Source organism: Paraburkholderia sp. UCT70 (genome assembly GCF_050434085.1).
GTDB classification, from domain to species: Bacteria; Pseudomonadota; Gammaproteobacteria; order Burkholderiales; family Burkholderiaceae; genus Paraburkholderia; species Paraburkholderia tuberum.
Genome location: NZ_JBNPVZ010000004.1, coordinates 632,905 through 690,575, shown reverse-complemented (window position 1 = coordinate 690,575; position 57,671 = coordinate 632,905). Strand labels below are relative to the sequence as shown.

Here is a 57,671-nt window from a genome sequence, read left to right as displayed (position 1 = left end):
GATGTAATGTTCGGGAAAGATCCGGGCAAGATTGAGCGACCACTATAGGCTCTGTGGGGCAGGCATGCCGATGTCCGTTCGCGGTCGCAGCGCTGACACGGACATCGGCATCGAGTCGGCCTTGCAACGCAAACGGTTCGCTCAGGGAGTATGGACAATGAACGGGAAGCAACGGCTAGGTATGGTGCTGGGCGCGCTTACCGTGGGCTTCGGACTGCCTGGCGGCGCATCCGCGGCCGGCGACGGCCATACCCAGGCCCCGGCCTATCAGTCCAGCATCAAGGTGCCGGACCAGCAGAAAGGGGAACGGGGTGAAGCGGCCCGGCTTGCCGCGCTGGCAAGGATCGACGCGACCCGGGCGACCTCAGCCGCTTTGGCCCAAGTACCCGGAACCGTGCTCAAGGTCGCCCTCGACAACGAAAACGGCAACCTGGTGTACAGCGTGGAGATCAAGACCGCCAGCAACGACATCAAGGACGTGAAGATCGATGCGGGCAACGGGGCGGTTGTGCACGTGGGGACTGCCAGCGACGAAGAGAAAACCGAGAAATAGCCGGCCACGGACATATCAATATTTAGCAATGCAGAGCGGTCGACGTGAAGCCGCCAGGAGAGCGGCGACACGAATCTCAACTGATCTGGCTTCGTGAAAGGAATCGAAATGAGCAGACTACTGTTAATCATCGTTGCCGCGGCATTGTCCACGGTGACTTTCACTGCGGCGGCCGCTGACACGACTGCTTCGGGCGTCGGGGCGACCGCTTCCCAGCCGCAAGCCACACCTGCCAGCAAATATCAACGCGAGAGTAGCAAACGGGAAATGAAAGAAGAAAAACGTGAGAACAGGAAGCAGGAGATGAATGACGCGAAAGAGACCAGGCAGCAGGAAATAAAAGAACAATGAGAAAGTCGCTGGCACGAAGGACGTGTGAGAAGTAACAGGCGCAGCGCGGTTACAGGACAGGAGGCACTATGCAAGGCAGAACTCGGATCAAGGGATACTTCCGGTCACTGCACATGGCCATCTTTGCCGTCGCTGCCCTGATCGGCAGCGCGACGCAAATCGCGGGCACGCCAGCGATGGCAACAGAACGGCCGGTCACGCCGGAAAAGAATCCACCCGGCGACATTCCAGACACCCAGGTCTTCATTACCTATGCCTCGCCACTGGGTTTTTCGCTCAAGGTACCTGAAGGCTGGGCGCGAACGGATCATCCCGATGGGGCAGGCTTCTCGGACAAATACAACGCCATCGACGTCACCGTCACATCCGCTGCCCGTGCTCCCACCGCTACCTCCATCGGCAGTCATGAGGCGGTGGATCTCATAAAAGGCGGTCGTGCAGTCAGGATAGCGGCGATCAGGCAGGTCATGCTGCGATCCGGCCCGGCGCTTCTGATCGTCTACACATCGAATTCCGGACCCAACCCGGTCACCAACAGACAGTTGCGCCTGGAGAGACATCGCTATCTGATCTACCGGGGCGGCAAGCTCGCTACCCTTGATCTCTCTGCCCCGCTTGGAGCCGACAATGCCGACCAATGGAAACTCATCTCAGATTCGTTCCAATGGCGTTGAAGCGCAGCCGCTGGAAGCATTTGAACTCTACCGTTTCTTCCATAGCGGCGATGGCGAGACGGCCGCGTTGCGCGGTGTGTCACTGCGACTCCGGGCGGGAGAATTCGTCGCGCTGATGGGGCCTTCCGGAAGCGGCAAGTCCACGCTTCTGGCTTGCCTGGCCGGGCTGGATGAACCGGATGGGGGACATGTCGAGGTGATGGGGCTGCGCCTGTCGCGACGCCCCGAAGCGGTTCGTGCCGCGTTGCGCGCGCGGCACATCGGTATCCTGATGCAATCGGGCAACCTGTTCGAGCACCTCACGGTGGAAGCCCATATGCGGTTTCAGATGTCACTGTCCAGGCAGTCCAGCCAACGGACGATCGATCATCTGCTCGAGGTGATGGGACTGGGCGGGCAACGCCGCGCACGCCCCTCGCAACTGTCGGGCGGCGAAGCGGCGCGCGCCGGGCTGGCGGTTGCCCTGTCGTCGAATCCTCGCGTGCTGCTGGCAGACGAACCTACAGCGGAGGTGGACGCGGCCACCGAAACGGACATCCTGAACCATTTGGTGGAACGATGCCGCGCCGGGGTCGCAGTCCTGATCGCGACGCACAGCATGGCACTGGCGTCATATGCCGACCGTCTGCTCGGCATTCAGGATGGGCGCCTAACCCATGTCTGACACCCTGATCGAGGCCAAGTCAGTGGGCCGGCGCTATCAGCAAGGCAGGGTGTCTGTCGCCGCACTCGCGTCTGCGACATTCCGCCTGCATGCGGGCGATCGTGTCGCCCTTGTCGGGAGATCCGGGAGCGGCAAGTCCACGTTGTTGCACCTCATGGCAGGACTCGACGCGCCGACAAGCGGCGCGATCTGTTGGCCCGCGTTAGGCGCCGCGGACGCGCTCCTGCCCACGAGAATTTCGCTGGTGTTTCAGGTGCCGAGCCTGCTGGAGCCGTTGACGGTCAGTGAGAACGTCGCACTGCCGCTGCTGATGGCGAAAGCGACCTGCGATATCGGCAAGGCGGTGGCGGATGCGCTCGCCACCTTTGGTCTTGAGCGCCTGATGGCCAGGCTTCCCGAAGAGCTGTCGGGTGGCCAGATGCAGCGTGTCGCGATGGCACGGGCGATCGTCGGAAACCCGCGCGTGATCCTCGCCGACGAGCCGACTGGCCAACTCGATCAGCCGACCGGCCGCGCCTTGCTTGACGCACTGGTGGCCCATCTCGCCGGCACCGGGACGGCACTCGTCATCGCCACCCATGATCGGGCGGTCGCGGAACGCATGGATAACGTCTGGTATCTCGAGCGCGGCACGCTCATCGACGCTCCCAACACTGCGGGGGCCATATGACCTGGCTGTGGTTTTTGGGGCTGGTCCAGGAACGCAAGGCGCGCCTCGCAGGCGCAGCGGCGGGCATCGCGATCACCGTCGCGTTGCTGACCTCGCTCGGTGCATTTCTGGCCCAAAGCACCGCTTCCATGACGCGCCGCGCCATCGCGGGCGTACCCGTTGACTGGCAGGTGCAACTGGTCTCCGCGACCACCGCCCAGTCGGTCATGGCAGCCATAGGACGGGCCGCAACAGTTTCCCGGCTGCAGACGGTCGGCTATGCCGATGTCGCGGGTTTCGAGGCACATACCGGCGCAAGCGTGCAGACGACCGGCAAAGGCAAGGTGCTTGGCCTCGATGCTGCCTATGTGCGCGACTATCCAGCGCAGTTCCGGACCCTGCTCGGCCGCCTGGATGGCGTGCTCATCGCACAACAGACGGCGGCCAATTTGCATGTGACGGTCGGCGACGCAGTGACGATCCACCGTATCGGCCTGGCGCCCGTCGATGTCAGGGTGGCTGGCGTTGTCGATCTGCCGCATGCTGACTCGCTGTTCCAGGCGGTCGGGGTTCCGGCCGGGGCGGCACCGCAAGCGCCACCCGACAATGTGCTGTTGATGCCCATCGATGAGTGGCACCGCCTATTTGACCCGCAGGCGGCGATCAGGCCGGATTCGATTCGCGTACAGCTGCATGTCCGGTTGGCGCATGACCGGCTTCCAGCCGATCCGCAGGCAGCTTTTGCGGCGGTACGGGGCGCGGCGAGGAATCTCGAGGCGCGCATCGCGGGCGATGGCATCGTGGCGGACAATCTGGCGGCCAGGCTCGATGCGGTACGCAGTGACGCGCTGTACGCCAAGGTCGTGTTTCTCTTTCTTGGCGCACCCGGAGCCCTCCTCGCCGCCCTCCTGACGATGGCGGTGGTGGCATCCGGCGCCGGCCGGCGCCGGCGCGATCAGGCGCTGCTGCGAATTCGTGGTGCCTCGCGCGCGCAGATCATGAAACTGGCGGCGGTCGAAGCCGCGTGCGTGGGTATGGGCGGCACGATTGCCGGACTGGTCCTTGCCGTGATCGTGTCCCGCATGCTGCTCGGCGCGGGTATTTTCGTTGTTTCCGCCTTCGGCTGGATCGCCGCCACCGCCCTGGCTGGTGTTCTGCTCGCCCCTGCCACCATGCTTGCCACAGCCTGGATCGATGCCAGGCAGACCACGGTCGCGACCGCCCGGATGACGATCGGCTACGATCACGCCGCGCTCTGGCAACGCATTGGCCTCGATTTCATTTTCATTGCCCTGTCGGCTGTCATCTTCTGGAGAACATGGAGTACGGGCTATCAGGTCGTGCTGGCGCCCGAGGGAACGCCGTCATCATCGATCGATTACCCGGCCTTTCTCGCGCCGGTTCTGCTATGGCTGGGCCTTGGCCTGCTGACGATCAGGGTGTGCCTGACGGGACTCAGGCGCGGTCGGGCACGCCTGGCCAGGTGGCTGGATCCCATCGCGGGCTCCCTGGCGGGCATTGTTGCCGCGGCCCTCAGCCGACAGCGCAAACGCGTGACACAGGGTATCGCCCTGGTCGCGCTGGCCTTTGCTTTCGCAACATCGACCGCCATCTTCAATACAACCTACAACGCGCAGACGCGCGTCGACGCCGAACTCACGAACGGCGCAGACGTGACGGTCACCGGCACGTCGCAGGCACCGGCGTCAACGAAACTCAGGGAACTCGCGGCACTCCCGGGCGTGAGCGCGGCGCAGCCGATGCAGCACCGGCTCGCCTACGTCGGCACGGACCTGCAGGACCTGTATGGCATCGACGCCAGGCACATCGGGGAGGCAACGAGGATGTCGAATGCGTATTTCATGGGCGGCAATGCGAAACAGACGCTGGACCAGCTCGCGCGAACACCCGACGGCATTCTCGTTTCGGAAGAAACCGTCAGGGATTTTCAGTTGCAGGCGGGCGATGAGCTCAATCTGCGTCTGCAAAATGCACACGATCATCAGTATCATGTTGTCCGGTTCCACTTCATTGGCGTCGTCCGTGAATTCCCGACCGCGCCACGTGACTCCTTTCTGGTCGCGAATGCCCGTTACGTGGGACAGCAGACCGGTGCGGATGCAGCGGAAATCGTTCTGTTGAAGACGTCCACCTCCCCCGCGCAAATTGCTTCCGCGGCGCGGGGCATTGTCGCTCCGCTGGCAGCAGTGCAGGTCAGCGATGTGGGGCAGGCCCAGCATCTGATCGGATCCAGTCTGACCGCCGTCGACCTTGGCGGCCTGACGCGACTGGAGCTTGGCTTCGCCGTCGTTATGGTGGCTGGCGCGGCGGGGCTCGTTCTCGCGCTCGGTATTGCCGACCGGCGGCGCACCTTTGCCATTCTCTCCGCCCTCGGTGCGAAACCCCGGCAGCTCGGCGCGTTTCTGTGGAGCGAGGCCTTACTGCTCCTTGTCACCGGGACCAGCATCGGCTTACTGACCGGTTTTGCGCTCGCATGGATGCTGGTCAAGCTCCTGACGGGGGTTTTCGATCCACCGCCCGAATCTGTCAGCATGCCCTGGCTTTATTTGACTACCGTGGTCGGCGTGGCGTTGCTCTCAGTTGTCTTCGCAGTGATTGGGGCGCAGCGGGAAACGCGCATTCCGGCAGTCCAGCGCATGCGCGAGATTTGACAGGAACGCGCTTGCCACCGAAGGTCAACCGGAATCCGGTAAATTTTCGCATGGAACGGCACTTCGTTCTTGAAACCGCCCCCAGGCTTGTCATTTCAGAGTGTTCGAAATTCCGCGCTAACATATGTTCGATTGCCCAATTGGAGTGAGCACGCACTCGTCGACGCCTGAGGACGCCGCCGCGTCCGCGGGTCTAGTGGATCCTGAGTTGCCGCAACACGCAACTAATCCATGAAGGCGGACAGCTTTAGTCAAACGGTCTGCAGAATGAGAAAACGATTACCTCCGCTTAACTGGTTGCGCGCATTCGAATCCTCTGCCCGGCATCTCAGTTTCACCCATGCGGCGACAGAGTTGAACCTGACCCAGGCGGCGGTAAGCCAACAGGTGAAGGGCCTCGAGTCGCAGTTGGGGGCAGTCCTCTTTAAGCGCTTGCCAAGAGGACTCGATCTCACTGAGGCCGGGCTAGCCTATTTGCCGGTTGTCCACGAGGCTGTAGAGCGACTGGCGGCCGCAACTGAAGAGATCTTCGGGCAAGGTCACGGCAGAGTCCTTACCGTTCGGGTCAGCCTGGTGTTTTTTACCCATTGGCTGGCAATGCGCTTGCCCGACTTTCGTGAACGCCACCCCGAGGTCAATCTGCGTATCACCAGCAACATATGGGGGGGCGATTCGAGCGTGACCGACGTCGAAGCCGATATGGAAATCCGCTATGGACATGGAGAATGGACGGGACTCAAGGCCGAGCGGCTGACCTGGGATACGTTGCTGCCGGTCTGCGCCCCATTCTTGCCCTCCGAACAGGCGCCACTGGCTACTCCGAAGGATCTCCGTCACCACGAACTACTCCACGTCCTGGGCTACGAGGAGGGCTGGGGATACTGGTTGAAGAAAGCAGGCGCGGGACAGGTCGACTCTTCGAAGGGAATGCAGTTCGATACCTTGATCTCTGCTTTGAGAATGGCCGAGCTTGGTCAAGGGGTGGCCTTGGCGCGCTCGTCGCTGGTCCAGTCGATGCTGGACACCGGGCAACTGATAGCGCCTTTCAAATCCCGGCTTACGACCAGTGAAGCTTTCTACCTGGTCTATTCTCCGCACAGCATCGTCAACCCTGATGCCGCGGCGTTCGTGGCCTGGTTGAGTGCGAAGGCCCAGGAGGGGCGTGCGCGGAACTGATCAGGCAGGTTGACATCGCACGTCCATTTCGCCGGGCTGCCAGTGATCGACTGGCCATTTTCCTGCGCGTTCACTCCAGCGGCCTGAGCCATAAATAAAACAACCCCATCCTCGTTTTTTTTATTGCTTTACCGGCTCCCCGTTGTATCCGACAGTGATCCCGAGTTCGTCGCCAAGGCCTCTCGCCTCACATTCGAAATGCGGTTGATTGGTGCTGGCGGCGACCCACCACAATAATGACCTGCGTTTCGGAAGATCTGCAGGTCCTGGAGATGAGTCGGTGAGCCATGGGAAAGCATAATCAACTGCCTTTTAGCGGCGTGAAAGTCATCGACTTTGGCCAGTACATCGCCGGCCCGGCCGTGGCGATGATCCTGGCGGATCTCGGCGCCACCGTCATTCACATCGATCCCCCGGCCGGGCCGCTTTGGGACAGCCCGGCCAATGCCGTACTGAACCGCAACAAGTATTGCTTGCAGCTTGACCTGAAGTCCGCGCAGGGGCTCGAGGCGGCCATGGCATTCATCGCGCGTGCCGATATCGTGATCGAGAACTTCCGGCCGGATGTCATGACCCGGTTGGGCCTGGACTTTGCCGAGCTGCGTCGTCAAAGGCCCGAGCTCATTACGCTGTCCATCCCTGGCTTCGCCAGCAACGACCAGTTGCGTCGTCACTGGCGCGCCCTCGAGCCGATTATTGCGTCGGCCTCCGGGGTATTCACCGATATGGGTCAGAACCGCGTACTGATGGGGATAAACCCGAGCTTTTCGCCGCTGCCGCTAGCATCGTCCTACGGCACCATGCTGGCTGTCTCCGCGGTGGCACTCGCTCTGCAAGCGCGGGAGCGCACGGGAGTGGGTGATCAAATCGAGGTACCTCTGGCCGCGGCGGTGATGGAGGGGCTGTCTTACAACTCGATCAAGATCGACGGTTATCCAGAACGCTACAAGACCTTGCGCGAAAAGGAAATTGAGCGGCGGCGGTCGGAAAATATTCCGATGAACCTCAGCTACGAAGAACTGCAAGAATATCTCGACCCCTTTTACCGCACATACGAGTGCGCGGACGGTCGCAAGTTCTATGCGGTATGCCCGTCACACCGCTCGCACGCCCGGCGTTGCCTTCAGGCGATGGGGTTGTACGAGGAAACGCTATCTGCCGGGCTGCCGACAGTGAGCGACCCATACCTTCCTATCTCTCAGTGGGAGGGGGACGCCTCACTCGGTGTCTACCCGTTGCCTGACCATTGGGCCCGGCGCATTTCGGCACGCATGAAGGAGGTGTTCCTGACCAGGACAGCAGCCGAGTGGGAAAAAATCTTCGGCGAAGGCCGTTTTCCCGGGGCAACCCACCGCTCGACTCAGGAGTGGATGCACGACGAGCACGCCAACGCCGCTGGTCTGGTGGTCGATGTCGACGACCACCAGTACGGCAACATGAAACAGCCTGGCGCGATCGCCTGGCTGGAAGACAGTGCCGAACTGATGCTCTCGCCCGACGCACGCCGCACGGTGAGTCTCAAAGAAGCCCTGGCCATCCTGGATGAGTGCGCGCCCACGGCACTGCCGCCCCCATCCGAACAGCATGTTGGCGGCTGGCTTGACGGTGTGCGTGTCCTCGATTTGACCAACGTCATCGCGGGTCCGCATTCGACCTCCTACCTCGGCCGGTTCGGCGCCGATGTCATCAAGCTCGACCCCGTAACACCCAACTATGATCCCTGGAACACAGTGGTCTTTGGCATGTCTTCGGGCCGCGGCAAACAAAGCGTCCTGGTCGACCTGAACCACCCTGACGGACGCGAGGTGTTTAATCAATTGGTTCGTTCGGTTGACGTGATCGTGATGAATGCACCGGACCGTCAACTGGCACCGTTGGGTCTTGACGAAGCCAGTCTCCAGGCCGTCAACCCTGGCGTGATCTTCTGTCAACTGGATTGCTTTGGGGGACCGCGTCGCGGCCCGCGGACCGATTATCTCGGTTACGACGACTTGATCCAGGCCAGCACCGGCATCATGCTGCGCTTCGGCGGCGGCATGGCAACGCCAGAGGAACACGCTCACGTCGGAACCATTGACGTGAATTGCGGGTTCGCTGCAGCGCTCGGCATTGCCGCCGCGTTATATCGCAAAGCCAGAACCGGCCAGATCAGCCGTGCCCGGACCTCCCTGGCATCGCTCGGCAACCTGGTGCAGATTCCCTTCTGCTACGACTACCCACGGCGGGCCCCGTTCGATGAGCCTTCCGGCCGTAGCGCCCAGGGCTTTGGCAACCTGTCACGCTTCTTTCGGGCCGCGGATGACTGGTTGTATGTGGACGCCAGCGCAAAGGAACTGGACAAGCTGAACGCCGTAGAGGGGCTGACGGGCATCCGCGACGCGGCGGATTCCGCAGCGTTTCTCAGCTCCGCGCTCGCCACGGCCTCCGCCGAAACCTGGCAGACGCGGTTGCAAGCGGCCAATGTGGCGGCAGCCATTCCGGACAATATCGACAACTTGCGCCAACGCTACAGCCGCCCTGCAGACAATCGTCCGGGCATCGATAACGGCAGCTATTCATTCAGTGTGTATGCCGAGCATCCGAGTGGACGATGCGTCACCCAACTCGATCCTTTTGCGATTCGCCCTCACGTTGCTCCGATCCGCGCACTGGCGCCAGCAGAAAAGTTTGGTGCCTCGACCCGAGAGGTTCTGCGCAAGATGGGCTACAGCGATACCCAGATTACGACGTTGATTGCGCGAGGGGCGGTGGGCGAAAGCTGGTGCGAAGAGTACTTGCCCAGCTGAACACGTCACCGTTGCGGGCAAGCCGGAACAATCGCGACCGCTCCGCTGATGTGTGGACGCGGCCGATAGCAGCAAGCACCCTAGAAGAAAAAAGGCTGTAGCGAAGGGGTGTTCGAATATTTATAAGATTGGAGACGAAGATGCACGGACGACACCGCAAGTTCCCGGGTACCGAAAACACCCGGCGAGGCGCAGAAATCGTTATCGAGAACCTCAATCGAGCGACGCAGCAAATGGCGCGAAGACGCCCATGGCGAGGCACGGGGAAGGAGGTACCCTGTGCGCCTCCCTTTCGCCGCAGCCGATCTGCAGACACAGCGCTACCGCCTGCGCTGCCAGGTGCCTTCCGCACCGAAAGACATTGAGGGTAACGATCATGCAAGGCCAGGGCAACACATTTGTGAGCTTCCGCAATGTTCGGAAGACATACGACGGAGAAACACTCGTCGTCAAAGACCTGAATCTCGACATCCAGAAGGGGGAGTTTCTCACTTTGCTCGGTCCGTCCGGCTCGGGAAAGACCACCTGTCTCATGATGCTCGCCGGGTTTGAATACCCAACCGATGGAGAAATCTGGCTGGACGGTCAGTTGCTCAATCGTATTCCGCCGCATAAACGCGACATCGGAATGGTATTTCAGAACTATGCACTCTTCCCACACCTGACCGTCGGACAGAACCTCGAGTATCCCCTCAAGGTTCGCAAGATGCCGCCAGACGAGCGGGCCGCGCGCGTCAAGCGGGCGCTCGAGATGGTCCACATGGAAAAGCTGGGTAAGCGAATGCCAGGTCAGCTCTCAGGCGGTCAGCAACAGCGAGTGGCGCTTGCGCGTGCGTTGGTGTTCAACCCAAAGCTTGTGCTGATGGACGAACCGCTTGGCGCGCTGGACAAACAGCTGCGCGAGCACATGCAGATAGAACTCAAGGCATTGCACGAATCCCTTGGCCTGACCTTTGTGTACGTCACACACGATCAAGGTGAGGCGCTCACGATGTCAGATCGAGTAGCGGTCTTTGATCAGGGGGTGATTCAACAGCTCGACCAGGTCGACTCGCTCTACGAATCGCCGACGAATCTGTTTGTAGCCAACTTCATTGGTGACAGTAACCGGGTGGAAGGCACCGTCGTAAGCCGGGACGGTAACTATTGCGAATTGCGTATTGCAGACGGTACGACCGTACGTGCGCTGAATGTTGCCGGGCTCAATGTCGGTAGCCACGCCACAGGCGTGATCCGTCCCGAGCGGCTCTCGATTGGACGGCAATCCGAACAGCAGCGCAATGTCATCAACAGCGAAACGCTTGGGATGATCTACTTCGGCGATCACGTCCGGCTACGCTGCCGCTGCCCCGGAGAAACAGAGTGTTTCGTGAAGGTTCCGCTCGGGCAGGACGGGGCGGCCCATGTCCAACCGGGAAATCGAATCGCGTTGTCGTTTCATGAAGATCATCTGAGAGTTTTCAATTGACCACGCGTAGCGAAATCACCTTGTGCCAAGGAGAACGAAATGAGGCTATTTAGAAATACGGTCAGCGTGGCTGCCATGATGTGTTGTTCCGCTTTCGCTTTGGCCGACGGCCTTACGACGGTCAATTACGGTGGCGCCGTGGGGAACGCCGAGAAGGCTGCCTGGGTTGAACCGTTCTCGAAAGCGAGCGGTATTCCGACGAATGCGATTGAGTACACGGGCGAAATGGCCAAAGTCAAAGCGATGGTCGACGCCAAAGATGTCACGTGGGATGTCGTTGAAGTCGAGTCGGCAGACATCGGACGCGGCTGTCAGGACGGACTCTTCGAGAAGCTCGACTGGTCGAAGATCGCGAAAAAGGGTGATCTGGTGCCTGGATCGGTGACTCCCTGCGCTGCCGGCACATTCGTGTGGTCGACCGTGCTGGCATACAACCCGACGCTGACGAAGGGCACGCCACAGGGCTGGAAGGATTTTTGGGACGTCAAGAAATTTCCTGGCAAGCGTGGCATGAAGAAGGAGGCGCGTTATAACCTCGAATTCGCACTGATGGCAGATGGCGTTCCGGCGAAAGACGTGTACACCGTGCTGGGCACGGAGGCTGGCGTCAATCGGGCGTTCAAGAAGATGGACGAACTCAAGCCACACATTCAGTGGTGGGAGGCTGGCGCACAGCCGCCGCAGTTCCTGGTCGCCGGTGACGTTTCGATGTCCACCGCGTATAACGGCCGCATCGATGCCGCACTGCGGGCAGGGAACAAGAACCTGGGTATCTCGTGGGACCAAAGCATCTATGAGCTGGACTTTTTCGTGATTCCGAAGGGCTCGAAAAATAAGGATGCAGCCGAGAAGTACCTTGCCTACGTGCTCGAACCTCAGGCTCAAGCTGCGTTCGCGCGGCACATTCCATACGGGCCAACCAACAAGAACGCTTTAAAGTTGCTCGATGCAGCCACTCTTGAAAACCTGCCAAACTCGCCGAAGAACGGCAAAGCCGCTATCCCCAACGACGTAGAGTTCTGGACCGACCACGGCGACGGGCTGGAACAGCGTTTCACCGCGTGGGCAGCGAAATAACGCGAATCGTGTACCCATCGCTCGAACGCATGGGTACGCGAAGGAGAGAGACATGAGCGCAGTAACTACTCAGCAGCAGGATTGGCATTTGCGTGAGCTCAAGCGATCGCTTAGGAACGTGAATTTACGTAAGCAAATGGCGGCGCTGGCGCTGGTCGCTCCTCTTGCTATTTTCATTTTTCTGGTATTCGTGATGCCCGTTGCATCCATGATTTCGCGGTCGATTCAGAGTCCGGAAGTCGTTGACGCGTTGCCAGACACGACGGCGGCGCTGCGAAACTGGGATCGGAAATCGGCAGTTCCGGATGAGGCTTTTCGCGGGCTGATGCTGGATATCGAGCGCAACGGCGGGAACAACAGTTCGGGTACCGCTGCCGGTCGACTGAACGGGCAGAAGCCGGGTTTCCGTTCGTTGTTTTACAAGACTTCGAGCGCACTTCCGTTCGGCGACGATGATTCGGCGCTGCCTGCGCACGAGGTTCGACAAAAGCTGATCGAAATCGACAGGCGTTGGGAAGATCCCGGTTACTGGCAGGTAATCGCTAAAGATTCATCCCGATACACAAGCCAGTATCTCCTCGCGACGATGGACTACCGTCGCAATTCTGCCGGTGACATCGTTCCGGTTGATCCAGGCGCCTCGGCATTTCGGGAGGTATTCAAGCGAACGTTCGTGATTAGCGGCCTGGTAACGCTCGCCGCGCTGCTCCTTGGCTACCCCCTGGCATACTGGATCTCCAGTCTGCCGGCGGGTAAGGCAAATCTGCTGATGATCCTGGTGCTCCTTCCCTTCTGGACTTCGATCCTCGTGCGGATCTCCGCCTGGATTGTCATCCTTCAAGGATCGGGCCTCGTCAACAAGGCGTTGCTGTCGCTGGACCTGATATCGTCTCCATTGCCGCTGCTGTTCAACCGGACGGGGGTGCTGATCTCGATGACTCATATCCTCCTGCCATTCATGATTCTGCCGCTGTACAGCGTCATGAAGTCGGTGCCAGCCAGCTATACGAAGGCAGCGATCTCGCTGGGTAGTCACCCGTTCGGCGCGTTCTGGAAGGTCTACTTTCCGCAAACGCTGCCAGGAGTCGGCGCCGGCGGACTGCTGGTATTCATCACGGCTTTGGGCTACTACATCACTCCCGCATTGCTGGGCGGAGCCGGCGACCAGATGGTGAGCTACTACATCGCGTATTTCACGAATGTGGCCTTGAACTGGGGGATGGCGTGCGCACTGGGAGCGGTTCTGCTTCTCGTGACATTGATACTCTTCGGTGTTTATCGAAAGATCGTCGGCAACGAACTGAAGGTAGGTTAGGACCATGAAAACGACCGTATCGCGTTTTGCACCTTATACATCGGCCCCCGAGATCGCGTGGCACTACTTTTTGCGATCGACCAATGTCATGATCCTGCTTTTTCTGGTCTTGCCGATACTGGTGATCATCCCGCTTTCTTTCACGGACAATACATTCCTGGTCTATCCGATACACAAGTTCTCGTTCAAGTGGTACCACAATCTGTTTACGTCGATTGACTGGCTTCGTGCCGGAAAAAACAGCTTCATCGTAACCCCGCTTGCCACGATCCTGGCCACTGTCCTCGGGACGTTGGCCGCGTTGGGCCTCAACAAGGCGACGTTCAAAGGCAAGGGCGCGCTGATCGGCATTTTGATCTCGCCGATGATCGTGCCGGTGATCGTCACTGCCGTCGGGATGTATCTGTTCTTTGCGAAGTGGGGGTTAGCCGGGTCGTACCTTGGTCTGATTTTGGGTCATACCGCTATCGCTGCTCCATTCGTGGTGGTCACTGTCAACGCCACCCTTGCCGGGTTCAACCAGAATTACGTGCGGGCGAGCCTGAGCCTCGGTGCGTCGCCCGTCACGACGTTCTTCTCCGTCACCCTGCCCATCATTGCGCCGGGCGTTATTTCTGGAGCCCTGTTTGCATTCGCCACGTCGCTCGATGATGTCGTCATCACGATGTTCATCGCGGGTCCGACACAAGGTACATTGCCGTTGCAGATGTTCATCGGCCTCCGGGAAAACATTACGCCGACGATTGCTGCCCTTGCGACAATTCTGATCGTATTTTCCAGCCTGCTTCTGGTGACGATGGAGTGGCTGAGGTCCAGAAGCGCGGCGCGACAGATAGCGACGTGACATTGCTTGCCGCGGCACCTGTCGCATTATTCCCGCGGAAGCCGTCGGGCATGGCGTAGTGGTACATCCTTGAATGGTTTATGTTGTCTGGATGTACCATTTCGCCTTGCCTGCCCGCCTGCGTTCACCGTCAGAGAGGACAAGCATGGCTTTTTCAGCCCTTTATCTGCAGCAGAATGACAGCGGTTTTTCGGCCGGGGTTACCAGCCTCGATGACCGAACCCTCGACGAGCATCCCCTCGCAGCCGGCGAAGTGCTCATTCGTATCGCGCACTCGACGCTTAACTACAAGGACGCGCTAGCGGTCACGAACCGCGGTCCGGTCGTACGCGCCTGGCCAATGGTCGCGGGTATCGATGGCGCCGGCGAGGTGGTGACATCGACAGATTCTCGCTGGAAAGCGGGAGATATTGTCCTCGTCAACGGATGGGGCCTCGGCGAAACACACTGGGGGTGCCTCGCAGAGAAAGCCCGCCTGAAGGCCGACTGGCTGATTGCGGTACCGCAGGGACTATCAACGGCCGAAAGCATGGCAATCGGGACGGCCGGTTACACGGCGATGCTATCCTGCCTTGCGCTGGAACAGGCCGGTGTCAAGCCGGCCGACGGTGAAGTCCTCGTGACCGGCGCGAGCGGCGGTGTGGGCAGCGTGGCAATCTCGCTATTGAGCAGTTGGGGATTTACGGTCGTGGCATCGACGGGCAAGCCGGAGCAGGTGCATTTTCTGAAGCGTATCGGCGCCGCCGATGTGGTCGATCGGGACTCGCTGTCGGCAGCCGGCAAGCCGTTGCAGAAAGAGCGCTGGGCGGCGGTTGTGGATTCTGTCGGCTCGCATACGCTTGCCAACGCATGCGCACAGACGAAATATGGCGGCGCCGTAACGGCATGTGGTCTCGCGCAAGGCATGGAGTTCCCGGCGAACGTTGCGCCTTTCATTCTGCGCGGTATAAAACTGTTGGGCATCGACTCGGTTATGTGTCCGATCGCTCATCGTCAGATAGCGTGGAATCGGCTCGCTGCGAATCTGGATCGAGCAAAGCTCGCCGAACTCACGCACCGAATAGCGTTGCACGACGTGCCGGAGGCAGCCGTGCAAATGATGGATGGAAAGCTGAGCGGTCGCACGGTTGTCGACATTTGCCGCAGCGCATGATGTCGGGCGCTGCCGTTCGGATTTGAAGGCCTGCGACTTCAGGACCGGTGGTGTGCTCTCCCGTGCCGGGATGTGGCAGCACGGGAGATGTAGCGGGTTTTGCAGTGGAAAGGCTACCTCGCCGTCGGCATCGCGAATTCGGCACCTTGCTCGATACTCTCCGGCCAGCGTTGCATGATTGACTTCTGACGCGTATAGAACCGGACGCCTTCCTCGCCATACGCGTGCGTATCACCGAACAAGCTACGCTTCCAGCCGCCAAATCCGTGCCACGCCATCGGTACCGGGATCGGTACGTTGATGCCAACCATTCCAACCTCAATTCTCCGGCCAAACTCGCGCGCGATGTGTCCATCGCGAGTGTAACAGGCGACGCCATTGCCGAATTCGTGCGCGTTGACCAGGTCGACGGCCTCTGTAAAGTCCTTCGCACGGACGCAGGACAGCACCGGTCCGAAGATTTCCTCTTGATAGATTCGCATCTCGGGCGTGACGTGGTCGAACAACGTGGCACCGGTAAAAAAGCCTTCCTCGTGCCCCGGAACCTTGAGGCCACGTCCATCGACAACCAGCGACGCGCCTTCTTCGACGCCAATCGCGATGTAGTTTTCAATGCGTTCCAGCGCCTGACGTGTGACGATCGGCCCCATCTCGGCGTCGGGCTCCGTGCCGTTCTTTACTATTACGGAGCGTGCTCGATCAGCGAGCCGCGGAATCAGCTTGTCCGCAACGTCGCCTACGAGGACTGCGACCGAGATCGCCATGCAACGTTCACCCGCGGAGCCGTAGCCTGCGCCGACCAAAGCGTCGACGGCTTGATCGATGTCAGCGTCGGGCATCACAACCATGTGATTCTTCGCTCCGCCAAGCGCCTGGATCCGTTTTCCGTGCTTTGCCCCCGTCTCGTAGATGTAGTTGGCAATCGGCGTCGAACCGACGAAACTGATCGCTTTTACGTCAGGATGCTCGAGTAGCGCATCCACGACTACCTTGTCCCCCTGCACGACGTTGAACACGCCGTCAGGCAACCCGGCTTCCTGCAGCAGGCGGGCCATGAAGAGCGACGCTGAGGGATCACGCTCGCTGGGCTTCAGAATGAACGCATTGCCTGCGGCGATCGCGATCGGAAACATCCAGCAAGGAACCATGCACGGAAAGTTAAAAGGCGTAATTCCGGCGACAACGCCGAGTGGTTGCCGGGTCGTCCAGTTGTCGATGTCGGTCGACACCTGTTCCGTATGGTCGCCCTTCAGCAATTGCGGGATGCCGCAGGCAAACTCGATCACATCAATGCCCCGTGCTACTTCGCCTTGCGCATCGCTGAACACTTTTCCGTGCTCGGCGGTCATGATCGCTGCCAGTTCGTCCTTGTGCTGGTTCATCAGTTCGAGAAAGCGGCGCATGACGCGCGCGCGACGGATGGGTGGCGTATTACTCCATCCCTGGAACGCCTGTTTCCCCGACGCTACGGCGGCACTTACGTCGGACGCGTCGCCGAGGTGCAGCATGCGTGCCGGAGAACCGGTCGCGGGGTTGAATATCGGCTGCTTTCGAGTGCCTGTGCCTGGCACGCGGCGACCGTTGATGAAGTGAACCACGTCTGCGTCGTCGTTGAAGGGCTGCATTTCATACTCCTTGCTGGGATCGGAACAGGCTCTAAGGGCCACAAAAATGGGCGATGGGAATGGCGTTCTGCTTCCCGATGCCAAGAGTTGTTGCCGCATCTGAATGACCTTCACTTCGATAGATCAGATGCGGTTTTTTTGAGTGGGGAATTTGCTTACCAGAGACCGCGGTAGAGCTCGACCATTTCCTCGACCGAGGGCACGCGTGGGTTATTGCCAGGCGAGCCGGAGGCCATAGCCTGCCGTGCCATGGTCGGCATTAAGCTGAAGAAGCGCTCGCGGTCGATACCAAATTGTTCGGGCGTCGGCACCTGAAGGTCATCGTTGATCGACCGCAATTCAGCGAGCAACCTGGCGTTGGCGGCCTGCGTACTGTCCTGCCTGTCAGCCACGCCCATGGCACGAGCGCAATCAGCGTAGCGTTCTTCCGCCGCCGGGATCGAGAACGCGGTCACACTGGGCAGCAGCATGGCATTGGACAGCCCATGGGGAACGTGGAAAAAGGCGCCGATCGGTCGACTCATGCCGTGTACCAGCGCCACGGACGCAGCGGAGAACGCCACACCCGCGAGCGTCGAACCGAGCATCAGGGCTTCGCGGGCGGCTGTATCCTGGCCGGATCGATAGGCTTTACGCAGATTGGGGCCAATCAAGCGCATGGCCGCCAAGGCCTGACTGTCGCTGTACAGGTTGGCTTTCTGGCTGACGTAGGCCTCGATCGCGTGGGTCAGCGCATCAATACCCGTATCGGCGGTGACGCGCGGCGGCAGGCTGAGGGTTAGGTTATAGTCGACCAAGGCTGCCACGGGCATGAAGCCGATGCCCACACAAAGCATTTTTTCGTCGTTCTGCTGGTCAGTGATGATCGTGAAACGGGTCACTTCCGAGCCGGTTCCCGCAGTGGTGGGCACCGCGATAATGGGCAACCCAACCTCGGTAACAACGCGCGGAAACTTATAGTCGCGCATTTCTCCACCATGCTTGGCAAGAATGCCAATCGCCTTGGCGCTGTCGATCGGACTGCCGCCGCCCAGTGCGATGATACTGTCGTAGTCTCCTGCGCGAGCCTTCTCCACGCCAGCTCGAATCGAGTCAACCGTGGGCTCGGGGACCGTATCAGCGAAAATTTCGGCTGTCATGCCATTGGCGGCGAGATTTTCCTGAATGCGCCCGGCATAGCCCAGCTGCACCATCATCTTGTCGGTGATGATCAGAGGTCGACTGCAGCCGAGAGTCGCCAGAACCGTGGGAACTGTCTCGCTGGCGTTGGCGTCGACCTGAAGGATGCGCGGCAAAATCACTTGGTTAGACATATCGAATCCAGTAATTAATGTCGGTTAAATATAAAAAGCTATCCGGGATCTAATCATTAATTGATGTCTTCATCTCGATGCCTTGTATTTTTGATAATTTAGATAATCAAACATCGATATCTTTGATATTGGGAATGGTGAAACTTGCCGGAGCGGTATGGTTTTCGGTGTTCCTTAATTCCCAGTTAGGCATCACCTGTTCGAGAGGTCCCTGCAGGCGTGCATCGCGATGACGCAATAAATCCCGCGTCATTAACAGAGATAGCAGCAAGGTGATATGCCCATGGCCGGGCCGGCCGTGTGTTGGCCGAAGTGAATGGCCCCTGACTTCGTAAGCCGGTAGTTGATTAAGCTTCTGTCCATATGACTCATCGACTCGTCTCCCGGACCCGCAGATTTTCTGCAATGCAGGTCATCATTGTCGTAGGTAGCCGTCAGCACTGATCAATCGCGTTTCGGCTGCAAGCTGCCGTGGCGGCGCGCTGAGGTTACTGTCGGGTAGAACGAGGAGCGGGTAAAGCAATAAAAAAGACGATAATGGGTCCGCTTTACTTATGGCTATGGCCGTCGGGGCGAGGTGAAAGGCTATCTTTGCCCATCCCCCGAAATCTGAAAATCCTCCGAAAACCGCTGCCAGGCTTGGCTTTCAGGGGTGTACTGCAGCAAAAATAGCCGACCGGTTTATTCTCCACATCGGGAATCGAGCTCCCGCAAGGCGTATTGCAAGTCGAGGTCACGACTGCTGTTTCCTGAAATGATCGATGACGCGGCCCACGCGCAAGGCAATCGCCTCGATGCCCTTGAGCCGGTTGCGTACGCGCGTGGTCGCCTCGGCAATCTTGCCCAGTTCCTGTTCAGTGGCCTGCAAGGCCTCACGCTTGCGGGTGCGCTCGTCGGCCAGCAGCGGATTGCGGCACACCACCAGCCGCTTGCCGGGGAACGCTTCACTGGTCACCTCGAGCAGGTTGCGTTGCGCATGCGGTTACCTCCAAGGCTTCGATTGAGGAGCTGCATCCGGCATAAGCCGGCCATCAGGAGTCGCTCGACAGGCTTTCTCGAGTGACCGAAGGTCGGCGTATATTCGACGTCCAATTGATCCCTCATATACGAGAGGGGAACGCCATGCCGAACATACCCGCAATGCTTGCGGCTGTGCACGATATAAAGACGCAGCTCGACGGGCTGCTATTGCGAGGGCGCGTGCAAGATACTGGCGAACATCGTGTGCCTGACTATCGCTTATCGTATCGGGTCGGCCCCCCGATCCCGCCTTCGGTAATCCCTCGCGGGCTAATCACCGAGTGTTGTCCTCGATGGGCGCTTTCACCCGCATCATGCAAAATAGCCGCATCGAAAATGCGGAGGATGGCCCGTGGGTGTCAACTTCGACCTGAACGATTTGCAGGCGTTTCGAGCCGTCGTGGAATTGGGTAGCTTCCGCAAAGCAGCGGAGGCGGTCAATATTTCGCAGCCAGCGCTGAGCCGGCGCATCGAGAAGCTCGAAGCGGCGCTCGGTGTGCGGCTCTTCGAGCGGACCACCCGCAGCGTGACGCTCACCACAATAGGTCGCGTGTTCGCCCCAAGCGCGGAACAACTTCTCGACGATCTCGATGTCGCTTTGCTCGGCATCCGCGACGTCTCGAGCAGCCGCCTCGGTCATGTGACCATCGCATGCGTGCCGTCGGTCGCCTACTATTTCCTGCCGAGCGTCGTTGCCGCCTATCACAGCCGCTATCCTCGCATCCGGGTCAAGCTGCTGGACTCGAGCGCCAACGAAGTGCTCGGCTCGGTCATCAGTGGTGAAGCCGATTTCGGCGTCAGCTTCATGGGCAGCCAGGAAACCGAGGTTGAGTTCAAGGTCCTGCTGCAGGAACGGTTCGTCGCCGCGTGCCGTCGCGACCATCCCCTTGCCCGGAAAAAGCAGGTGACCTGGAACGAGCTTTATGAACACGAATATGTATCTGTGGACAAGACTTCCGGCAACCGCCTGCTGCTCGATCAGGCGTTGACCAACGTGGCGCCGGCAGTGCCGAGCATCTGCGAGACTCGCCATGTCACCACCATGCTCGGCCTGATCGAAGCGGGACTCGGTGTGGCAGCGGTGCCTTCAATGGCAATGCCCATGCGCGACCATCCGATTCTGACCAGCGTGCCGCTCGTCGATCCGGTCGTGACGAGGCGAGTCGGTATTGTCAGACGCCGGGGGCGTCCGCTCGCGCCGGCCGCGCAGCAGTTCTATCAGACGATTCTCGACACGAAGCCGAGCGGCAAGGCCCGTGCGGCGAAGAAAACCCCGAAATGACACCGCCAAGGCCATTCCGGCTGCTTTACGTCCAGGTCCTGCTTGGAATGGGACTCGGCATGACCGTCGGCCACTTCTGGCCACAGGTCGGTGCGTCGCTGAAACCGCTCAGCGATGCGTTCGTCGCGCTGGTTCGCATGATGATCGCGCCAATCGTCTTCTGCACGATCGTCACCGGCATCACGTCGCTTGCGAGCGGCTCGAAGATCGGCCGGACCATCCTGAAGGCGCTCGCGTTGTTCTACGTTCTCACCATCATTGCGCTCGTTCTGGGCCTCGCGACCGCGTTCTCGCTGCATCCGGGTACGGGACTGCACATCGACGCGCATCATCTGGACACGGCCATCCTGGCGCAGTATTCGACGCGCACGCAGTCGCACGGGCTCGTCGAGTTCGCACTGCATCTGATTCCGGAGACGCTCGTCGGCGCCTTCGAGAAAGGCGAGGTTCTGCCGGTCCTGCTGCTTGCCCTTCTGTTCGGCTTCGCACTGAACGCCAGCGGAAGCGCCGGACGGCGAGTGCAGGAATTCATCGATAGCGTCGCACACGTGCTGTTCCGCATCCTCGCGCTGATCATGCGGCTTGCCCCCGTCGGGGCGTTCGGCGCGATGGCGTTCACGGTGGGCCGTTTCGGCATCCGTTCGATTGGCTCGCTCGGCATGCTGATGTTGTCGTTCTATGCGGCGTGCCTGCTGTTCGTCGTCTGCGTGCTCGGTCCCCTCGCACGCCTGCATCGCTTCTCCCTCTGGCGTTTGCTGCGCTACATTCGCGAGGAACTCGTCATCGTGCTCGCGACGTCGTCGACCGAACCGGTGCTGCCGCGCCTCATCGTCAAGCTCGAAGCGCTTGGCTGCGACAAGGGCATCGTGGGTCTCGTGCTGCCCGCCGGCTATTCCTTCAATCTCGACGGCACGGCGATCTACCTGACGCTCGCCTCGATGTTCATCGCGCAAGCGTGCGATGTACACCTCTCGGGTGGCCGGATCGCGACGATGCTCGTGGTCATGCTGATCACGTCGAAGGGCGCGGCGGGCGTGTCGGGCAGCGGACTGGTTGCGCTCGTCGCGACGCTCGCCGTCATTCCCGATCTGCCGGTTGCAGGCGTCGCGTTACTGGTCGGCATCGATCGCTTTATGTCGGAGGCGCGTGCCCTGACGAGCGTGATCAGCAACGCCTGCGCGGTGATCTTCGTATCGATGTGGGAGCGCGCTTGCGACCGAACGCGTCTGAAGGATGCATTGAGCCTGGCGCATGAACCCGAAGAAGCTTTCGATCAGCCCGCCGATTTGCCGGGCTGAATCGTTGCCGTCGTCTCAATGCGTGGCGACGGAATCGAGCCCGGTCGATGTCACCTCCGGCTGCACGGCGGGCGACGCGAGATAGTCGAGCAGCGCTTTCGCCTCCTTCGGATGCTGCGCGCCGACCGGGATGCCGGCCGCAAAGCGCGTGACGGACTGCAGCGACTCCGGAATCTTGCCGACGTAAGCCGCGCCCTTCACCGGGAGCAACTCGCTCACCTGCTGAAATCCCACTTCGTAGTCGCCGGTTGCAACCACCGACGCCACCGGGATCTTCGGGATCATCTTCGCCTTGGTCTTCACCTGTTCCTCGATGCCGAGCCGCTTGAACAACTCGCGCTCGATATAGACGCCGCTCGCGCTATCCGAGTAAGCGATCGACCGGGCATGCAGCAAGGTTTCCTTGAGCGCCGCCTCAGATCCGATGTCGGGCTTCGGCGCGCCATCGCGCACGACCATCCCGATGCGCGAATCCGCGAGCTCGACGCGCGAATCGGGGATCACCTTGCCCTGCTTGATGAGGTCGTCGAGTGCATAGCCGACCATGATCACCACGTCGGCAGGCTCGCCGCGCCGAAGCCGGTTCGGAATGGCCTCCGGCGACTTGCCCATCGACGGCCCGAGCGCGGTATCGAGCGTGTTGCCCGTGGACGCCGCGAACTTCGGGCCGAGCAGCTTGTAGGCGGCGGTGAAGCCGCCAGAGCTCATCACGTGCAGTTCGGCGGCCTGTACATTCGCCGCAGCGGCGGCGCTGCCGAGGAGCGCCGCGGTGCAGAGTTTCAGAAGGATGGATTTCATGGTTGAAAGAACATCAGGCTGAAGTTCGAGGAGCCAAGCGATGCTTCAGGAAGCCGCATGCAGCGGAACGCGACGGCGCCGATACAGTGCGAGTGTGGCACCGAGCCCGCACACCGCGGCGAAGCTCATCCAGTAGCCCGGCGCGGCTTTATCGCCCGTCATGTGAATGAGCGCGGTCGAGATAACGGGTGTGAAACCGCCAAAGACCGCCGTCGCGAGGCTGTAGGCCAGCGAGAATCCAGCGACACGCACTTCGACCGGCATCACTTCGGTGAGCGCGACGATCATCGCGCCGTTGTACATCCCGTACATGAACGAGAGCCAGAGCAGCACAAGCAACATGTTGACGAAGCTCGGCGTGTGAGCCAGCAGCGATAGCGCGGGGTAGGCGGTCGCAATTGCCAGGATCGTCATTCCGAGAAGGAGCGGACGGCGTCCGATCCGGTCCGATAGGGCGCCACCGATCGGCAGCCAGATGAAGTTGGAGATCCCCACGCACAGCGTGACGAGCAGGCTATCGGCGGTGCTCAGATGCAGGACCGTCTTGCCAAACGTCGGCGCATACACCGTGATCAGATAGAAGCTCGTGGTGGTCATTGCGACCAGCAGCACGCCCGCGATCACGACATTCCAGTTCTGCACGAGCGTCGTAAAGACTTCTTTCATGCTCGGGCGATGCTGGCGCTGTTTGAATTCCTGCGTTTCCTCGAGATTGCGCCGCAAGATGAAGATGAACGGCACGATCATGCAGCCGACGAAGAACGGCACGCGCCATCCCCACGCAGCGATCGCCGCCGTGTCGAGCCACTGATTGAGCGAGAAGCCGAGCGCAGCAGCGATGACGATCGCCACTTGCTGGCTCGCCGACTGCCAGCTCGTGAAGAAACCCTTGCGGCCCGGCGTCGCCATCTCGGCGAGATAAACCGATACGCCGCCCAGTTCCGCACCCGCGGAGAAGCCCTGCAGCAGACGGCCAATGAGAACCAGGGCTGGGGCGAATAGTCCGATCGTCGCATAGCCGGGCACGAACGCGATCAGGATGGTGCCGCTCGCCATGATCGACAGCGTGACAATCAGGCCCTTGCGGCGACCGACATCGTCGATATACGCGCCGAGGATGATCGCGCCGAGCGGCCGCATCAGGAAGCCCGCGCCGAACACTGCGAACGTCATCATCAGTGAAGCGAACTCGCTCCCCGCCGGGAAAAAGACCGCGGCAATCTGCGTGGCATAGAAGCCGAACAGGAAGAAGTCGAACTGCTCCAGGAAGTTGCCTGCCGTCACGCGTAGCACGGCGAATGCCTTCGATTGCCCGGGGGCCAGCGGGGGTGAGGAGGGATGCATCGAGGTGTCTCCAGAAATTTTGAACTTGCGGTGTTCGGGCGATTTGTTGTTTGTCGAATGTTCACCCGGACCACACGAAACGATAAGTGCTATTTTCGAAACGATTGATGTCGGCTGGTTATCAGTGTCGGCGAAGCGCTCAAGCTACGAAGCGGCACTGGGACGCGGGCGTTCGGGTGTCCATGTTGCGCCCCCGGTTCAGGTGATCGTCGATTTCCGCCGCGCATCCGAGCATGCGGGGATAAAGGAAGATCGTGAATGCGGCGGTTTCCAGATCGGTCTCAGTCAATTCACCACGTTGCAGCGGCTGCCACAGCATCTTCAGCAGCAGCGCCGCGATCACGGCATCGACGTTTACGCAGTACACGTTGCGCGAGACACCTGCGTCGAACAACGCCTGCACCAGTTCGCGATAGAACGCATGGAACACGTTATATTCCCCACGCTTCCCGCACAGTTCCGCGATGAACACTTCGCGCGGATCGTAGTTGACCGGCCTGTCCTTGAAGACGGGATGGTTCACGCCCGGCAGCTTCGCGATATCGAGGCTGCCGGCATGCTTCTGTCGGGCCTTGTACTGCGCATAGCGCTCGACCGAGCGCTCGGCCAGCGAGCGCAGGTCCACGCCGTGCGCGGGGTCGGACGGATCGGCAAGCCCGCTGTCCCTGAACGCTTCGATCAGGAAGGCGATGCCTTCATAGCCATTGCCGCCGTGCGTATAGCCTGTATGGGTGAGAAAGCCGACCAGCGCCTTGTTGAGTTGCACGCGCTCGGGGCTTTCCGGGCCGTCAGCGGATACCGCGCCCTTTGCTCCTTGCGCCGAGATGGCGCCCGGACCGTTGGTGAGCAGCAGACCGACGAGCGTCTTGAAGGCGAACAGATCGTTGGGCCCCGGCGCGAGGTTGAGCAACGCGGCAAAACAGATTTCTGTCAGGCTGCGTTCGTTCAGCAGCGCTTGCGTGGTAAAGCCGCAAAAGCCGTCGGGACGGTGTCGCGAGGCGTCCGCCGATGCACCGATCAGCGTCCCGAACAACATGGTCCACCAGGGCAGGCTCTCGGCCGTGACGCGCGAGATGCGCTTGCGCATCAGCGGTCCCCACGCGAGCGTCATGGAGATCGCCGCCAGAACAGCGTCTGCCGTCGGGTGAGCGGGCTGAGACGTGAGCCAGCGCACGGGGACCGATCTGACTCGACGCTCGGCGAGTCCCGCGAGCATCGCTTCGGTGCGCAAATCGCGCGTGTCGGCAAAGAGCGGCTCGCAGCCGCTGACGTCGATCCGGGCGATGTCAAAGTTCTCGTCGAGCGCACTCGTAAGGCCGGCTGCCGAGAAGCGTTCGATCATCCATTTCGCGGCATCCCGCGCCGCGCGCTGACGATTCGGCCCGATGATCGAGGCCGCGGCGGCCAAGATGGCGTTGGGTGCATTGCCGGCTTCGCGTGCGGCTTGCGCTGCCGCGAGTTCCGGCGTTCCGTGCAGATTGACGGACGCAGCGATCGCCACATCGATGAGTTGTTCGTCATTCTCGCCGCCGAATTCGTGCAGCAGGGCAAGGCCGACGTTCGCTTCGAGCGAACGCGTCGCGGCCTCCAGCATCGACGCGCCGTGCAGGCTGCTCACCTGCGTCTTCGCGTCCATCTGCGACGCGCCCGATGCGTCCTTGAGCGCCTGGCGCGGAGCGATCACGCCGATCTGTCGATTGACCTGATGGACCTGCTCGTTATATGGCGCAACAGCTTCCACGACCGGAATCCCGAGGCCGTCCGGCAGCGCGATGCCCTGATCGGAGCCAAACCACGGCTTGAGTGCGAGACTGCCCTCCGACTCGAAATCGGGCATCGTCGCGTTGGCGCGCATCACGGCGCTCAGCGCGGCCGGGATGTGCGCGATGTTCGTCACCACGGCACCCTTCGTCGAGCAGCATGGATCATCCGGCGTGAAGAGGCGCTCGACGCCGAACTTCTGCATGAACCAGCGTTCCTTGGCTTGCGCATCGTCGTTGCCGCCGGCCATCGCGCCGGCGTGGCCGACTGCCCGCGTGAGGCGGCTCTTCCACCGTCCCACGACGCACGCGACGACTGGCTTCGTGAAGACCGCATCGGCCTCGTAGTAGCCACCCGGTTCGCAGTAAAGCACCGCAGCCTTGCTGCGCGCATCGTTGGCGAGTGCGAACGCGAATTCCGGCGCGGCATAGTGGATGTAGACGTCCTTGCCGCTCGAGATGACCGTCGACGTGCCCCAGCCACCCATGCGCAGGTATTGCGCAATCGTCGTGCTGAAGCCACCGGAGTTGGAGAAGATCGCGATTGAGCCCTTGCGCAACGAATCGTCAGGATTGTCGCCGCCGAGCGCTCCGCCGATCCTCACGCGATTCCACGAATCGGCGACGCCGAGGCCGTTCGCGCCGAAGATGTCGATGCCCGCCTGCTGGCCCATCGCGCGGATTTCGCGGGCGTCGTGGACCGCGATCTTCTCGGTGATGATGAAAATCTTCCGCAACTCGGGATTCACGCGGATCAGTTCAGCGACGCCGTCGCGGGCCGCGGACGGCGGCAGGTAAACGACGCCGCAGTTGAACCGGTGTCCCGCCTGCAGCCCCTCACGGACGTTGTTGTACACGGGGATATCGCCGGCCGGCGTCGCGAGCACTTGCCCGCCCTTGCCCGGCGCCGTGCCGAATACGACGTTACCGCCCGAGAATGCGTGACTCACGGGCGTCACGTCCGACGATTCACCGCCCAGGATGTTGAGCACGCACACGCGATCCTCGCGCGTGGCGATCTGTGCGAGTGAGTTGACGCCAACGAAATACTTGAACGTATTGCTGCCTTGCTTGTACATGTCGATCTCCTCAGGCACGAGCCATTTCGGTTTGCCTCGGTGACGCGCCAATCCTTGCTGCGATCTCGGTGCGGCCGCCGGCGCGCATCCAGGCGTCCGCCCGGCGTGCGTACTGGATCACTTCGCTGATGTCAGAGTCGAAGCCGAACAGCCGATAAGGCAGGCCCAGCGAGTCGCATGTGTCCCTCAGCGCCGACATGCCCCGCACGAGGTTCGGACCTCCACGGCCCAGCACGACATAGAGCGGCGTCGGTCCGTGCTCGCTGAAGTGCTCGCGCAGGGCGTCGGCCATGGCGCGCAGCGTCTCGTAGATGTCCGTGTTATTGGACTTGCCGCCAATGATGAAGAGCACGTTCGCCTGTTCGAGCCAGTGCCTGAAACAGATGCGCGCCACTTCCTTCATCTTCGCGTAAGGCGGATTGCCGCCGAAATCCGACGAGATGATCGCGGCGTCGCCGAGCATTTCGGTGACGAGCGAGTTGGCGCCGCCGCCGAAGGTCGGGGCGAGGATCGTCCCCTTCTCGTTGATCACATACACGTCGCTCTGGCCCTGATGGGTGCGAAGCTGGTTGATCTCCTGCTCAAAATCCGAGTAATCGGCGGCGAACAGATGGGGCGGCAGGCCAAGACGCGCCCAGCGCGGATCGTCGCGATCGAAGCCGCGCACTTGAAGTCGCACGCAACCGGCGTAAGGCGACCGTGCCTGTCCTCGCGCATGCGGATCGGGTTCAACTCAAGCGTCGTCATGCCGAAGTCGTGAAAGAGTTCCCAGAGTTTCGGCAACTGCTGCACGAGCGGCGAAATGATCTCCTTCGGCGCGCCGATCTCGCTCAGTGCATTCGCTACGACGAACGCCTTCAACCCGGTCAGCGCATCGAACGGCACCATCGCCACCTGCTTCGGGTCGACTTCCTCGATGTCCATGCCGCCCACGTGCGAAAGCGTCATGGTCGGCGCACGAAAACGCGTGGAGTCGGTGATCGAGAAGTAGACCTCATGCTGGGCCGGAACGCCGGCTTCGAAGGTGACGCCATTCGCCTTCGCCTTGATGTGGCCGACGGTATGCTCGGCGAAGTAGAGCCGCTCCTTTTCGATCAACGCCGTCTTGAGATCGGTCGCGCGGCCAAGCAAACCTGCCTTGCCTTTCTTGCCGACCCCGCCCTTGAAGACGGGTTTGATGAATATCTGGCGATGACGATCGATCAAAGTCTTGATCTCCTCCTCGCTGGCGCTCGGGCCGAGGATCTCACTCGCCGGGAATCCGACGAATTGCAACAGGCGCGCGCCGTGCAACATACCGGTGATTTGCATGAAGTTGTCTCCTGAAGGGCATAGCGATATAAAAGAAACGGGTGTTCGGATTGGTCGTTAGGCGAAAGCGCCAGGCGTGACAAGCGGCCGTGACGCCGATGGCGGCCGGAATGCGTGGCTGATGTGGGTTGAGTTGTCCGGTGCTCGAACCGGCTGGGGCTCGAGACTACCCGGCCCAAAGGGCGATCGTGCCGCTCCAGGTGCGCCTTGCGTTGTACATAGCCTTGTCTCCGATGCGTTTTACTTTCGTTCCAATCTCGCTGGAATCTTGAGTACAGATACTCACGCAAATGGAGTTACGCGATAAGTGCATTTTTTCGAAGCATTGATGTTTGGACGTTATCAATGCAGCTGGAGGAAACGTGGCACACCGCCACGTTCCTCTGCGCTGCGTGTCCGGGCGGACGGGTCAGCGGTCCAATCTGTGATGTGACTTCAGTTGATGGTCCGTCATGGACGAATGAAGCGACATTCGACATATGCAAGAGACCGTCCGGTCAGGGTCGCTATGTAAGCCTCCGCATAGCGACCCACAGGCGCTATTGGCGATTGCTGTCAACCCACCGCTTAGAGGCGCACCAGTTTTTTCGCCAGGACGGACTTCAAGCGCTGCTGTAAAAAATCCGGATCCACCGCGATCAGATAGTTCCCTTGTCCGAAAATTCGACGCACATACGAGTCGGCCTGCGTGTCCAAAGCGACGCAGAAGCAGCGGATTCCAGCCCGCCTCGCATGCTGCACCGCGACCCGGGCGTCTTCGACCAGATAGGCATCGCGTGTCACGTCGATGTCCGCGGGTGCGCCATCCGTCACCATCAGAATGGCGCGGATGCCCTCCGACTGGTCGTCGATTAGCGCGGTCGCATGGCGCACTGCCGCGCCGAAGCGGGTTGACCAGGCGGCCGCAGCGCTGGCCAGGCGTTGGCGTGAAACCTCGCAAAACGGCATGTCGAAATCCAGATAGCGTTCATAGTGGACGTGTTTTCGTGTGTTGGAGGCAAAGCCGTGAACGGCAGCCCGGTGGCCGCCTTGCCAAACCGCACCTGCATGCCCGGTCAACCCGGGGCATGGCATGCACCCGACTCCCAGGTTCCTGCCCTTGACCCGCGACCGTAGCCGATAGCGAGCAGGCATCAAGGGGCGAGGGACCGTGTTACCCGCACCCCTCCCTCGCCTCTTTCCTTGACGCCTGCCCGCTATCGGCTCCTCAAGTCGCACGGGCGGGAACCCGGGAGCCTGGCGGCAGCAAAGCCAACCCCGAGTTCCACCGGAACGTGCCCAGCCGCGACTGCAAGGCACATCCCCTCGCCCGGTTCAGGTCCCCAACCTTGACTGTGGAGATTGCCATGCAACTCGCTTCTTCCTTCCATTACGGCGCCCCAATGCTGCGCGCCGATTCCCCTCTGTCGGACGACCAGATCCGCCGCGTTGCCCCTTCCATCTTCGCGCACGGCAAGCACGAAAGCCGTTCCGAACGCTACACCTACATTCCCACCATCGACGTGCTACGCGGCCTGCGCAACGAAGGCTTTCAGCCGTTCATGATCTGCCAGACCCGCGTGCGCGACGAGGGCAAGCGCGAATTCACCAAACACATGCTCCGGCTTCGGCATGCTGACCAGATCACCGGCGAGGAAGCCGACGAAATCGTGCTGCTGAACTCGCACGATGGCACCAGCAGCTACCAGATGCTGGCGGGCACATTCCGGTTTGTCTGCCAGAACGGCATGGTCGCGGGCGAGAACATCGCCGATATCCGCGTACCACACAAAGGCAACGTCATCCAGAACGTGATCAATGGCGCATTCGACGTGTGCCAGTCACGCCCGTTGCGCGCGAGCCGGGACGCTTCGATACAGAATACTGCGCCCACCGCGCCGCTACAAAGGGCGGCCAGCAAGCGCTCGAAGCCGGGCCGATGGATACCCGAGCCCGAGCGGCCCAGGTCGTCATCGATGACCGTCACCTCAGGCCAGCCAAGCACGCGGGCACGATCGGCGAGTCCATACTGACGTAACTGGCTCTCACGATTATGCTGCACCTGGTCCAGCGTCGACTGACGAACGTAGACATAGGCGAGGCGCGAGAGATGCTCAGCGCGGATCTTGTTCATCGCGCACCTCCATCTCGATTGCATCGATCACCGACTGCATCAACAGTGTCAACTGCGCCACTACGTCCGCTAACACCTCTGCGGGCAGAGGTCCTTCCTCGCTGCTCCCCTCGAACAGATCGTGCTGCATCATCACCTGTTTGCGCATCACCGTATCCCCTGTGCGTTGACAACACTGAAGAAGATAAAGCGGCGCTGACCAGGCGTTGAAGTTCGATCAACGCCCCATGCGGTAATTCCGGCTGCACAACGATAGACATGCGAGCTGCTGCTTCGCCGGTCATCCACGGCGGAAGATGAGCGCGAGTGCCATCGGGTTGCATGATGATCAGGTACGACTCGCCTCGATAGCGATTCATTCCAATGACATTAACGCGCTCGCCGAAGCGCGGGTGAAACGGATAGCGGACAACGACATCGTCGCAATGATGATGGGCAGTGTGTTGCAGGTTCGCCGGGTGCCGGGAAGAGCCATTTAGGCTGTGGCATCGGCCATGCGTTGATCGACGCCGGATACCGGGTGCTGTTCACACGCACCGGCGAAATCGTGCAGAAGCTGCAGGCGGCCCGCCAGAGCCTGCAATTGCCATCGATGCTTGCCAAGCTCGATCACTTCGACCTGATCATCCTCGACGACCTGTCATACGTGCGCAAGGATCAAGCGGAAACGAGCGTGCTGTTCGAACTCATTGCCGAACGATATGAGCGGCGCAGTCTGCTGATCACGGCCAATCAGCCGTTCTCCGGCTGGAGCGACGTGTTCCCCGATCCGTCGATGACGGTGGTCGCCATCGATCGCCTGGTCCATCACTCGACGATCTTCGAGCTGAACGTCGAAAGCTACCGGCGTCGCAGCGCCGACGACAACAAGCGCGCGCGCGCATTGACTCATCGGAATTGCAACTCGCGCTGACCTGTTGCCTCACGTAGTTTGCTACCCGTCGGATTGTCCGGCGGGAGCGGCACGAGGTGACGAGGCAAATCAGCATGACGACACGCAAGGAGTTGGTGGCAGCATTGCAATTGCGGTATGGCAGCGCGACGTTCGGTGACCGGATCAGGATTCTCGATGAGTTCGTGGCTCTGACCGGGTATCACCGCAAGCACGCCATTCGGCTGCTACGGGAAGAACCCGGCGCGGCAAAGGGGACACGCGAGCGCAACCGGCTATACGACGAAGCGGTACGCCAGGCGCTGACGGTGCTCTGGGAAGCAGCCGACAGGGTTTGCGGCAAGCGACTGAAGGCGTTGATCCCGAAGCTGGTTGATGCCATGGAGCGGCATGGTCATCTCGACCTGGATCCGGTCGTCAAGGCCAAACTCCTTCAGGTCAGCGCGGCGACCATCGATCGCATGCTGGCCAATGCGCGTGCGCACATTGATGGGCAGCGCAAACGGCGCACGGGGGTGGGCTCGGCCATCCGGCGCAGCATTCCAGTGCGTACCTTCGCCGACTGGCGCGATCCACCACCGGGCTTCTTCGAGATCGACATGGTCGAACACTGCGGCGGTTCGAAGATAGACGGTGAGTTCGTCCACACCCTCACGCTGACTGATATCGCCAGCGGCTGGACAGAATGTGTGGCCATGCGGGTACGCAACCAGATGTTGGTGATTGAAGGATTTGAGAAAGCGGCTGCCGATCTGCCATTCGCGATGCTTGGAGTGGACTCGGATAATGACAGTGCGTTCATGAACCAAAGCGTCCTCGACTACTGCAAGGGCCGCGGTCTTGTGCAGACGCGCTCGAGGGCCTACAAGAAGAACGATCAGGCCTGGGTGGAGCAGAAGAACGGCGCCGTCGTGCGGCGGCTGGTCGGTTATGGCCGGCTGAGCGGTGTCGATGCCAGGAACGCGCTGGCGCAGCTGTACGCGTCATCACGGCTATACATTAACTTCTTCCAGCCTTCGTTCAAGCTGAAGTCCAAGACGCGTGACGGTGCGCGCGTACACAAGGTCTATCTAGCGCCGGCGACGCCGTGCGATCGGCTTCTGGCACACGACAGCGTTGAACCCGCTATCAAGGAAAAGCTGAAGGCACAGTTCAAAGGCCTTGATCCTGTGCGGCTGCTGCAGGAGATGCGAACGGCACAGCAAACATTGAGCGAGTTCGCGGCCCACGGCGTGCGTGCTGAAGCCGCGCCGGCGGGCGACTCAGACGTCGCCGTCTTCCTCGCAGGCCTTTCTTCCGCATGGAAGGAAGGTGAGGCACGTCCAACGCACCGAAAACAACCCAAGGCAAAGCACTGGTGGAGAAGTCGGGTGGATCCGTTCGCCGACGCGTGGCCGCTAATCGAAGGATGGCTGATTGCAGAGCCCTCGGTGCCGGCCAACGTATTGATGGATCGGTTGGCCGCGATGTTTCCAGAAGCGTACGCAAGTCAGGCACAACTAAGAACGCTACAGCGTCGGGTCAAGGCGTGGCGCGCAGAGCGCGTAAAAGAACTTATTCTGGGCGGCCTGCGAAAGTCCGCTGATGCGCCAGCCGAAGTGTAAGTTGCGCAAAAGTTGAAAGTCGCCGGGGGCCGCGCGCTCCGCGCCCGGCAAACCACGAAAGAAGAAAAAAAAGAAAGCGAAAACGACAACAATCCGCCGAGTAACATTCCTTCGTGAGGCAACACGGGCGGCCATCGTAATTGACAATCTACATCCTCGCGTTCGGCAAGCGTCAGCGCCAGCCTGGATCGCTGGCGGGGTGCAGGCTGGATTCCTCCAGTTTGCGCCAGAATTCCCTGTACTGACGAGTGATTGCGGTCAAATAGCCGGGCGATGTGCTGCAACGACTCGCCTTTGCGCCAGCGTTCCCACATCAATGCCTTCTGGCTTTCGCCGTAATAGATCCGGCGCCTCTGTTTCATTTGCAACACTCCCGCCGCTCATGCGAGGTTCATTGTGTTGCATCGACCGGTTGAATCCGCCACGCCCAAACGGCCATTCGATCGTTCATATTGACTGGCTGGTAGTTGTCCGTGTCTCTAATTGGCTTGTCCAACTTGATGGCGATTCTCGTAGGCAGGCTCGCCGTTGCTGCACCAAACCTCGTCACTGGCACGCGTTGTCGTGTCTCGACAGGAGAGCAAGTCGATTAACGGCGGCGGTTGCTCTATGCGACCCACGGCGTGGCCAGTCGACGTGGGCGTGTGTTCGCTAACCGCTGCTAACTGTCCTTTAACAAGCCAACGGTTGTGAACGGCCTCGATTTCCCCGCAGACATCGTTTGAATGGCGCGACGGTGTCCTGCCATAAAGGTATCGGACCACCAGCGTCGTTGGCTGAGAATGCGCACGCAGGTTCAGAAACCCAAGATGACGTCATCACTTGAGGCTATCAAGGTCCAATGCGTCGGCGATCGCCTGCATGCCAGCGTCGTTCGGATGCAGGTTGTCACCACTGTTAAAAGCCGGCAGGAAGGAGGCTGGGTCAGCGGGATTGCTCACGGCGCGAGCCTGGTCCAGCACGGCATCGCAGCCGCTCGACGGGCTCAGCACAAACGCGTTGATCGCTTCCCGTGTAGCTTCGATCGCGGGTGTCCAGAACGGCGTGCCGCGAAACGGCGTCAGCGTAGAGCAGATAACCTTGACGTCGACCACATGCGCGCGGGCGATCAACTGTTGAAACGCGGCGATCAGATCCTGCGCGCTGGCTGGTGCCTCGGTGTTGAGGTTGTTGACGGCATCGTCGGAGACGATAGTCCACTTCACTCCCGTCTGGGCCAACGCGTCGCGATTGAAGCGATTGAGGCCCGCTTCGCCCCAGCCATCGGTGAAAAAGTTATTGCCACTGATTCCCTCGTTCAGTACACCGACCGCCATGCCGGCGTCGAACAGGCGCACGGCAAGATCGTTCGGCCAGCGGCGATTAGCGTTGCTGCTGGATGCAGACCCGTCAGTGATCGACGCGCCGAGTGCCACCACCGCGCCCGTTGCCTTGGCGTTTTGGACATCGACGTTCGTCAAAAAATAGTATGCCTGACCGGCAGGGTTAGGGGTGAAGCCGGCGAAGCTCGGATCGGCACCGACGTTGCCCGGCGCGACGTAGACGTCCTGCAGCGAGCCGTCGTGGCCAGTCGAATGCGGTGGCGTTCCGCCGGGCAGATACAGGCTGACGGCAATATCCGCGAGTGACGGCACGTCGAAGGGAACAGGGTCGCTTGCGATTGACGCACCTGCGGGCAGTGTCACGCTTTGTTGGCCTCCGAACGTCACCGTTCTCGTGCTGCTGGCGACCGTAGTGGGACCGCTGTCACGCAGGGCAACATAAACGTTGCCGATCACGACTGCCTCGCTCCCGTAAAGGTTCGACAACTGCACACGCACGGCAGAACCGCCAATGCTGGTGTGCACGATCTGGCGCACAGTCTCGTTGTTAAACCCCGGTGCACTAGTGACCCATGGTGCGACAGCCCAGGTACCGATCCACGCGATCGATGCCGTGCCATTAGACATTCCTCCGGAACTACTCCCCGATGTTCCGCCAGAACCACTCGCCGATGTTCCGCCGGAGCCAGTTCCCCCACTCGCGCCGGCCCCGCCCGCGCCGCCACCACCACAGGAAAGACAGACCGCCGCCAAAAGCGCGATCAGCGCGAGTCGAGGCCACGCGCTAGTGCTATCGGCCAAACCTTGCAATCGGTCCATGAGTGCCTCTCAAAGCGGTCTGGGGGACCGCAAGAACGTCGACCTATGCTTGAACAACCGCTTCGACGAAACGTACACTTTTATACCCACGAGTCTCCTTGCGTCGGACAATCACGCCGATAAACACGCCAGCTACGATCAGCTTGCGGACGTCCATTGTCCGGGGCGGAGCCGACGTTCTAATGTCGGTTTGAGAGAAAGGTCGAACTATTGCATCGACGGGTTGAATCCGCGGAGTGGACCGGACGTTTGAGTGTCTGTCCGAATGCTCGAGCGTATGGCCGTTCGTGGCCGCGCGGCGACATCCGGGTCAGTCCTCGACCCCTCTATCTCAGCCGGGTTGAAGGTGCTGGCGCTCCGTTTGGAACCAATAGTCGACCAGGCGCTGTGCCGCTTGTAGATCATCCGGGTAATACGGATCATCAAACCACGGTGACGGGTCGTAGCCCGCTTACCTCAAGGCAGCGAGTTCACTTTGGTGCTGCGCCATCGAAGGGGGCGCGTTTGTCTTGAGCGCCGCCAGGTCGCGGCACTCTGTCGGAGTGAAGTGCGCCCCGGTATACGGCATGCCACCAGCGACACAGCCAGCGAGCAAAATCACCAGAGCGGGAAGTATTGACCGTGTTTCAGGCCAATTTTTCATAGTACGTCCCCTTCCCTGCGCCGCGCCGTGAACCAACTCGTAGTGCGCACCCTTGCCGCTGCGTGTGGGCGGAACATGCTCGCCTTCGACGCATGTCACTTCGAAGCCGGAGCCGGCGTCGCCTTCTCTCACCACCTTGTAGATGCCATACGTCTGAAGCTTCTCGCCCGCTTTGTGCCCTTCGACCCTATCACGCTCGTTCGGTTGATCCGCCGCAGGACCAGCAAGCATCGTTCCCCTCCCGCCTACCGCGGAGGTTGGTCAGCGAGGCGCGCCGCGAAAAGGATCGCGCGAGGTTCGCATCGGCGGAGTCTCGGTCCTCGAGAGTCGCTCTTTTCGACCCAACTGAGCCCCTCTGGAAGGCAAAGCCGCAAACACGAGCAGCGGCCCTAACAAAAAGATGCCTGCCACGGCCAGTACCGCACCCCAACTGTGATCCGGCGGGCCATTCATGCCAGTCTACCGGGTGACCAGTGAATTTTTGGGAGCCGGGCGGGAATATTTGAAGTACAGCGTTCGTTTAGCCTGCGGCGATTTCTCGCCAGTCAGACGAGGAGGAAAGTTATGTCTCAGATCTCGTGGGGTCTCAAAGCGGCGGCCATGATTGTCCTTGCCGCCGGTTTCACAATCGCGGATGCCGCCGCTGACGATGCCTATGTCGTCACACCGCTCGTGTCCAACGTCGCAGGCGCTGCCCCGAAGGTCGACGGGGTACTGCAGAACGCCTGGGGTATTGCCTTTAGTCCCGCAGGAAGTCCATTCTGGATCAACGACAATGCCACAGGCTGCTCCACGCTGTATGACGGCGAGGGGACAAAGGTGACGACGCTGCAGGTGTCCATCCCGCTGCCAGGCAACGTCATTCCGGCCGGCGCCTGTCATCCCGTCCTTCCCAAGAGTCCACCGAATCCCACGCCCGCGGCGCCAACCGGGATTGTATGGAATCCTTCGTCGGCGTTTCTCGTGCCAGGTACCAAGATCCCGGCCGTATTCATCTTCGCAACGGAAGACGGCACGATTTCCGCTTGGGCCGGTGGGTTGAATCCGGCGAACAACGCCGTGATCGCAGTCGATAACTCGTCCAATCCCTCCGCCGCCAGCGGGGCGGTCTACAAGGGGCTCGTCTTCGGAGTGAATGCGCAAGGAGGATTCCTGTTTGCGACGAACTTCCGCTCGGGTCGGATCGAGGTATTTGGGCCGAACGGTTCGGACGGCCTGTTCACGCCTGCGGCGACGGACGGTGGCTTCGCCGACCCGAACATCCCGGCTGGCTACGCCCCGTTTGGCATCGCGAACATCGAGGGGGACCTTTTCGTCACCTACGCGAAGCAGGACAAACAGAAGCACGACGACGATGCAGGCCGCGGTCACGGATTCGTCGACGTATTTGATACCGACGGCCACCTGCTGCGTCGCTTTGCGAGCCGAGGGCCGCTCGACTCGCCGTGGGGTATCGCGCGCGCATCGTTTGCGTTCGGCCGCTTCAGCGGCAAGATTCTCATTGGCAACTTCGGCGATGGTCGAATCAATGTCTTCGACAACGACGGCACATTCGTCGATCAGCTGGAAAATGAGTTCGGCAATCCACTGGCTATCGACGGCCTGTGGACTCTGACACTTGGTGGCGGCCGCAATTCGAGCCCGGACACGCTGTACTTCTCGGCAGGTCCTAACAAGGAGACAAATGGACTCTTCGGTATCATCGCCCCGGCAAGCGGCTCGAAGGCACGAGCGTCCGCTCAGAACGGGCAATAGCCGGCAGCGCGCTGCTCCCCGGGCAACTCGAGAAGCACGACGTCGCCGACCATCGACGATTTAGATTGCAGTTCGAGCCGAAGACTCACAAATCAGCCGGTCGCGGAACTCACCGGACGCGACCGGCGCTTCGCTCGACGCTGATGAATCGCCGGCCCTGCTCCGGGAGGCTTCACCTTGCGCACTGTCGTCGCCGTCTGAGCGAGCAATGCCACGATGATGCAGAGCTCATCTTCGCGGGATGGAACGGCCGGTTATTGGGTGGAGCCGTCCTCTGGGTGGCCGAGCAATGATGGGAGCGAATGGCGCTTCATGGCCGAACCCGGACCGATAGCTGAATTGAGAACCGCTTGACGGCCCGCAGCGGATGATCGTCGCAAGTCGACCCAGGATTGCGGTAGGGATGCCCATTACTTAGCACCCCCCGCACAGATCCCGGCGTGCCCAATTCGGGCACCGGGCTCCTACCTCGGGTGTTTGACGGCGAAGCGCCGGTCAGGCCACGGATGAAGGATTCGAGGGGGCGGAGGCCAGGCATTGGCGATTCGTCTCATTCGCTCCCACGTCATGGCGTCCTTCTGACTGCGCCGCCGGAGCGTGCGCCGCCATAGAGCGGTGACGTGATGTCGAAATGCACCGAGTGCCCGCGAGTTGGTAGGCACCGCGTGATACGCAAAGTATCCGCGAACTACCTGCCTGAGCCATTGCCCTTGCACTGGAATCGGTTCGTGCATGCGCGTCCGTAGCGCCTCCTTGATCTGCCTGAGTCTCGCCCGCATGCGATCCCCTCGGGTCTTCCGCTGCAACTGGAAAGCCCCGCGACGAGACCTGCCGCAGATAAAGATGAAACCCAGGAAGGTGAAGGTCTCCGGTCGGCCAGGACCCCGGCTCTGGCGGTTGACCGCTGCATAGCGGCCGACCTCCAGCAGCCTCGTCTTGTCCGGGTGAAGCACAAGCGAGAACTCCTCCAGCCTCAAACGCATCGCGTCCCAGAATCGCCGCGCGTCAGCTTCGTGCTCGAAACCGACAACGATGTCATCTGCGTATCGCAGAATGATGACGTTGCCTTTGGCTTCCCGCCGTCGCCATCGGTTGGCCCAGAGATCGAAGACGTAGTGCAGGTACACGTTCGCGAACAGCGGTGAAGCCACTGATCCCTGTGGTGTCCCTGTCTCACTGACGCTAAGCTCTCCGTCTTCCAGAACACCCGCCTTGCGCAGCAAGATCGACACCTATACCAACGTATCGCCGGCTGACCACATGGATTAAGCGACGATCCCAATGTAGGGATGGTTCAATCGTTCGCCTCGGTCTATCGTTCTTCCAAGCGGGAAAGTCTCATTCTGAAGAGCGACCCGGATCAGACAGCACGAGGTGAACGGTTCCATGGACAAGTTCATGAGCATGCGCATCTTCTCCGGAGTAGTCGAGGCGGGAAGCTTCAGCGTCGTTGCGGAGCATAGGAGTTGCAGCAAGGGGAACGTATCGCGTGCCGTCTTGTCACTCGAAGACCAGCTGCAGGCGCCGCTCCTGCAACGCACGACACGTCGGGTATCGCTGACGGAACCCGGCAAGCGCTACTACCAGAAGTGCAAGAGGATCCTGGCCGACCTCGACGATGCCGAAGCCGAAGCACGCGACGCCCACACCCGCGCGCGCGGAAAACTCCGCGTTCACTGCGTAACCGATCTCGGCCTCGGACAGTTGACGCACTCGATCATCGAATATCGCAGGCGTTTTCCTGCCGTTTCAGTGCATCTTAAGTTCCTGCCGCGTATGAGGGAAACGCTCGATAGCAGTTTCGGGAGCGTGCCCGCCAGTGAAGCGCTCAATCGCGTTGCGCAGGTTTGATTGGCTTCGGGCCTTTCTGATGTACGCGATACAACCTGAACCGTCAGACATTTATCGTTGTTGGTCAATTAAAAAGGCACTGTGTGACTTTCTTTCGCGCGTGATGGAGAACGCAAGATGTACACGATCAGACTACCTCGCATTCGGGCAAGCTATGTTGTTGCCGCGTGTATTGTGGCAATTTCCGCAATGTGTGCGTCTCAAACGCCCGGTCTGATGCAGGCCATTCTCGTCGTCGGTGCGAATGCGCAATTGCCGCTCGAACGCCTGGCCGCAGAGAGTCCAGAGAACGCCGAGCCCTCGCCTGTTGCTACCGTCGCCGACCGTTCCGAATGGAAGGGGCATGTCCCGAGGACGCAAGGCCGCCCCGCCACGCAAATGCCAGAAGAATACAACTCTCCCGTGCGCATTCGACGCGAGCGCCGCAGCATGGGACTGGCTACGAGCGAAGCGTGACCAGTTTCAAGTACTGGACGTAAACTCACCGCGCACTTCATTCGCCCGTTCTCATCGATACACAAGCGGTCGCGATCGGGCTGAATTTCTGAGGTGGAGACTCGCCCCGATGACGATCACGCACGAACAAGCCATGTCGATGAGCATCCCGTCCAAGCCGCTTACGAGGTTGCGCCGCCGCTTCAGCGGCCATGAAATCGCGCTGATGCTGCTGTTGCTGTTGCTGCACTCGCCGATGGATGTTTCCGCCAGACCAGAATTCCGGTTGCGGCAAGAGGCGGGCGCGTCGAGTAGGTCGGCTACCGCTCCACTCGGCGCTTTCAGCTAACACCGCAGGGATTTGTCGAGGCAGGTCGTGTGTATTGCCGTCGGACGATGGAGGTTGAACGATGAAAGGCGAAGCAACGTCGGGGGCAGGCGTGAACAGGCTGACGAAGGCCGTCCTGAAAGTCGTGACGACACTTTGTGGCAGCCTCAAGGCTGCGCCACCTGATCGAACTGCGGATGAGACCACGCAGTTGGACTCGTACGGTCCGAGCGTGGAGACGAAAGCGTCATCGCGGCGCACCGTCGCCGTTATCCCGAGCCGACTGCTAGCGTCGCCCCATCGGGCGGACGGCGAAAATCTGCGAGACTACAGGCTGGCTCGTGTTTTGCCTGTCGACACCCGCGGTTCGGGCACGTTCACCATGGCAACCCGTCTTCAAAAAGTACTCGTCGTACTGCTGGTGTCAGGCGCAGGCTTCTGCCCAGTCGCGGCGCACGCGTACGCGCTTGATGGGCAATTCGACTGCAGGGCGAGTCCACACGCGTTTATCGGGCAGCTCATCAACAACCAGTACATCGACCCGAATCCAATGCACGTTGAGGCGAATTCGGTCAACGCGTTTCGGCCAGCACAAGGCAGCGACATAACGGCCTTCGGCTTTCGTGTCTACGCCGTGCTTGGGTACGAGCAGGACGACGGGACGTTCAAGAAGGGCCGCGGCAATGCGCTCGCGGGCCCGCTGTACGGCGCTGTGCTGTCCGCTCCCAGCGACGCGGTCGAATCGCGCGTGCGCGATGCTGGCAGCAACGCTACCGTGCGCATGGTGATTCCGTTGTTGCTGACCGCGGTGGTCTGCAGCCCGTCTTGACGCGCGGCGTCCGTACCCTCACGGTGCAAGGCTTCCTGCCTGCCACGCCTCTTCGGCGCCGAAGTCAGGCTGGGAGCCCGCCAATGACCGCTTCTCCAGAGGGCCGAATGGGTACTTCCGACCCGGAGCGGCCGGTTCGGCCCTCGCTGCCCAAATGGCGGATTACGGAGCAGAGTGTGTGAAAACGCATTGATCGCCCAAACTGAATCAACGCACTGAGACCGGGTGACTCATGAAGCGATTCGTTGAAGGCGATGACCGCGGGCAGATCGCACTACTTCCCGAATGTGTCGATGACTACATCGGAAAGGACAACCCTCTCAGGGTCATAGACGCCTTCGCCGACAGTCTGAACAGCCGACCTCGTGCAACTCATGCCTTCCATTCGCCGTTCGAGGTCTTCGCCGCGCCCCTTGCTTCAGCAAGTCAACCTCAAGGCTCTAAACATTAAGCCCGCTGTTGCGCTTCACTCTTGAAACCGCCCTCAGTGTGCAGGAGATCCGCCGGATGCTCTGTCGCATCCTGTGGTGTGGCACTCACTCTATCGCGTACGTGTTGTCCTGGTCTGCATGGCGGCGCCGGGACCAGTCCCGCGCCCAGCAGTGCCACTACCGAAGACATTGACGTGTGCCCCAGTTTGCCTGGATCTACGGCTGTAGTACCAAACGCACGCCAGCGATTTTCGAACCCAGGTCCTACGTCTTGCAAGGGACCAAGCGCCCGGCGCTCGGTAGCAAAGCGTTCGATCTGCGTACCAGGCTGCTGACGATCAGTTGAGACGGAATAACTACGGGGCATTAGCTGTTGTCCGTTTGATGCCGCGCGCTCGTTGGACGCGCCCTGTCGTTGTAGTCTCAGCGCCCTTCCTTTTTCGCCAGCCAATCATGACGCCATTCGATCCAGATCACCTGCTCCGCCCCATCGATGACAGCACGCCGACAGGCGAGAATCTCGAATACGATCCAGAATTCATCGCGCTGGAGCGGCTCGCCACACCGACATCCGAGCGGGCGATGGGCGACAGCCTGAAGGCCGCCGTAGAACCGGACTGGGATAAGGTGGCAACCGCCGCCGAGGCTTTGTTCAACCGTACCAACGACCTGCGTGTGGCCATCCATCTGACCGCCGCCTCGACCCGCATTCATGGTATTGCAGGCTGGAGCGCCGGTCTGGGGCTGGTTCGCGGTCTGCTGGAACGTTACTGGGAAGCGGCGCACCCGCAATTGGACGCCGCCGACGACAACGACGCTACCGCGCGCACCAACGCGATCATGCCGCTCGGCGATCCCCGGAGCGTACTCGCCTATTTCCGCAACGCGCCCTTCGTGAGCTCACCGCGACTCGGCCGCTTTTCGTTGCGCGATCTGCGTATCGCGACGGGCGCAATCACCCCGCCACCCTCTGCCGAGGGCATGCCTGCGCCCACGCTGATCGATCTCGAAGCGTGCTGCATGGATTGCCCCGAACACCAGTTGCCCGATGCGGCCGCAGCACTCGCGATAGCGCTAGAGCACGCGCGCGCCATTGATGCAATTGCGAGCGAAAAGCTGGGTACCGCTGGACCCGATCTGGGCCACCTGACCGACGATATCGAAGAGTTGAAGAAGTTCGTCGATGCACAGTTGGCGCGGCGCTTTCCAGAGCGCGGCGAAGCGCTCGCTGCCGGATTGGTGTCGACCGGCGAAGACGCGCCCACGAACCCTGCCCCTCGGCGCGATAACGGACGAATCCAGGGACCCGATGACGTCGTCCTGTGCATCGACGAAATCTGCGACTACTACGAACGTCACGAACCGTCCAGTCCGCTGCCGATCCTGCTCAAGCGAGCCAGACGTCTGGTCGGCAAGCGCTTCGCGGAGGTCCTTAAAAACATCGCGCCCGGCGGCCTCGCAGAACTGCAGACGCTATCCGGGCCGGACGAAGAATAATCCCTGCAGATCGGCGCAACATTGAGCGGCTGTTGCGCTCGGACTGGCTGCTTCGAAAAGGCGGCTCAATATGCGAAGACAAACCAGCAAAACAGCATGACGCCCACCGCGGCCACGCCGAGCAGCACGGCGGCCCACGCGGCGAGCGGTCGCGCGCCGAGGTCCGTGCGCACTGCCCCCCCTTCAGCACTTGCCGCACTTCCGGCATCGTGACCTTCCGCCAACACGTCCGGCTGTTGCATGACGCCCGACAGCACGACCCGCCGCACGGTGTCGCCTGTACCCACAGTGTCCCGCCCCAGCGATTCGAACAACATGCGTCGGCGGTACCGGTATTCGTTGCGCTGAATCCGCTGTAGTCGATGGGCTTCGTCGAGCGCGCGCAATGCGTCGTTGACCTGCTGCTCGTCCACACTCATGCCTGCTGCCTCCTCGGTCGCAGCCACTCGCACTGCACGACATCCTGCCCGTTCGGATCGCTGCGGACCGACAGCGCGGGCGGCGCGATAGTCCTGCCGTGGTTGCGGCGCACGGATGCCGATAACGCACCGGCCATCTGTGCGGACGATGAAGTGGTGGAACTCGCGCCAGTTCTCGCGGGTGCCGACCCGCTGCGAAGAACGTCGATCTGACGCTCACACCGTGTCCTGAAAGCGTCGGATAGCGCGGCCAGCTTCGGCGTGCGCTCGCGATAAGCGGAAGGGATGGGGTCCGGATGGTTCATGGCGGAAATTTCACGATGCTTCGAGCCGCACGATGACGGCGGAAATGTTGTCGCGCGCGCGACGCGCAAGGGCGAGCTCGAACAGGCGCTCGATCTGCCGGCGTGGACTGTGCTGCTCGCGACAGGCGGCGGTCAATTCGCCATCACTCAGCTCCTTGTTGACGCCATCCGAGCACAGCAGGAACTGCATGCCGGGACGGCTGCCGGCCATGGCCCAATCGACGTAGAGCGTCTCGTCGACGCCGACCGCCCGGGTCAGCACGCCAGTGCCCACGCCTGCCGGCGCGCGTGGTCCGAAATGCGTGATGTCGACTGGTTGACCATGCACGTGGTCGCGAGTGAGTTGCGTCAGTGCGCCGTTTTCCTGAACGTACACGCGGCTATCGCCGACCCAGCCGCACAGCACGAACTGCTGGTCATGCACCAGCAGCGCGACGGTCGAACCGATCACGTCGGTTTGTCGAGCGACGGCGGCCTCGCGCAGTTCGGTGTTCACCTGCTGCAGGCTGTCTTCGATCGCAGCAATGAAGTCGAAGACGCTGCCTTCGCGCGTCAGCGCACCAAGGCGTTCGATGATCAGCGTGCTCGCGTAGTCGCCGGCCGAATGGCCGCCCAGACCGTCGGCTACAGCCCACAGTCCGAGGTCCTCGCGAACCAGAATCGCATCTTCATTGCGGCGGCGCACCTTGCCTGTCTCGGTGTGGCCGGCGGAGCAACAATGCGTCGTCATGAGCCGGCTTCAATCACGGCCAGCGGCCATTGCGCGGGCTGCGTGCCGAGGCCCGCGCACATCGCGAGATGCAGGCGGGCGTCCTCGTTCGTGGTCAATGCCAGCGCATCGAGCAGACACGCGTGCGGAAGCTGGATGAGCGCGCGGGTGACGAGCAACAGCAGGCGATCGTCATCCTCGAGCGTGATGCACGCTTCGTCGCAATCCGGCTCTTCGGAGGCGCCGATGCCGGGCATCGCGAGCCATGCATCGCCGAACAGCAGATCGTCAAATTCGCCGCCCGCGCCTGCCGCCCGCTCGACGAACAGTGGTTGCAACTGGCCGCGCCGCCAGTGCCAGGCTGCCGCGGCGCCGATCCGCAGCAGTCGCACCTGCGCTGCGTCAAAGCGCGCGACGAGGGCAGCGCCGTTTGCTGCCGCTGCGTGGCGCGCATCGTGCCGGGCGCCGCGCAGTTGCGCGTGCAGCGCCAGCAGGCCGGTCCGCAGACTGGGCAGATCCGCCGCACTGCGCTGCGCCGTCTCGCGGATGGCGCGCGCTGCACGTTGGTGCGAGTGAGACGGGCCGTCATCGGCACTCAGCACCAGCGTGCGGCCGTCGTCGAGTAGCAGCAGCGCATCGCTGGCATCTGCAGCGTGACCGGCTGCCGATGAACCGACGGGCAACACTCGATGATCGTGACCATCCTCCGCGTGCGGACCGGATTGCCCGGCAGCGATCTCTTCATCGCCCAGCAACGCAACAGACTCCCACTGACGAGCGGATGCCGAGCCGAACTCGCGCAGCGCATCGCCCATGTCACCCATGTCGCCCACGTCGCCCGCCCTCGACACCACCGGCTCCAATAGCGCTGCGTAGCTCAACGGCAAACCACGCGTCGCCAGCAGGCACGCAGCACGTTCGGTCCACCAGAGGCACCACGGCCCCGGCCGCTTGCCGAGTTGCGACCATGCCTCGGCCAGCACCATCCCAACGGCCGCGCCTTCGGGCATCGCCAGTCGCCATTGACCGCCGTCCCACGGCAGCGCGCGCCAGAACGCAGCCATGTCGGTCGCTGGTCGCACGTGCGTCAGCGGACCGGGCAACGCCGCCACGCGCACATCGAAGGTTTCGACGCTCACGACCTCATGCTGCGCACTGCGATAGACGCGCTCGAGCGCGTCGAACCACGCGTGATTGCCGAGCAGGGTCGCGACATCGCCGCCACAGGACGCAGCCAGTACCATCGGAAAGGCGCGGCCGAGCCGATCGACGGCCGGTCCGATCAGACCGCACCACGCGACGTTGCCGCACACCGGTGCGGGCAGCACGAAGCGCCACGCCGCGCCGTGTCGCCATGCGGCGTCCCAGTGCGCTCCGAGTTCGCGGCGCCCGGTTTCGACCGCGCGCTGGAAGTCACGGTCCCAGTCTTCGACGAACGCGGACGGCAGCCGTCGCTGAACAAAATCGCCCGCGCTGGGCAATTTCCCGAAGAAGCCGACTCCACCGTTCATCGCGGACACCTGAAACGACGGACTTCGTCGTTGAGGAACGGATTCTTCAGACTCGCGGGCGCGATCGGCAGCTTCACTGCATGGCCGCCGAAGTCGAAGGTCGCGAGATAGCGCAGGTCGCTTTGCTTTTGCAGACGGGCCGCATCGAGCGCGTGGAAGAACGCCCAGTCTCCATCGAATTTCAGCGGCGAGCCGACCGGATGGCCGGACGCATCGAACGCACTGACGACGACGTGTCCGGGCTGCGGTCCAGGCCACGTCATCGATATGCTCGGGGGGCCGTTCGCCGCGTAGTCGTATTTCTGCCCGTCGATTTCGACGGTCAGCTTCGCGATTGCCGGATCGAGCTGCGGCGCGAGCAGCGTAAAGCCGACCTGCAGTTGCGCGCCGTTGCGAAAATAGATCTGGCGGATCGCGTCGGCACTCTGCGCTTCGCTCAGCACGGCGTCGGGGCCGGCCGGCGCGCCGGGCTTCCAGCGCCAGTTGCGGCCACTCGTGTCGACTGATTTCGCGAGCGTCGACTTGAAGAAACTGTCGAACCGTCCGCCATTGCCGAATAGCTCGGCGAAGTTCTGCACGGGGATGTCCGATGCACGGTTCGACGCAAACGGATAGCGGCCATCGACGAAGCTCGCGCAGTCGTTGCCCGCTGCCTCGCGAAACTGGCTGGCGAGCGCGGCGCTGCTTCCGCTCGCGACCAGATCCGCGCTCGTGCCAGTGAGGCCGGAAATCAGCGAAGCCACCTGCGGCGGCAACTGGTCGCTCTCCTGGCGCGCCGCGAGCACGGCCGGATTGTTCTGCGCGCCGGGTGCGCTCAGGTCAGTCATCGTCAACAGGTTCTTGCCGAGCTGGTCGAGCACGGTGGACATCTGATCGAGCGGCGTCGAGCCCGGCGTGCCGACGCTCATCTGGTTCAACTGCGCGAAATGCGCCTCGATGGCGGCGCCCGCCCGGCTGGCCGGCGCTTCGCCCGAACCGGGCCTGGCGCTTGCGGGGCCGTTGGTCGTGGTGCCGTCCGGCAACGTTGCGCCCGCACCGCGCAATTCGCCGGCAAGGCGCGTGTTCGCAGCGCGTCTCGCGACCAGGTTCTCGCCTACAGACGCCGCCTGCGCGCCCACCGCCGAAGCCGACAAAACCGATGAAGCCGAAGTTGCACCGTCAGCCGTGGAGCCGCGCAACATGTCGCTGGTGTTGTCACGCACGAGATGCAGCAGCGCTTTCAGCGGCGAACTCGGACCCGACAGTTTCGCGGCCAGCGCACTCGCGCCCTGGATGTCAGACACCTGCTGAAGTTGCAGGTCGGCGAGCAGCGCGTCCCACGCCTTGATGTAGTCCTGCTCGTACAGTGCCAGCACCTGCTGTTCGTAGCGCGAGCGCGCGAGCGGATCGATGCGGCTGGCGTTGAAGACCCAGTAGTCCTTCACGAAGCCGTCCACCGACCGATCGATTCCGCCGTTCACCTCGGCGGCGAAAACCGGCCTCGTGAACAGCGCGGGGAACGGTTGCGAAAGCGGCGCGCCACTCTTGCGGCGAAACACGCTGCCAAGCAGTCCGAGCGACTGGTCGAGTCGCACCGGCGGCGCCCCCGAACGCCCGGCGTCGAGCTGGACGCTGCCGTAGATCAGCGTCGCGAGATCAGCGGTCTTCAGCGTCGCGCGCGCCTGATCGATCAGCGCGTTGTCGAGCGTCAGCGCACGCGGCTTCGCCGGATCGTCGACCAGCGCGGAAAAGTGTTTGTCGAGCGCGTTCTGGATCGCCGGGTCCTGCGGGAACATGCGTTGCCATTCGATGCGCGCGAGCGCGGCCAGCTCGCCGGGATCGAGATGCTGCGGCTGGCCGAGCATCAGATAGCCCTTCAGGTAGTCGTAGAGTGCCTGCGGAGCGTTGGCACTGGCGTTGAGTCCTTCCCGAAAGCGCACGCCGACGCCGGGCAGCAAGGTGCCGTCGAGTTCGCGCAGATACGCGGCATGTACCTGCCCGAACAACGCGGGTCCCTGGAACAGGCCGAAGCGCATCAGCCAGGGCACGTGGCCCTGATACTGGCCCGCGACGCCCTGCGCGCCCGAGATGACTTCGAGGCGCGCGAGCGCACGCGCGAAATACGTCTTGAGATCCGGTGCGCCGGCGAGGCTGCTGGCTGGCGGCAGGTCTTCCAGCGTGTCCTGCACCTGCGCGACGTAGAGACGGTTGCGCGTGTAACTGGTGGCGAAGCCGGTGATCAGCAGCGCCGTGACGAGCGCGATGCCGATATACATCCCGGCCTGCATCAGGAGCTTCTGCCGTTCCAGCCGCGGATTGGTGCCGGCGAGGCCCGACTCGCGGAACAGCACTTCCTTCAGCAGCCGTTCGACGAAAAACGTCCGGCGTTGCGTGCCGCCGCCCTGCACGCGCGCCACGTCGACGCCGAAGGTGCGCGCGACGGCGCTCAGCATGCGGTCGATCGGCGCGCCCTGCTGGGTGCCGGAGGTCAGATAGGCGCCGCGCAACAGCGGCGCTGCGCCGTACTGATGACGCCCGAACGCGCCTTCGACGAACTGCCGCGCAATTTCGCGAAACGCGCCGAGCTGCTGCGGAAAGCTGAGCACGGCGGCGCGTCGGCTGCGATCGCGCTCCCCATGCAGACGCTCGATCACGCGCGTATTCAGACGCTCCAGCAACAGGTCGAACTCGCCCGCGAAGCGCGCGCAGGCGCTACCGTCGATACTCGCGTCGACGGGAAACGTCATGCCCCAGACCTGACTGCGCAGATCGGGCCCGAGATCGTCGAAGAACTCGGTGAAGCCCGCCACGAGATCGCACTTGGTGAACACGAGATACACGGGCACCGCCACCTTCAGGTGCTGCGCGAGTTCGTCGAGGCGCCGGCGCACGGTGCGGATGTGCTGCTGACGCGCGTCTTCGTCGAGCGTCAACAGATCGGACACACTCATTGTCACGATCACGCCGTTCAACGGACGGCGCCGCCGATAGCGGCGCAGCAGCGACAGAAACGCCTGCCACGCGGAAGCGTCGGCGGCCGCATCGGAGTCCTGCGTCGTGTAGCGGCCCGCGGTGTCGAGAAACACCGCTTCGTCGGTGAACCACCAGTCGCAGTTGCGCGTACCGCCGATGCCGCGCAGCGCCTCCTTGCCGAAGCGCTCCGAGAGCGGAAACTCGAGCCCGGAATTCTGCACCAGGGTGCTCTTGCCCGAGCCCGGCGGCCCGATCACGACATACCACGGCAGCGCGTAGAGATTGCTGCCATTCCTGCGGGTCTTGCGCAACATATCGATTGCTTCGCGAAAGCGACGCTGCAACTGCTCGCGTTCGGCGCTGCCGGGATCGTCGAGCGGAAGCTGCGCGTCCTGTCCAGCCAGCTCGCCGGACAGTTGCGACGTCTTGCGCCGCGCGCGCCATTGCATGACCTGTTCGACCAGCAGCCAGCCGAGCACAATCGCGAAGATCAGCGCCAGCCGGGCCGCGGCGCTCGCGAGCGGTTGCCATTCTCCGATCCCGAGATAGGGGGCGCCCAGCCAGATCAGCGCAGCGATCAATAGCAATCCGATCGCGACGGTGAACCACCGGGACGTCACCCAGGTTTTCAGCGTGTTCATGGGTTCAGTGCTCCGGGATATACAGGATTTCCACGCGACGGTTGCGCGTGCGGTTCGCCGGCAGATCGGCCGGCGTCGCGATCGGCTGCGACGAGCCAGCGCCGCTCGCTTCGAGACGATGCGGATCGTCGAGCCCCTGCGCGAGAATCTGCTGCGTGTTCTGCGCGCGCGCCGTCGACAGCGCGAAGTTGTCCTTGAAGGTCAGCGAACGCACGGGCTGGTCGTCGGTGTGGCCGACGACGATCACCCTGCCCTTCACCTGATTCAGCGCCGACGTGATCCGGTGCAGGAGCGACACCCACGTCGGGCGCGATGTCGGCGCCGCCCGACGGGAACAGTTCGGCGGCGGCGAGACGCACCGTGTCGCGGCCATCGGTTTGTTCGTCGACGCTCAACTGGCCGGCCTGTTCCTGTGGCGCGAGCAGTTGCTTGAGCGTCACGCGCGCGGCCGTGGGCGCGGGCGTCGCGACGGTTTGCGGCGGCGGCGTGTTCTCGAGACCGATCGCGGCAAGCTGTGCGCCGACTGGCGCAGCGAGCGCGTTGAGCTTCGTGAAAAACACCAGGAATGCACCCAGCAGCACGACGGCCGCAGCCGACGCGGCGACCCACATCGGCACATGCCGCATCACCGGATTGCGGCGGTCTTCGACGCCGCGCCAATGCGGCGCCAGTTCCGAGGCGGGCGCTTCGCGCAGCCCGCGAATGCGTCGATAGAGATCGTCCTGAATGTCGGCCAGGCGCGCGAGGCCGCCTGGTTCCACGAGATAGCGTCCGCCGAAGCCCAGCGCGAGGCAGATGTACATCAGCTCGATCAGATCGAGATGGCGCGAGAAGTCGACGCTCAGGCGATCGAGGATCTGGAAGAACTTCGCGCCACCGTAGGCCTCGCCGTGGAATGTCACGAGCAGCGTCTTTTGCGCCCAGCCGCTCAGGTCGCCCCACGGCGCGTTGTTCACCGACTCGTCGAGCATCGTGCATAGCACGTAGCGCGCTGCCACGATGGTTTGCGTGTCGATGCCCGCGCCCTGTGCGTAGCGCTCGAAGCTGCGCACCTGTGCGACCGCCTGTTCGCGCAGACGGCCGACGTCGGTGGGCGGCGCGACGCTGTGCCGCAATTGCACGGTCAGCAGCAGCAGCGGATTGGCCGCACGGACGAGCGGATTGGCGACACCGCTCAGGAAGTCGCCCAGCTCGGCGCGCAGCGGCGGCGGTCCAGGCGGCTGCGACGGCCGGTTTGCCGGCATCACGCGCGAAGTGGGCGATGCTGGCCGCACGATGCGCGTGACGTCGCCGGCGTCGGTGTTGGGATCGATGTTGGGATCGATGTTGGGATCGGCGTTGGGATCGCCGTTGACGGCGCGCTGCGGGCGCACCATCGTCGCATCGCCGCGCCGGGTTGCGTCGGCGGAACGGTCGTTGGTGGTATTCATGCGCGTACCGCCCACAGTTGCAGGTCGAGACCGGCGAAGCCGCTACCGAAGTGCATCGCGATGCCGCCGGACGTCTTCAACATGCGCCACATCGGCGAGTTTCTGTCGCACTCGAAATAGAGGAAGCCCGACATGTAGGGCAACTGGCGCGGCGCGACCGCCATCGGCGATACGCCAATGCCCGGCAGTTGCAGGTTCACCAGATCGCGGATCTTTTCGACAGGACCGATCTTCGATTGAGTCGGCAGTTGCCGGCGCATGTCTTCGGACTTCAGGTCGGCCTTCGCGGCGAGCACGAAGGTCGCCGTATCGAGCAGCGTGAGATCGGGCACCATGCCGACCCACACGCCATACTTGCGCTGCTGCAGCGGAATCGCGACAGCACTCTGTTCGAGCACCGCGCTCAACGCGATGCGCAGCGCCGCGATCACCGGCTCGAAGCTTTCGCGCAGCAGTTCGTGCCGATACGGCGGAAAAGCCTGCGCGCGCTTGCCCGGCGTCGTGAATGTAGCCAGCTCGCCGGCCAGTTCGAGCAGTTGCCGGTAAAGCGCTTCGGGGTGCAGCAGCGGCGCCTCGGCAAGATGCGCGACGAGCGGCTGATAGCGGTTGATCACCTGCAGCAGCAGAAAGTCCGCGATTTCCGCGGCACCGCCGCGATCAGTCTCGCTCACACGTCCTGCGAGCGCCTCGCCGCGCTGATGCAGCAGGCCTAGCAGCTCGGACAGGAAGGTGACAAGCCGCCTGGCCGCTTCGGTGCTCTGCGCGGTCGGCATGAAGCCATCGTCGAGGATCACCCGCCGATCGGCGCGGCATTCGACGACCCGTGCCAACGGAATCCGCATCAGGCCTTCCATCGGCTGCAATTCGGGTAAAAGACGTGTGCTCATGCCCGCGACTTCGAGCGCGGTGACGCCTTCCATGCTGCCCGACGCATCGCGCACTTCGGCTTCGCGCACGCGATAGCGGAACAGTTGATCGCTGCCGGCGCCGGGCCATGCGCTGTCCGGCTGCGTGGGCGAACGCAGCGGCAAGGTCAGATGAACGATCTGGTCGCGCCAGTTCGCATCGACATCGAGCGGCGGCGGCAGTGGATCATCGCCGGGCATTGCGAACGGCGTGCCGTCGGGAAACACCCCGCGCGCGCGCTTGATGCCGAGCTTGCCGATTGCGAGCAGATCGCTTTCCAGTTCGAGTTCGTGAAAGCCCCATGCGTGCGGACGCAGATTGCCCGCGCGCAGCTCCACGTAACGCTCGAAATAGCGTTCCTGCTGCTGCATGTGCTGCGGTCTGAGGAACAGGCCTTCGCTCCATACCACCTTGTTGCTCTGGGTCATGTCGGTGAACCGGATAGGGGTTGTCACACGTCGCGCGACGAGTGCGGGTCGCGACGGCCTCGGGCCTCGCCGCACCGCGTTACGCCGGCGGGTCGCGTTGGCTGGTTACGTTGGCTCGTTGCGCCGCCTTTTCAGGCGTCCGAGCTGTTCTTCGTAGGCGCGCGCGAATTCATCGCCGAAAAGCCGCCTGAAGCATTCATCGGGATTTCTCGTGACTTCTTCAAACTGTTCCTTGTAGCGCTCCCAGTGACGCGGCCGGCCACCGAGCGGCAAACGGCGCACGCTGCCTTCGGCTTCCCGTTCGATCCTCGCCGGATCGAAATGCGCGAGCAGCGACTGGAACGCGGAACGCACGCCAGCAAGCATCGCCATCTGGTGATTGCGGATGTCGTCGGCGGCATCGTTCAGCGCGGCGTTGCCGCAGAGGAAGCCGCCATCGGGCGGCGCGAGCAGCCTCGTGACGGCTTCCTGCGCGGTCGGCGCGAACTTCAACGGGTTGTTTTCAGAACGCTGGATCAACGTCGCGGGCAGCCGGAAGCTGTTCTTCAGTTCGGCGCGCGCGCGTAGCACGTCCATCATCGCGTCGACGGCAATGTGGAACATTTCCATCAATTCGGGAGCGTCTTCGCCGGTGGGCGACGGGGCGGCAGAGGCGAGCGGAGCGGTCGGAACCGCAGGCACTGCCGGCGATGCTACTGCCGCAGCGATCACGACGGGTGTTGTGTCCGGCGACGCGTGCGAATGCATCGGCGTTTCCGACTGCCTTTGATTTTGCGGCGGCACCTGCGTCGGCGTCGATGCGTGCGTTGGCGCAACCGCGAATGGTCCGGTCAGATCTCCCGACAAGCGTTGCCGTCGCGGCGACGGTGCGGGCACAAGCGCCGGGATGCCGCCAGTCGTCATGGACACATCTTCAGAAGGTTCGAATCGCCCCTGCCCGGAACGCGCGGCGACCAGGCTCGCGCTCGCGTCCCAGTCTTCCGGGAGCACGGGCCCGCTAAGCCGTGCTGCCTCGGCCTGCGGCGGCCGGAAGCGGTCGGCCGCCGCAGGCGTGTGGTTCCAACCGGGCGCGGACGATACGCGAGGCAGCGGTTCGTCGGCGTAGGACGATGGCACATCGAACAATGCGAGTGGATCGAGACTCGCACCCGGCGCCGATCCGTCGGCGACGCCCGGAATCAGGCCTTCGGCCTCGCCCGCATGGTCCTCCGCCGGGGTGGCGCGCCGTGGCGCGAGCAGCAGGCTCAGGTCCAGCGGACCCCTGTTTTGCGCAGGCGCAGGCGCCGGTGCGCAGGCTGGGGCCGGCGCGGCAGCAACGAAAGACGCGGTGCGCCCCGGATCGACCGAGCCGGCCCGCGGGTTCGGTTCGGTCGATCCGTTGCCGCTCAAGCGCACGCTGACATCGAACGTGTCGATCTGCAAGCGGTCGCCTTGCTTCAGGGCGGCCGGATCGCCTTTTCGCAGTGGCGCGCCGTTCAGCGACATACCGTTCGTGCTGCGGTCCTCGATGAAATACATGCCGTTCAGGTAGCGCACCAGCGCGTGCAGACGCGACACGCCTTCCGTGCCCAGCACCCAGTCGCACTCGTCGGAACGGCCGATGCTGCCATCGCGGCAGTCGAACACCTGCTCGCGGCTTGCGTCGAAGCCGCCAGTCCCCTCGCCTTCTATCGAGAGAATCAGCCTCTGCGCGGCGCTCATTGCATACCTCCATCGATACCTTCAGGAACACTCAGCAGGCCCAGCGCATCGCGCACGAACGCGGCACGGCGTGCATCGAACCGCGCGGGAACCAGCGCGGCCATGTAGTTCACCGCGGCCGTCGCCGCGATCGCCGTCAGATGCTCCGGCGGCGGCGTCGGCCGCTCGTGCTCCGGATTCAGGTTGCCGCCCGACCAACCTGCGGCGGCAGCCGTCCATGCGCCGATCGTCTGGTAGCGATGCGTCTTCGCGAACGCGAGCGCCGCAGCGCGTTGCGCTTCCCTGGGATCGCGCACCCACGCTTCCGCGAGTTCGAGACCTGCGCGGTCGTGTTCGTCGAGCGTCTGACGGCGGCAGCACTGGCACGCCCACGCCACCGCATAACGGCGCGGCAGAAGACGACCAAGCAGGCTCAACGCATCGGCTGAATGTCCGGCGTCGAGCAATGTCTGCACCGCCGAACGCGCCGCCATCGACGGCCGCAGGCACGCTTGCGCGCGCGTGGAAAGCCGCATCTGGCGCGCTGCTTCGAATATCGACGGCGTGCTCATAAGATCATCGGAGCCGCGCCGCCCAGTACCGCCGTCGCGGTCCCGATCAACTGCAGGTTGGTGGACTGCACGAGGCAATCGGCCTCGGACAGGATTTCCATCGCCGCGATCGAACTCATGTTCAGATTCGCTTTCGAGTTGATCTCCATCGCAAGACCCGATGCCATCGTCACGTTCATGTCTCCGTTAAGCGAGATGCTGGTGCCTTGAATCGCGATCTCGCCGGTACTGTTCATCGTGATGCTGGCAAGTCCGGTGACCAGCCTGATCTGGTTGCCCGCCGTCAGCGTGTAGTTGCGCGCGACCTGTACATCGTGGTCGTGCTCCGACTCTTCGCGCAGATCCTTTTGCGCGTGAATCAGCACCTGCTCGCTGCCCATCCGGTCTTCGAAGCGGATCTCGTTGTAGTCGTCGCTACCACCACCTTCGTGGCTGCGGCTTTTCACACCGCTTTGGGTCTTGTTGTCCGGCAGGTTGTACGGCGGCATGTTGTCGGCGTTGTAGACACTGCCGATGATCAGCGGCCGGTCCGGATTGCCGTCGAGAAAGCTGACCACCACTTCCTGTCCGACGCGCGGGATGAACTGCGCGCCCCAGCGCTTGCCGGCCCACATCTGCGCGACCCGCACCGGGCACGAGTTCCGCGCGTTCGGTTTGCCCTGACGATTCCAGAAGAACGTGACCTGCACGCGGCCGTATTTGTCGACGGCGATGTCTTCGGGCGTATCGCCGTACACCACCGCCGTCTGCAGGCCAGCGATCACCGGACGCGGCGTCGTCGGCATCGTGCGAAACAGCTGGCGGCTGCGGATCGCCTTGAAGCCGCACCTGAACGGCGCCTCGCCATCGTCTCCACCGCCGCCCGCCGAGTAGTCCGGCTCGACGAGGCGCGTCACCGCGTCGATCACGAGGTATTCGTGATTCGCGTCGGCAAGCGGAAAGTCCTTGAGCCTGAACAGCGCACCCGTGGCGAGACCACAGGCGTCGGTGTGGCCGGCGCTCATCGCGAGCGGCACATTCAACGCATCCGCGCGCACCTGCGCGTAGCGCTGGCCGTCGGACAGGCGCTCGTCGTAGCCAACGTAGTCGTACGCATAGTCGTAGATGTCGAGGCCGCTCACGTTGTGCGCGTCCTCCATGTCGGTCAGCTCTTCGGTGGCAAGCAGCGATGCTTTCGGCTTCAGATAGTCGTAGTCGTCGAGTTGCACCTTCGTCGCGTTGACCGCGCGAGAGGTCTCCCAGTCGCTGATCGACGCCTTCATGCGCTTGCCCCGCTCGATCGGCGGCGCATAGGGAATCTGCTCGAAGCCAGCCACGCTCGAGTGCGCGCCGAGCGCATCGGCGAGCACCATCGTGTGCGTGCTCTGCGTATGCGTGAAGAAGTAGTAGATGCCTTCCTGCTCCATCAGCCGGCTGACGAAGTCGAAGTCGCTTTCGCGGTACTGCACGCAATAGTCGCGCGGCGGATAGCTACCGCTGAGGCTCACCTTCAGATCGCTATAGCCGATGTCGCCGAGTACCGACTGGACGATCTGCGGCACACTCATGCTTCGATAGATGCGGCAGTCGCGTCTGCGCGTCGCTAACCACGGTTTCGGCACGAGCGTGAACGTGTAGACCGCATAGCGCACGTTGTCGATGTTGACGAAGCCGCCTTGCTCGCCTTCGCGGACAATCGCGTTGAAGTAACGTGTATAGCCTTGCGGCGTGACAAGCTTCACCGTCATCGGCGTGCCCAGCAGCGAACGCAGATCGACTTCCGCGTTCTTGCTGATCGCTTCGAGCCGATATGAAAACAGCCGACCGAGCGACTCGGTCGCGGTCATGTTTGCGAACAGGAGGCTGCTGCCGAGACTGGAAGTGAGTGTGATTGCGTGGGCCATGACGTGATCTGCGAACCTTCTTTACGTTGCGGGTAAGTCGTACCGGACGGAAAGCCGCAGCGCGGTGATCGAACCGGTATCGGCGCCGCTGTTGCGAACCGGACGCCTCCAGGTTGACGGTTTTTGCCTGCTGGCATCGCTCCATCTCCCGGCGCGATTAGTACGCCCTTTGGCAAACAGAACACCCGGCCCATGCGATCTATTCCTTCGTCATGGCGCAAATGAATTTGATATAGGTCTCCTGAGTGAGCGGATCCGAACCCATATTGACCAGTCGCCGCGAATTGTCCACCGGGTCGTTCGCGACCACGGGACGGTCGTCCTGCGTGTTATGGATCAACCCGATATTGACGTGATCCCCGATTCGCTCGAAGAACTCATACGCTAAGCCAATCGTGAAAGTAACTGTCCGTGACCTTGTGCATGGGGAAGTACCAGTTATCTCGCATGAAAAGATTGTTCTGCAGTTTCTGATCCGAGGTCTGAGCGCGGACTTGCTCCTCGAACATTTTGTCCCGGACCTTTTTGAAGCCTGAACTCTCCGCTGCTGCCGTTGGTCCCGTCATTCTGATCGTGCTCGTCCGGACGTCATTCATATATTCTGTTCGCAGAGCATCGCTGTTCCTGATCGATCTGAAGTTGCTGTGTATGAGCGATTTGTAGGACTTCAAGCCACCGCTGCCAGCGTGACTCGCAATGATTGAGTTGCTGATCGATGGCGTCTGGTCGCCTCTGACGTTCTGTTCCCACCAGTTTGGATTCACCCAGTCGCTCTCGCTTATTCCGTGATGCCAGGCGGGATGCACGGCGGAGAATCGCGGGTAAGACTGGTGGCAGATGATTTCCCCCAGGGGACTGACGCAGCTGACGTCGGTATCGACATAGAGACCGCCATGCTGAAGAAGAATCTCGATTCGCAGAATATCGCTGGCCGAACCGAAGTTGGCTCCGCGATTGACCAATTCGCGTCGGTAAATCGTAGAGTTCTTACCCATCTTCAAATCATGCTGCACCTCGCGCAGCTTGAGCCTGTTCTGCTCGCAGAAGTTTATGATCGAGTTGACCTGCCGGCCCCGCATTCCATGCAAATCCTCGCCGCGCATGTTCAGATACTGATTCAGATATCTCATCGTTGCCGAATCGCCCCCGTCCTCACCCAAACGTTGAGCCACCTCATCCCATTGGTTCGGAGTAGTGCTGGCATTGTGTTGTACGCTGATCTGGCGACGACGTTCGCCTGTCAGTAACTGATTGGCATCAATCCAGAGATTCACCTCCCAATCGGGGTTCAACCTCGGAAACGTTATGATGCAATCGCGGTTTCGTTGCGGGATATCGCCGCCAATCCAGATAATATGAATTATCTTTGGAATAGCTTTCACGTTTTGAACTCCTCGTAAAGGTCAATTTCTTTCGGCCGCCTCAGCGTGTGGCGTTCCGGTCACACTAATCAGGAATGCCGGGAATCGCGGCGATGAGCGGCGCACACTCGTCGAAGCGATAC

General features: G+C 61.9%; 42 protein-coding genes and 10 pseudogenes (1 of these 52 running past the window's edge). 26 read left to right on the top strand and 26 right to left on the bottom strand.

Annotated features, from left to right (window positions below):
- The first annotated feature begins 157 nt into the window (after positions 1 to 157).
- From OKW41_RS28695 to OKW41_RS28635, 13 genes are all read left to right on the top strand, one after another.
- Positions 158 to 553, top strand: a complete 396-nt coding sequence (locus OKW41_RS28695) for a PepSY domain-containing protein (protein WP_429449254.1) — start codon at positions 158 to 160, stop codon at positions 551 to 553.
- A 108-nt stretch (positions 554 to 661) separates the two neighbouring features.
- The gene (locus OKW41_RS28690; RefSeq protein ID WP_429574718.1) at positions 662 to 904 is read left to right on the top strand and encodes a hypothetical protein; all 243 of its coding nucleotides are present in this window, start codon (positions 662 to 664) and stop codon (positions 902 to 904) included.
- A gap of 68 nt (positions 905 to 972) precedes the next feature.
- Positions 973 to 1,578 (top strand): hypothetical protein, encoded by a 606-nt coding sequence (locus OKW41_RS28685; protein ID WP_429574717.1) that lies wholly within the window; start codon positions 973 to 975, stop codon positions 1,576 to 1,578.
- Positions 1,532 to 2,242: an ABC transporter ATP-binding protein gene (locus tag OKW41_RS28680; protein ID WP_429574716.1), complete on the top strand. Its 711-nt coding sequence runs from the start codon at positions 1,532 to 1,534 to the stop codon at positions 2,240 to 2,242. The genes OKW41_RS28685 and OKW41_RS28680 overlap by 47 nt, the downstream gene beginning before the upstream one ends.
- Positions 2,235 to 2,912 (top strand): ABC transporter ATP-binding protein, encoded by a 678-nt coding sequence (locus OKW41_RS28675; protein WP_429574715.1) that lies wholly within the window; start codon positions 2,235 to 2,237, stop codon positions 2,910 to 2,912. Before OKW41_RS28680 ends, OKW41_RS28675 begins: the two co-directional genes overlap by 8 nt.
- On the top strand, positions 2,909 to 5,563 hold the full coding sequence (locus tag OKW41_RS28670; RefSeq protein WP_429574714.1) for an FtsX-like permease family protein: 2,655 nt from the start codon (positions 2,909 to 2,911) through the stop codon (positions 5,561 to 5,563). The genes OKW41_RS28675 and OKW41_RS28670 overlap by 4 nt, the downstream gene beginning before the upstream one ends.
- Before the next feature lie 231 nt (positions 5,564 to 5,794).
- Positions 5,795 to 6,739, top strand: a complete 945-nt coding sequence (gene gcvA / locus OKW41_RS28665) for a transcriptional regulator GcvA (RefSeq protein ID WP_429574713.1) — start codon at positions 5,795 to 5,797, stop codon at positions 6,737 to 6,739.
- Positions 6,740 to 7,026: 287 nt separating this feature from the next.
- Complete coding sequence (locus tag OKW41_RS28660; RefSeq protein ID WP_429574712.1) at positions 7,027 to 9,525, top strand: CoA transferase; 2,499 nt, start codon at positions 7,027 to 7,029, stop codon at positions 9,523 to 9,525.
- A gap of 376 nt (positions 9,526 to 9,901) precedes the next feature.
- Positions 9,902 to 10,993: an ABC transporter ATP-binding protein gene (locus OKW41_RS28655; protein ID WP_429574711.1), complete on the top strand. Its 1,092-nt coding sequence runs from the start codon at positions 9,902 to 9,904 to the stop codon at positions 10,991 to 10,993.
- A gap of 39 nt (positions 10,994 to 11,032) precedes the next feature.
- Positions 11,033 to 12,070 (top strand): polyamine ABC transporter substrate-binding protein, encoded by a 1,038-nt coding sequence (locus tag OKW41_RS28650; protein WP_429574710.1) that lies wholly within the window; start codon positions 11,033 to 11,035, stop codon positions 12,068 to 12,070.
- Between the two features lie 52 nt (positions 12,071 to 12,122).
- A complete protein-coding gene (locus OKW41_RS28645; RefSeq protein ID WP_429449233.1) occupies positions 12,123 to 13,385 on the top strand; it encodes an ABC transporter permease in 1,263 nt (420 codons plus the stop codon).
- A 4-nt stretch (positions 13,386 to 13,389) separates the two neighbouring features.
- A complete protein-coding gene (locus OKW41_RS28640) occupies positions 13,390 to 14,229 on the top strand; it encodes an ABC transporter permease (protein WP_184040168.1) in 840 nt (279 codons plus the stop codon).
- Between the two features lie 145 nt (positions 14,230 to 14,374).
- Complete coding sequence (locus tag OKW41_RS28635; RefSeq protein WP_429574709.1) at positions 14,375 to 15,382, top strand: MDR family oxidoreductase; 1,008 nt, start codon at positions 14,375 to 14,377, stop codon at positions 15,380 to 15,382.
- 113 nt (positions 15,383 to 15,495) lie between these two features.
- On the opposite strand, the gene OKW41_RS28630 is transcribed toward OKW41_RS28635, so the two are convergent.
- The 3 genes and pseudogenes from OKW41_RS28630 to OKW41_RS28620 all read right to left on the bottom strand — a co-directional run.
- Positions 15,496 to 17,007, bottom strand: coding sequence for a CoA-acylating methylmalonate-semialdehyde dehydrogenase (locus tag OKW41_RS28630; RefSeq protein ID WP_429574708.1), 1,512 nt, complete (start codon positions 17,005 to 17,007; stop codon positions 15,496 to 15,498).
- A gap of 155 nt (positions 17,008 to 17,162) precedes the next feature.
- Positions 17,163 to 18,320 carry an iron-containing alcohol dehydrogenase gene (locus OKW41_RS28625; RefSeq protein ID WP_429574707.1) on the bottom strand — a complete coding sequence of 386 codons (1,158 nt, stop codon included), beginning with the start codon at positions 18,318 to 18,320 and terminating at the stop codon, positions 17,163 to 17,165.
- Positions 18,321 to 19,068: 748 nt separating this feature from the next.
- A pseudogene (locus OKW41_RS28620) lies at positions 19,069 to 19,293 on the bottom strand (IS1634 family transposase); the annotation flags it as partial.
- 399 nt (positions 19,294 to 19,692) lie between these two features.
- On the opposite strand from OKW41_RS28620, the gene OKW41_RS28615 reads away from it, so the two are divergent.
- Positions 19,693 to 20,622, top strand: a complete 930-nt coding sequence (locus tag OKW41_RS28615) for a LysR family transcriptional regulator (protein ID WP_429574706.1) — start codon at positions 19,693 to 19,695, stop codon at positions 20,620 to 20,622.
- Positions 20,619 to 21,920 (top strand): C4-dicarboxylate transporter DctA, encoded by a 1,302-nt coding sequence (gene dctA / locus OKW41_RS28610; protein WP_429574705.1) that lies wholly within the window; start codon positions 20,619 to 20,621, stop codon positions 21,918 to 21,920. The genes OKW41_RS28615 and dctA overlap by 4 nt, the downstream gene beginning before the upstream one ends.
- Before the next feature lie 15 nt (positions 21,921 to 21,935).
- Here the strand turns inward: dctA and OKW41_RS28605 are convergent, their stop codons facing one another.
- The 5 genes and pseudogenes from OKW41_RS28605 to OKW41_RS28585 form a co-directional block, all read right to left on the bottom strand.
- Complete coding sequence (locus OKW41_RS28605) at positions 21,936 to 22,718, bottom strand: substrate-binding domain-containing protein (protein ID WP_429574704.1); 783 nt, start codon at positions 22,716 to 22,718, stop codon at positions 21,936 to 21,938.
- Between the two features lie 45 nt (positions 22,719 to 22,763).
- Complete coding sequence (locus tag OKW41_RS28600) at positions 22,764 to 24,062, bottom strand: MFS transporter (protein ID WP_429574703.1); 1,299 nt, start codon at positions 24,060 to 24,062, stop codon at positions 22,764 to 22,766.
- Between the two features lie 139 nt (positions 24,063 to 24,201).
- Positions 24,202 to 26,901 carry a CoA-binding protein gene (locus tag OKW41_RS28595; protein WP_429449220.1) on the bottom strand — a complete coding sequence of 900 codons (2,700 nt, stop codon included), beginning with the start codon at positions 26,899 to 26,901 and terminating at the stop codon, positions 24,202 to 24,204.
- Between the two features lie 10 nt (positions 26,902 to 26,911).
- A pseudogene (locus tag OKW41_RS28590) lies at positions 26,912 to 28,212 on the bottom strand (ATP citrate lyase citrate-binding domain-containing protein).
- Positions 28,213 to 28,779: 567 nt separating this feature from the next.
- The gene (locus tag OKW41_RS28585; RefSeq protein ID WP_429574702.1) at positions 28,780 to 29,271 is read right to left on the bottom strand and encodes a VWA domain-containing protein; all 492 of its coding nucleotides are present in this window, start codon (positions 29,269 to 29,271) and stop codon (positions 28,780 to 28,782) included.
- A 287-nt stretch (positions 29,272 to 29,558) separates the two neighbouring features.
- Between OKW41_RS28585 and OKW41_RS28580 the strand changes: the two are divergent.
- Positions 29,559 to 30,026: pseudogene (locus OKW41_RS28580) on the top strand (DUF932 domain-containing protein); the annotation flags it as partial.
- 56 nt (positions 30,027 to 30,082) lie between these two features.
- On the opposite strand, the pseudogene OKW41_RS28575 reads toward OKW41_RS28580, so the two are convergent.
- Together OKW41_RS28575 and OKW41_RS28570 are read right to left on the bottom strand one after the other, a co-directional pair.
- Positions 30,083 to 30,325 (bottom strand): annotated as a pseudogene (locus tag OKW41_RS28575) (recombinase family protein); the annotation flags it as partial.
- Positions 30,306 to 30,473: a hypothetical protein gene (locus tag OKW41_RS28570; RefSeq protein ID WP_429449214.1), complete on the bottom strand. Its 168-nt coding sequence runs from the start codon at positions 30,471 to 30,473 to the stop codon at positions 30,306 to 30,308. The pseudogene OKW41_RS28575 and the gene OKW41_RS28570, both read right to left, overlap by 20 nt.
- Before the next feature lie 148 nt (positions 30,474 to 30,621).
- Between OKW41_RS28570 and OKW41_RS28565 the strand changes: the two genes are divergently transcribed.
- The 3 genes and pseudogenes from OKW41_RS28565 to OKW41_RS28555 all read left to right on the top strand — a co-directional run bounded on the left by OKW41_RS28565 (position 30,622) and on the right by OKW41_RS28555 (position 32,821).
- Positions 30,622 to 30,804, top strand: coding sequence for a hypothetical protein (locus OKW41_RS28565; protein WP_429574701.1), 183 nt, complete (start codon positions 30,622 to 30,624; stop codon positions 30,802 to 30,804).
- Positions 30,774 to 31,238, top strand: a pseudogene (locus tag OKW41_RS28560) (ATP-binding protein); the annotation flags it as partial. The gene OKW41_RS28565 and the pseudogene OKW41_RS28560, both read left to right, overlap by 31 nt.
- A gap of 74 nt (positions 31,239 to 31,312) precedes the next feature.
- Positions 31,313 to 32,821: an integrase catalytic domain-containing protein gene (locus tag OKW41_RS28555; protein WP_429447466.1), complete on the top strand. Its 1,509-nt coding sequence runs from the start codon at positions 31,313 to 31,315 to the stop codon at positions 32,819 to 32,821.
- A 149-nt stretch (positions 32,822 to 32,970) separates the two neighbouring features.
- Here OKW41_RS28555 and OKW41_RS28550 read toward each other — a convergent pair.
- The 4 genes and pseudogenes from OKW41_RS28550 to OKW41_RS28535 all read right to left on the bottom strand — a co-directional run.
- Positions 32,971 to 33,183, bottom strand: a pseudogene (locus OKW41_RS28550) (IS30 family transposase); the annotation flags it as partial.
- A gap of 456 nt (positions 33,184 to 33,639) precedes the next feature.
- A complete protein-coding gene (locus tag OKW41_RS28545) occupies positions 33,640 to 34,680 on the bottom strand; it encodes a GDSL-type esterase/lipase family protein (RefSeq protein ID WP_429574700.1) in 1,041 nt (346 codons plus the stop codon).
- Between the two features lie 613 nt (positions 34,681 to 35,293).
- Positions 35,294 to 35,605, bottom strand: a pseudogene (locus tag OKW41_RS28540) (DUF4148 domain-containing protein).
- A gap of 21 nt (positions 35,606 to 35,626) precedes the next feature.
- Positions 35,627 to 35,836, bottom strand: a pseudogene (locus OKW41_RS28535) (hypothetical protein); the annotation flags it as partial.
- A 333-nt stretch (positions 35,837 to 36,169) separates the two neighbouring features.
- Between OKW41_RS28535 and OKW41_RS28530 the strand changes: the two are divergent.
- Complete coding sequence (locus tag OKW41_RS28530) at positions 36,170 to 37,360, top strand: TIGR03118 family protein (RefSeq protein WP_429574699.1); 1,191 nt, start codon at positions 36,170 to 36,172, stop codon at positions 37,358 to 37,360.
- A 464-nt stretch (positions 37,361 to 37,824) separates the two neighbouring features.
- Here OKW41_RS28530 and OKW41_RS28525 read toward each other — a convergent pair whose 3' ends face one another.
- Positions 37,825 to 38,583 (bottom strand): reverse transcriptase domain-containing protein, encoded by a 759-nt coding sequence (locus OKW41_RS28525; protein WP_429574698.1) that lies wholly within the window; start codon positions 38,581 to 38,583, stop codon positions 37,825 to 37,827.
- Between the two features lie 163 nt (positions 38,584 to 38,746).
- On the opposite strand from OKW41_RS28525, the gene OKW41_RS28520 reads away from it, so the two are divergent.
- The 6 genes and pseudogenes from OKW41_RS28520 (at position 38,747) to tssA (ending at position 42,731) form a co-directional block, all read left to right on the top strand.
- The gene (locus OKW41_RS28520; protein ID WP_429574697.1) at positions 38,747 to 39,211 is read left to right on the top strand and encodes a LysR family transcriptional regulator; all 465 of its coding nucleotides are present in this window, start codon (positions 38,747 to 38,749) and stop codon (positions 39,209 to 39,211) included.
- Positions 39,212 to 39,328: 117 nt separating this feature from the next.
- Positions 39,329 to 39,667, top strand: a complete 339-nt coding sequence (locus OKW41_RS28515) for a hypothetical protein (RefSeq protein WP_429574696.1) — start codon at positions 39,329 to 39,331, stop codon at positions 39,665 to 39,667.
- Positions 39,668 to 39,776: 109 nt separating this feature from the next.
- Complete coding sequence (locus tag OKW41_RS28510; protein ID WP_429449199.1) at positions 39,777 to 39,995, top strand: hypothetical protein; 219 nt, start codon at positions 39,777 to 39,779, stop codon at positions 39,993 to 39,995.
- A 361-nt stretch (positions 39,996 to 40,356) separates the two neighbouring features.
- Positions 40,357 to 40,803: a hypothetical protein gene (locus OKW41_RS28505; RefSeq protein WP_429574695.1), complete on the top strand. Its 447-nt coding sequence runs from the start codon at positions 40,357 to 40,359 to the stop codon at positions 40,801 to 40,803.
- A gap of 331 nt (positions 40,804 to 41,134) precedes the next feature.
- Positions 41,135 to 41,254 (top strand): annotated as a pseudogene (locus tag OKW41_RS28500) (IS30 family transposase); the annotation flags it as partial.
- A 433-nt stretch (positions 41,255 to 41,687) separates the two neighbouring features.
- Entirely contained in the window at positions 41,688 to 42,731 is a 1,044-nt protein-coding gene (gene tssA / locus OKW41_RS28495; protein ID WP_429574694.1) for a type VI secretion system protein TssA, read from the top strand.
- 65 nt (positions 42,732 to 42,796) lie between these two features.
- Here the strand turns inward: tssA and OKW41_RS28490 are convergent, their stop codons facing one another.
- From OKW41_RS28490 to tssH, 11 genes and pseudogenes are all read right to left on the bottom strand, one after another.
- A complete protein-coding gene (locus OKW41_RS28490) occupies positions 42,797 to 43,177 on the bottom strand; it encodes a hypothetical protein (protein ID WP_429574693.1) in 381 nt (126 codons plus the stop codon).
- 288 nt (positions 43,178 to 43,465) lie between these two features.
- Positions 43,466 to 44,185 (bottom strand): PP2C family protein-serine/threonine phosphatase, encoded by a 720-nt coding sequence (locus tag OKW41_RS28485; protein WP_184029407.1) that lies wholly within the window; start codon positions 44,183 to 44,185, stop codon positions 43,466 to 43,468.
- Positions 44,182 to 45,675, bottom strand: coding sequence for a type VI secretion system-associated protein TagF (gene tagF, locus OKW41_RS28480; RefSeq protein ID WP_429574692.1), 1,494 nt, complete (start codon positions 45,673 to 45,675; stop codon positions 44,182 to 44,184). The genes OKW41_RS28485 and tagF overlap by 4 nt, the downstream gene beginning before the upstream one ends.
- On the bottom strand, positions 45,672 to 49,268 hold the full coding sequence (gene tssM, locus OKW41_RS28475; RefSeq protein WP_429574691.1) for a type VI secretion system membrane subunit TssM: 3,597 nt from the start codon (positions 49,266 to 49,268) through the stop codon (positions 45,672 to 45,674). The genes tagF and tssM overlap by 4 nt, the downstream gene beginning before the upstream one ends.
- The gene (gene icmH, locus OKW41_RS28470) at positions 49,265 to 50,698 is read right to left on the bottom strand and encodes a type IVB secretion system protein IcmH/DotU (RefSeq protein ID WP_429574690.1); all 1,434 of its coding nucleotides are present in this window, start codon (positions 50,696 to 50,698) and stop codon (positions 49,265 to 49,267) included. Before icmH ends, tssM begins: the two co-directional genes overlap by 4 nt.
- Positions 50,695 to 52,032 (bottom strand): type VI secretion system baseplate subunit TssK, encoded by a 1,338-nt coding sequence (gene tssK / locus OKW41_RS28465; protein WP_429574689.1) that lies wholly within the window; start codon positions 52,030 to 52,032, stop codon positions 50,695 to 50,697. Before tssK ends, icmH begins: the two co-directional genes overlap by 4 nt.
- A 105-nt stretch (positions 52,033 to 52,137) precedes the next feature.
- On the bottom strand, positions 52,138 to 53,733 hold the full coding sequence (tagH, locus tag OKW41_RS28460) for a type VI secretion system-associated FHA domain protein TagH (protein WP_429574688.1): 1,596 nt from the start codon (positions 53,731 to 53,733) through the stop codon (positions 52,138 to 52,140).
- On the bottom strand, positions 53,730 to 54,284 hold the full coding sequence (locus OKW41_RS28455; protein WP_429574687.1) for a DUF6931 family protein: 555 nt from the start codon (positions 54,282 to 54,284) through the stop codon (positions 53,730 to 53,732). Before OKW41_RS28455 ends, tagH begins: the two co-directional genes overlap by 4 nt.
- Positions 54,281 to 56,167, bottom strand: a complete 1,887-nt coding sequence (gene tssI / locus OKW41_RS28450) for a type VI secretion system tip protein TssI/VgrG (protein WP_429574686.1) — start codon at positions 56,165 to 56,167, stop codon at positions 54,281 to 54,283. The genes OKW41_RS28455 and tssI overlap by 4 nt, the downstream gene beginning before the upstream one ends.
- 377 nt (positions 56,168 to 56,544) lie before the next feature.
- Positions 56,545 to 57,549: a TcdA/TcdB catalytic glycosyltransferase domain-containing protein gene (locus OKW41_RS28445; RefSeq protein ID WP_429574685.1), complete on the bottom strand. Its 1,005-nt coding sequence runs from the start codon at positions 57,547 to 57,549 to the stop codon at positions 56,545 to 56,547.
- Positions 57,550 to 57,613: 64 nt separating this feature from the next.
- Positions 57,614 to 57,671 (bottom strand): annotated as a pseudogene (gene tssH, locus OKW41_RS28440) (type VI secretion system ATPase TssH); it runs 2,764 nt beyond the window's last position.

Excerpts from the sequence above, each read along its gene's own strand:
- OKW41_RS28695 (WP_429449254.1), top strand. The coding sequence starts at position 158 with ATGAACGGGAAGCAACGGCTAGGTATGGTGCTGGGCGCGCTTACCGTG.
- OKW41_RS28690 (WP_429574718.1), top strand. The coding sequence starts at position 662 with ATGAGCAGACTACTGTTAATCATCGTTGCCGCGGCATTGTCCACGGTG.
- OKW41_RS28685 (WP_429574717.1), top strand. The coding sequence starts at position 973 with ATGCAAGGCAGAACTCGGATCAAGGGATACTTCCGGTCACTGCACATG.
- OKW41_RS28680 (WP_429574716.1), top strand. The coding sequence starts at position 1,532 with ATGCCGACCAATGGAAACTCATCTCAGATTCGTTCCAATGGCGTTGAA.
- OKW41_RS28675 (WP_429574715.1), top strand. The coding sequence starts at position 2,235 with ATGTCTGACACCCTGATCGAGGCCAAGTCAGTGGGCCGGCGCTATCAG.
- OKW41_RS28670 (WP_429574714.1), top strand. The coding sequence starts at position 2,909 with ATGACCTGGCTGTGGTTTTTGGGGCTGGTCCAGGAACGCAAGGCGCGC.
- gcvA (WP_429574713.1), top strand. The coding sequence starts at position 5,795 with ATGAAGGCGGACAGCTTTAGTCAAACGGTCTGCAGAATGAGAAAACGA.
- OKW41_RS28660 (WP_429574712.1), top strand. The coding sequence starts at position 7,027 with ATGGGAAAGCATAATCAACTGCCTTTTAGCGGCGTGAAAGTCATCGAC.
- OKW41_RS28655 (WP_429574711.1), top strand. The coding sequence starts at position 9,902 with ATGCAAGGCCAGGGCAACACATTTGTGAGCTTCCGCAATGTTCGGAAG.
- OKW41_RS28650 (WP_429574710.1), top strand. The coding sequence starts at position 11,033 with ATGAGGCTATTTAGAAATACGGTCAGCGTGGCTGCCATGATGTGTTGT.
- OKW41_RS28645 (WP_429449233.1), top strand. The coding sequence starts at position 12,123 with ATGAGCGCAGTAACTACTCAGCAGCAGGATTGGCATTTGCGTGAGCTC.
- OKW41_RS28640 (WP_184040168.1), top strand. The coding sequence starts at position 13,390 with ATGAAAACGACCGTATCGCGTTTTGCACCTTATACATCGGCCCCCGAG.
- OKW41_RS28635 (WP_429574709.1), top strand. The coding sequence starts at position 14,375 with ATGGCTTTTTCAGCCCTTTATCTGCAGCAGAATGACAGCGGTTTTTCG.
- OKW41_RS28630 (WP_429574708.1), bottom strand. The coding sequence starts at position 17,007 with ATGCAGCCCTTCAACGACGACGCAGACGTGGTTCACTTCATCAACGGT.
- OKW41_RS28625 (WP_429574707.1), bottom strand. The coding sequence starts at position 18,320 with ATGTCTAACCAAGTGATTTTGCCGCGCATCCTTCAGGTCGACGCCAAC.
- dctA (WP_429574705.1), top strand. The coding sequence starts at position 20,619 with ATGACACCGCCAAGGCCATTCCGGCTGCTTTACGTCCAGGTCCTGCTT.
- OKW41_RS28605 (WP_429574704.1), bottom strand. The coding sequence starts at position 22,718 with ATGAAATCCATCCTTCTGAAACTCTGCACCGCGGCGCTCCTCGGCAGC.
- OKW41_RS28600 (WP_429574703.1), bottom strand. The coding sequence starts at position 24,062 with ATGCATCCCTCCTCACCCCCGCTGGCCCCCGGGCAATCGAAGGCATTC.
- OKW41_RS28595 (WP_429449220.1), bottom strand. The coding sequence starts at position 26,901 with ATGTACAAGCAAGGCAGCAATACGTTCAAGTATTTCGTTGGCGTCAAC.
- OKW41_RS28570 (WP_429449214.1), bottom strand. The coding sequence starts at position 30,473 with ATGCGCAAACAGGTGATGATGCAGCACGATCTGTTCGAGGGGAGCAGC.
- OKW41_RS28565 (WP_429574701.1), top strand. The coding sequence starts at position 30,622 with ATGAGCGCGAGTGCCATCGGGTTGCATGATGATCAGGTACGACTCGCC.
- OKW41_RS28555 (WP_429447466.1), top strand. The coding sequence starts at position 31,313 with ATGACGACACGCAAGGAGTTGGTGGCAGCATTGCAATTGCGGTATGGC.
- OKW41_RS28530 (WP_429574699.1), top strand. The coding sequence starts at position 36,170 with ATGTCTCAGATCTCGTGGGGTCTCAAAGCGGCGGCCATGATTGTCCTT.
- OKW41_RS28520 (WP_429574697.1), top strand. The coding sequence starts at position 38,747 with ATGGACAAGTTCATGAGCATGCGCATCTTCTCCGGAGTAGTCGAGGCG.
- OKW41_RS28515 (WP_429574696.1), top strand. The coding sequence starts at position 39,329 with ATGTACACGATCAGACTACCTCGCATTCGGGCAAGCTATGTTGTTGCC.
- OKW41_RS28510 (WP_429449199.1), top strand. The coding sequence starts at position 39,777 with ATGACGATCACGCACGAACAAGCCATGTCGATGAGCATCCCGTCCAAG.
- OKW41_RS28505 (WP_429574695.1), top strand. The coding sequence starts at position 40,357 with ATGGCAACCCGTCTTCAAAAAGTACTCGTCGTACTGCTGGTGTCAGGC.
- tssA (WP_429574694.1), top strand. The coding sequence starts at position 41,688 with ATGACGCCATTCGATCCAGATCACCTGCTCCGCCCCATCGATGACAGC.
- OKW41_RS28485 (WP_184029407.1), bottom strand. The coding sequence starts at position 44,185 with ATGACGACGCATTGTTGCTCCGCCGGCCACACCGAGACAGGCAAGGTG.
- tagF (WP_429574692.1), bottom strand. The coding sequence starts at position 45,675 with ATGAACGGTGGAGTCGGCTTCTTCGGGAAATTGCCCAGCGCGGGCGAT.
- tssM (WP_429574691.1), bottom strand. The coding sequence starts at position 49,268 with ATGAACACGCTGAAAACCTGGGTGACGTCCCGGTGGTTCACCGTCGCG.
- icmH (WP_429574690.1), bottom strand. The coding sequence starts at position 50,698 with ATGAATACCACCAACGACCGTTCCGCCGACGCAACCCGGCGCGGCGAT.
- tssK (WP_429574689.1), bottom strand. The coding sequence starts at position 52,032 with ATGACCCAGAGCAACAAGGTGGTATGGAGCGAAGGCCTGTTCCTCAGA.
- tagH (WP_429574688.1), bottom strand. The coding sequence starts at position 53,733 with ATGAGCGCCGCGCAGAGGCTGATTCTCTCGATAGAAGGCGAGGGGACT.
- OKW41_RS28455 (WP_429574687.1), bottom strand. The coding sequence starts at position 54,284 with ATGAGCACGCCGTCGATATTCGAAGCAGCGCGCCAGATGCGGCTTTCC.
- tssI (WP_429574686.1), bottom strand. The coding sequence starts at position 56,167 with ATGGCCCACGCAATCACACTCACTTCCAGTCTCGGCAGCAGCCTCCTG.